This window comes from Sphingomonas sp. (genome assembly GCF_036677245.1).
Taxonomy (GTDB): domain Bacteria; phylum Pseudomonadota; class Alphaproteobacteria; order Sphingomonadales; family Sphingomonadaceae; genus Allosphingosinicella.
The window spans coordinates 1-43,114 of the sequence record NZ_JAKFCG010000088.1; the positions used below are offsets into that span (position 1 = coordinate 1).

The window sequence follows — 43,114 nt, forward strand, 5'->3', positions numbered from 1 at the left end:
TGATCTTCATCTCTTGCGGAATGATGTCCTGACGCTCTGCCACCTGTCTGCTCCTCTTGTGCTGGTCTGGTACCGGCCGGTCATTTCTCCCGCCGCTGGAGCGCCCTTACCGCGCGCGCGCGCTAAGACCTAGAGCAGGCTGCGATGAGAGGAAATCACAGCCTGCTCTATGGCCTTTGATGCCGCATTGCGACTTGGGAAAAGCCGGTACCCACCTTTTCGCGCAATGCTCTGGGAGCAGTCGTTGGATTCGGTCTGGCCCGAATCGGATTCGGACTGGCACTGGCGGCGGAACGACTGAGTCTTCAATCACTTGAGGCCTGATTCTTCGAGCGAGAGTCAATTATGCGTGCGGCCAAGCTGAACTCGAGCGCCATCGCGCGGATCCTCTACGACGATGAGGCGCGCACGCTCAGCATCTGGTTCCACGGCAGCGGCCGCTACGTCTATTTCGACGTGCCCCGCGAGGTCTTCGATTCGCTGCGCGACGCCCCGTCGGCGGGCCTTTATTTCCGCGACAAGGTCAAAGGCCGCTATCGCTGCATCTCCGATCCGGACCGCAAGCGCTTCCGCCCGGCCGACGCCGCGTAGCGCAATCGGCCCGCACGATTGAAAAGCACAGCGGCGTCGGCCATCCTCGTCGAGGATTGGAGGCGCGGATGGACAATGTGGTGGTGCAGCATGTCGAGCGCGCCGATCGCTCGGTCATTGACGGCCTGGCCGAGTGCGGCGTCGCGACCGTCCACGAGGCCCAGGGCCGGTTCGGGCTGCTCGCGTCCACCATGCGGCCGATCTATCCGGGCGCGCGCGTCGCCGGATCGGCGGTCACCATCTCCGCGCCTCCCGGCGACAATATGATGCTGCATGTCGCGATCGAGCAGCTCCAGGCCGGCGACATCTTGGTGCTCGCGCCGACCGAGCCGTGCGACCACGGCTATTTCGGCGAACTGCTGGCGGTCTCGGCGATGGCGCGCGGCTGCCGCGGGCTGGTGATCGACGCCGGCGTCCGCGACGTGCGCGACCTGAAGGCGATGGGATTTCCGGTCTGGTCCAAGGCGGTGTTCGCGCAAGGAACGGTCAAGCAGCGCCTCGGCGCTGTCAACGTCCCCATCGTCTGCGCCGGCGCTGCCGTTGCGCCGGGCGACGTCATCGTCGCCGACGACGATGGCGTCTGCGTGGTTGAGCGCGTGCGCGCCGGCGAGGTGCTGGCAAAAGCCAAGGCGCGCGAGGCCGCGGAAGTGGAAAAGCGGGAGCGGCTCGCCGCCGGCGAACTCGGGCTCGACATGTACGATATGCGCGGACAGCTCGCCGAGCTCGGTCTCAAATATATCTGAAGCCGACGTGGCGGCGCCTGAGCGTTTGTTGTCGCGTGATCTTTTGCGAAAAACCGGTACCCACTTTTTCGCATCACGCTTTTAGGCGAGCGTCGTCAGGTCGACCCGGCGATTGTCGGGCTTGTAGGGCGCGGGCGCCACTCTCGCCCTGATCTCGCGCTGCGGCTCGCCGGGCTCGCCCCAGACCACCACGACCTCGGTCCCGGGTTCGCTGTGCGCCACGTCGATCACGCACAAGGACAGCATCTCGCGGTAGAAATAGCTGTAGCCGCGCGACGTCGCGACTCCGACCTCCTTGTCCCCTGCGAGCACCTTGTCGGCATACATGAAGCCGCGCTGGTCGCGCGGCATCTCCATGAAATGGTAGGGCTTGCCGGCGCGGAACAGCGACGCATAGACGTCGACGACGTCGTCGGCGTTCCACACCAGGGTGCGGATCAGGCGGCGCGGATTGGCGACCTCCTCCTCGAGCGCCTCGCGGCCGAGGAAATCATGGTCGAACTTGACGTTCTTGCCCCAGCCGAGCTCGACCGGGCTGCGGTACCAGGCGCTGATGTCGTCCGCCTGGAAGCTGCCCGCGATGTTGAAGGTGGCCGAGGAGGGCGGCATGTTGCCGCGGAACTCGGCGAGATATTCGACCATGTCCTCGTCGAAGATCGCCGGCATGTAATCGGTGATGATCGTCGGGAAGCAGGCTTCGAGATGGTTGATGAACACCGCCCGGCCGCCGAGCCTGCGCAGGTCATATTCGCGGCCCGCATCGAGGATCGCCTGATAGACGGTCGCGGCATGGTCGGCGGCGCCCTGCAGCTCGAAGCCGGGCTCGCCCGACATGCCCTGGCGGAGCGCGGTCACCGGCACGCCGGCGATCTCGATCTGGCCGTTGCGCATGAAGCCGATGTCGCGCAGCCGCTGGCCGCTCGCCTTCTCGATCACCGCGATCGCGTTCGGCCCGGCGACCTGGAAGTTGAAGCTGTCGCGCGCGCTCGAACGCGCATCATAGCCGCCCTGGCGGAGCAGATAATCGACCCAGAAGGTGCCGCGGCCGAACATCCGGAATGAATCTTCGGAGAGGCGGGTGACGATCCCTTCGTGGATCACCTTGCCGTTCCTATTGCAGTGGATGACGTGCTTCGACTGGTCGATGTCGAACTTGGCGAAGCTGTTGACCGAGCAATCCGAAAGCAGGCGCAACGCGTCGGGGCCGCTGAAGGTCCGATCCCACAGGAAGGACCAGTCGCCGATATAGCAACTCTCCTTCCACGACATGCTCTCGTCGAGCCAGTCGGTATATTCGGGAAGGCCCCAGCGCGTCGTGAAATAGCCCGGCGGAGTCGAGCGCATGTCTTCGATGTTCGCAGCCATCAGCGGCTTCCTCTCGTTTATGCTTCAGCGTGATGCGCGATCGAAGGACGGTCAAGCCTGCCGCTGCAAAACTGTTCCCACCGAGAGGTTTACCATCTAGGCTGCGGGTGGAGCGGATGCAGGATGGATGATGCCATGAACATGGATGTTGCCACCACGGACGAAGGCTTTGTCGAAACCGTCGACCGCGAGGCGGAGGCGGCGCGCTCGCCTTTCTACGGACGCGCGCAGGCGCTCAATCTCGCCCCCTTGTGGCGGGTGCTTGGCGGGCTCGTCACCGAGGAGCCGAAGTCGCCTGCCGTCCCTGCGCATTGGGCCTATGCCGACGTCCGCCCCTATTTGATGGAAGCCTGCGACATCATCTCGACCGAGGAGGCCGAACGGCGCGTCTTGGTGTTCGAGAACCCCGGCCTGCCGGGCCAGTCGCGGATCACGCCGAGCCTGTTCGCCGGCTACCAGATCATCCTTCCTGGCGAGGTCGCGCCGGCACACCGCCACATCGCCTCCGCCTTGCGCTTCATCATCGAAGGCAAGGACGCCTACACCGCGGTCGCCGGCGAGAAGACGATGATGGAGCCGGGCGATTTCGTCATCACCCCGTCCTGGACGTGGCACGACCACGGCAATGAATCGGACGGGCCGATGGTCTGGCTCGACGGGCTCGACATGCACATCGTCAATTTGCTCAGCGCGAGCTTCCGCGAAGGCTATGGCGGCAAGGTCCAGGAGCTCCACCGGCCGGAAGGTGCGGCCCTGGCCGAGACCGGCTGCAACATGCTTCCCGAAGGCTATGTGCCGCCCTCGCAAAGCTCGCCGATCTTCAACTATCCGTACCGCCGCACGCGCGACGCGCTCGATCAGGTCAGCCGCACGCGCAACCCCGATCCCTGCCACGGCCACAAGATGAACTATATCAACCCGGTCACCGGCGGGCCGGCGATGCCGACGATCACGACCGCGATGCAATTGCTGCCCAAGGGCTTTTCGAGCCAGCCCTACCGCTCGACCGCGGGCACGATCTTCTCGGTCGTCGAAGGCCGCGGCCGAGTCAGGATCGGCGACGTGAAATTCGACTTCGCGCCGCAGAGCCTGTTCGTCGTGCCGAGCTGGTGGCCGATGACGTTCGAGGCCGCCGAGGACGCGATCCTCTTCTCCTACTCGGATCGCGTGGTGCAGGAGAAGCTCGACTTCTTTCGTGAAAGGCGCGGCAATGACTGATTTGGGGGGTGACCAGCGGGCGGATTGGGTGATCGCGCCGCCGCGCCAGGCCTGGGTTCCGATCGCGGGCGGCGGCCGCTTTCCGGTGCGCCGCGTCTATTGTGTCGGGCGCAATTACGCCGAGCATATCCGTGAAATGGGCGGCGACGAGCGCCAGCCCCCCTTCTTCTTCCAGAAGCCGGCCGACGCGATCGTCCACGATGGCGCGGCAGTGCCCTATCCGACGCTGACCAAAGACCTCCAGCATGAGATCGAGCTGGTGCTTGCGATCAGGACCGGCGGCAGCGCGATCGCCGAGGCGGACGCCGCCGCGCACGTGTTCGGCTTGGCGGTCGGCATCGATCTCACCCGCCGCGATCTCCAGGTCGAGGCGCGCAAGGCCGGGCGGCCGTGGGAGATCGGCAAGGCATTCGACCATTCCGCGCCGATCGGCCTGCTCCGGCCGCTCGCCGGCGCTGCGCTCCCGGTCAGCGGCGCGATCAGCATCAATGTCAACGGCGAGACCCGGCAGCAGGCGGACCTCGGCGACATGACCTGGAACGCCGCCGAGATCGTCGCCCAATTGTCGCGTCACTATCGGCTCGAGCCGGGCGATCTGATCTACACCGGCACCCCGGCCGGGGTCACCGCGGTCGCGGTCGGCGACAGGCTCGAAGGCCGGGTCGCCGATCTTCCGCCGCTGCGCATCACGATCGCCGCGCCCGAGGACGAGGCCGCGCCGGCCGAACGAATGCTCGCGGACCCTGCCTAGCGGCGGCCTGCTCTAACCGTCACGCCGTTGCCGCGGCGCGGCTTGGCGCGAAAGCCGAGATGACATGTTCGCCGAACAGCTCGACCGAGCGCCGCCCTTCGTCGAGGCTGATGTTGCCGAACATGAACCAGGCGGCGAAATAATTGATGCCGGTCTTCTCGACCTCTTCGTGGACCCAGTTCCGCACCTTCTCGGGCGAGCCGGCAAAGCCGTTGCCGATCTCCTGGAGCTGGTCCCAATCCTCGGGGTAGATCGACTCGACGAACGGCACCGGCAAGCCATTGTCGTACCAGAGCTTGGCGAAGCTATCGTGCCACATCTTATAGCCGCGCTTCGCGATCTCGCGCGCTTCCTTGTCGGTTGGAGCGACCACCACGTGCCGCGACACGCCGATACAGGGTAGTGCCGCCTCGGGCTTGCCGAGCTTCTTCCATTCGGCCTTGAAGCGATCGGCAATCGTCTTGACCGGATCGGAGAGACCAAGGGTCAGCACGTTGGCGTCGTTCGCGGCCGCCCAGACCATCGAATCGGGGTGCAGCGCGCCGTACCAGAGCGGCGGATGCGGCTGCTGATAGGGCCGGATCGTCATCGGCACCTTGTCATACTGGAAATTGGTGCCGCTATAGCTGAGAACGTCGCTCTGCAGCCCCTTGAGGACGATCTCCAGGCCCTCGCGGTAGACGGTCGCGGTCTCGGCGAGGTTGACGCCGTAGAAGGCCTGCTCGATCGGCGACACGCCGCGCCCGACCCCAAGCAGCAGCCGGCCCTTCGACATCTGGTCGAGCATGCAGATCTCCTCGATCAGCCGGATCGGGTGATAGAGCGGCAACAGATAAACCATCGGCCCGAAATGCAGGCGCTTGGTGCGCTGCGCGACCGCTGCGAGATAGACGCTGGGTGACGGCGCGAAGCCGAGCGGCGTCCCATGATGCTCCGCGACATGGTAGCCATAGAAGCCGCAGCGGTCGTAGACCTCGGTCATCTTGAGCCGGTTCTCGAGATGAACAGCGAGCGGCTCGCCGCTGTCGTCGACATGATCGAAGCCGCCAAATTTCATCGACATCCCTCCCCTTTTTTTCGGGCTTCGGCCGCGCGGCCGGTCCCTCGCCGTCGACTTGTTCCTCATTTGAAGAGGCGAGTCGAGAGACGAATGCGTTAGCCACGCACGTAAAGTCGGATTCCCGGATTGGGAGCGCTGTCAGCTTTTCGAGATCGCCACCAGCGCGTCACGGATCAGCGGTGCCGCCTTGTCCGCAAGCGGTGCCGCCACGCCGGCACCGGCCGCGAGCGCCTGGGCGAGCTTGACGTCCTTCTCGGCGATCGTGCCCTGGACCGCGACCGAGGCGCGCCGCACGGCATCGCCGGGATCGCTGCGATAGGCGAGGAACACGCTGGCAGCCGGGGTCAGCAAGCGGTTGCGCGTCATCACCGCCAGCAATTTGTCGACCGGCACGCCCGCGCCTTCCGCGATCGCGATCGCCTCGATGGTCGCGAGCACCGATCCCCACGATACGAGATTGTTGCAGGTCTTGAGCGCCATCGCCGAGCCGTGCGGGCCGGCGTGGACCTGGTCGGTCGCGAAAGCAGCGATGATCGTCGCGAGCCGCCCCGCGAGCGCTTCGCTGCCGCCGGTGATGCAGTAGACGAACGGCCCGTCGCGGGTCATCTCGGTGCGCGTGACCGGCGCTTCGAGCACGTCGACGCCGACGGCGGCGGCGCGCTCGGCGAGCGCAATCACGGTCGCCGGGCGGATCGTGCTGTGGAGCATCAGCACTGCGCCGCGCTTCATCACCGGCAGCAAGGCATCGGCGCAGGCGTCGACCTGCTCGTCGTTCTGGACGGCGATGGCGACCACGTCGCTGCCGCGCCCGGCCTCCGCGATGTCGCCGGCAAGCTGCGCCCTCCCCTCGAACTCGGCCATCGCTTCCGGCCGGACGTCGTGGACGATGAGCTCGAGCGGCAGCTTGGCGAGCTCGCGCACCTGGGCCGCGCCGAGACTGCCGAGGCCGACGAAGCCCACGCGCTTTATGTCACTCGCCATCATCCGCTCCTTCTCCGATCGCCGGCCGCTCCAAGCGCGTCACGAACCTGTCTCATCTTGGCGCTACGCCGATCCTGCATCAAGGAGCGGACCGGACCATGAGGATCGACCAGCAACATTCGCACGACCAAGCCCAAGACCGAGAGCGCCACTATCACGTCGCGCGCGCCCGAGCCGAGCTCGACAGTGCCTATCGCACCGAAAAGCAGGAAGCGAGCGAGCGCCACATGCAGCTCTGCACCTTGCACCTGCGCGAGGCGCGCCTCCACCGCGCGCCGCTCGCCGGCCCTGCCGCCAAGGAATATGACTGGCTGGCGGACCTCGCCCATTTTCACTCGAAATGCCTGAGGCCGTCCTCAACCGACAATGATCCTCGGCGCTGAGGACGATTCGATGCCACATTATCGATTCCGCCGCGCCGGCGGCGCGGACAAGCGCGCGCTCTGCGCCCGGGATCTTCCCGACCTCGGTTCGGCGCGAAGCGAGGCCAAGCGCCTGCTCGCGGCCAATACGGCGGACGCACCGCGCGATCTCGCGCGCCGCATCGAGATCGAGCAGGTCGGCGCCGGCGTGGTCCTGGTCGTGCCCTTTCACGAGCCGGTGTGGACCGACTGCTGAACGGCCCACACAGGGTGCCACGCCGCTGGCGACTTAACCGTTGACGTCGATCACGATCCGGCCGCGCACCTGGCCTGCGAGGATATCCTTGCCGAGCTTCGGCAGGTTCGCCATCGACGACACCTCGGTCATCGCATCGAGCCGGTCCATCGGCAGCACGCGCCCCAGCCGCTCCCAGGCTTCGGCGCGCTCGGGCATCGGGCACATCACCGAGTCGATGCCGAGCAAAGCGACGCCGCGCAGGATGAACGGCATCACGCTGGTGTTGAGCTCGCGCCCGCCGGCGAGGCCGCAGGCGGCGACCGCGCCGCGATATTTGGTCTGGACGAGCACCGTCGAAAGCGTGCTTCCGCCGACCGAATCGACCGTCGCCGCCCAGCGCTCGGCGTCGAGCGGCCGCGACGGAATGGTCGAAAGCTCGTTGCGGTCAACGATCTCGCTCGCCCCAAGCCCGCGCAGATAATCGCCCTGCTCGGGCCGGCCCGTCGAGGCCGCAACCTCGTAGCCGAGCTTGGCGAGCAGCGCGACCGCGACGCTGCCGACGCCGCCGGCGGCGCCGGTGACGAGCACCTTGCCCGCAGCCGGGGTCACGCCGTGGCGCTCGAGCGTGTTGATCGCGAGCATCGCGGTGTAGCCGGCGGTGCCGATCGCCATCGCGCGCTTGGTGTCGATGTTGTCGGGAAGCTTGACCAGCTGCCCGGCCTTGACCCGCGCCTTTTGCGCATAGCCGCCCCAGCGGCTCTCGCCGATCCGCCAGCCGTTGAGCACGACCTTGTCGCCCGCCTTGAGCGCGGGATCGTTCGACTCCTCGACCGTGCCGGCGAAATCGATACCCGGCACGTGCGGATAGTTGCGCACCAGGCCGCCGATGCCGCTGACGATCATCCCGTCCTTGTAGTTGATCGTCGAATAATCGATCCGGACGAGCACGTCGCCTTCGGGCAGATCGCTGTCATCGACCTGCTCGACGGCTGCCTGGATTTTTCCGTCACTCTCGCGCAGCATCAGCGCACTGAATTTCGCCATTTCGCTCTCCCAGATCGTCGCCGGCACCTGCCGCGCCCTTGGCGGCCCTAAGCAAGCCCATTGCTGCCCGCAAGTGCGGAGCGCTGGTCCCTGGACCGAACCGACCCGCGTTGCGTTGGGAGCCTCATGACGCGGAGTGTGCGGTGACAGGCACCGATCGCCGCTTCAGGAAAATCGCAGCATCGGGCGCACGCGCGATTTGCCAAAGCTGCGGATTGGACATAGCGTTCGAACACTTAGCCGGAGGAGTCGGCCATGACCGCACATCGCCCCGTTGCTCGAGACAATGCCGTCGTCAGCTTTCCGCGCGAAGACGGCTCGCGTGTCCCCTACAAGGTGTTCAGCTCGCAGGAGGTCTATGATCTCGAGCAGGAACGCATCTACCGCGGGCCGATCTGGAGCTTCCTCGGCCTCGAGGCCGAGATCCTCAACCCGGGCGATTACAAGAGCACCTTCGTCGGCGACACGCCAGTGGTGATGACGCGCACGGAAGATGGCGGGCTCGCCGCCTGGGTCAACCGCTGCGCGCACCGCGGCGCAATGGTCTGCCGCCACCTGCGCGGCAACGCGGCCACCCACAATTGCGTCTATCATCAGTGGAGCTACGACAGCCGCGGCAATCTGATCGGCGTCCCCTTCCAGCGCGGCAACAAGGGCGCGGCCGGGATGCCGCCAGATTTCGACCGCAAGGACCACGGGCTGCGCCAGCTTCGGGTCGAATCGTACAAGGGCCTGGTGTTCGCGACGTTCAGCGACAGCGTCGAGCCGCTCGCCGAATACATTGGGCCGGAGATGTGCGGCTATGCCGACCGCATCTTCCACAAGCCGATCGAATATCTCGGCTGCACCCGGCAATATTCCAATTCCAACTGGAAGCTCTATTTCGAGAACGTCAAGGACCCCTATCACGCGAGCCTGCTCCACCTGTTCCACACCACGTTCAACATCTATCGGGTGGGCATGGAATCGCGGGTCCGCGCCGGCGGCAAGCACGACCTCCACAGCATCCTGATGTCGATCAAGAAGGAGGAAGGCGACACGTCGGCGGCCTATAAGGACCAGAAGATCGCGAGCTACGACGAGGGCTTCAGCCTGCGCGACGACAGCATCCTCGCTTTGGTTCCCGAATATGAGCTGCTGAGCACCAACCACATCCAGCCGATCTTCCCGCAGCTCGTCATCCAGCAGATCCACAACACCCTGGTCGCGCGGCAATTGCTGCCCAAGGGCCCCGACCATTTCGAATTGGTCTTCCATTTCTTCGGCTATCAGGACGACACGCCCGAGATGCGCGCGCTGCGCATCAAGCAGGCCAATCTCGTCGGCCCGGCCGGCTATATCTCGATGGAGGACACCGAGGCGACCGAGCTGGTCCAGCAGGGCACGCATCGCGACGGCGAGGATTATTCCGCGATCGACATGGGACGCGCGGCGGGCAAGGAGGACAGCCTGATCAACGAGCATCTGATCCGTAGCTTCTGGCGCGGTTACGCCAAGCTGATGGGCTTCGAGATGGCCGACACGGTGGGCTTGCCCGCGTGAGCACCAACGGCGGCGGGGGCACCAACGGATCGGCGTTGCGGCTCGAGATGCTCGAGCTCCAGGACCGCTACATCGCCACGCTCGACAGCGACCGGCTCGAAGCCTGGCCCGAATTGTTCGTCGAGGATTGCCTGTACGAGATCATCCCCAAGGAGAATTACGACCAGGGCTTTCCGGCCCCGGTGATCCGTTGCGACAATCGCGACATGCTGCACGATAGAGTGATCTCGCTGCGCAACGCCAACATCTACCAGCCGGCGATCTACCGGCATTTCATCTCCGGGCTGACGATCGTCAAGCACGACGCCGGACAGCAGGACGAGGTCGAGATGGAATCCTCCTATCTGGTGATCAACACCAGCCAGATCGGCGAATCGACCGTCTACCAGGCCGGCCGCTATCTCGATCATGTCGTGCGCACCGGCGAGGGCTGGCGCTTCAAGCGCAAGCGGGTCGTCTACGACACCTCGCGCATCCAGACCCTGCTCGCGATCCCGATCTAGATACTGATCTCGGCCCCGGCGGATTTTACCGTAAACGGCGCTTACCGCGGGTTAGCGGCGGTGGGCGAAGGTGTGCGCCCAGAGCCTGATCGTTGAGAGGTGGAAGCGCTTCGCGCTTCCGTCGAAAGCGTGAATCAGGCTCTTCGATATGGTTGAGACCTTGATTCACGTTTCAGGCACAGCCTGAAACGATCAAGGTCGAGGAGACGAGGATGCACGCCAGCCCGGCGCTACACGGCCCGCAAGACCGACTGCCCGTTCCGCGCTGGCCGCGCGCGACGCTGACCCTGCCGGTGTTCGTCGAATGCTGGGGACGCAAGCTGGTCGCGCATATCCGCAACATCTCGGCCGGCGGCGCGATGGTCGCAACCGCGGCGCCGCTCGCCAGCGGCATGAAGGTGGTGCTGAGCTGTGGGTCGATCGAGGCGGCCGGCGTCATCGTCTGGGGCGAGCAAGGCCGCTACGGCATCAAGTTCGACGCCCCGATCAGCCAGGCGCTGATCGACGAGCAGCTCTCGCGATCGCGGGCGGTGGCGAAGCGTTTCAAGCCCGATTAGCCCCGCTTCATCCTGACCAGCGCCTCGTCGAGGCTCGACAGGAAGCGCGAGCGGTCTTCCCTGGCGAACGGCTTGGGGCCGCCGACGATATCGCCCCCGGCGCGCAGATCGCTCATCAATGCGCGCGTCGCGACCGCATTGCCGATGTTGCTGGCATCGAACCGCCGCCCGGTCGGCGTCAGCACGATCGCCTTGCTCTTGATGCAGCGTTCGGCGAGCAGGATGTCCGCCGTGACGACGATCGTGCGCGGCGAGGCCTGCTCGGCGATCCAGTCGTCCGCCGCGTCGAATTTATCGTCAACCACCACTCGCGAGAGCAATGGGTGGTCGGGGATGCGCAGATGCTGGTTGCTGACGATCGCCACCGGCACCTCGTGCCGATAGGCGACGCGGTAGATCTCTTCCTTGACCGGACAGGCGTCGGCATCGACCAGGATGCGCATCAACTTAAATCCTCCCCTGCCTTTGCAGGGGAGGGGGACCATGCACAGCATGGTGGAGGGGCCAGCCTTCAGCGCTGCCTCCAAGGGCCCCTCCACCGCTACGCGGTCCCCCTCCCCCAGAAAACTGGGGGAGGAATGAAGTGGCGGCCCGCACTTTCAGCTGCGCTCCTTGGTGGCGGTGAAGCGGATGTTGGGGTTGCGGCTCTCGTGGAAATTGAGCTCCCACAGGTCCTTGGCAAGGAACACCGGCGCGGAATCGCGGTCCATCGCGACCGCGCTCTTGTGGGTGTCGACGAACGCCTTGAGATCGGCCGGCGCTTCGGCCGAGATCCAGCGTGCGGTGTCCCACGGCGAGGCCTCGAAGCGCGCGTCGACCTTATATTCGGCCTCGAGCCGCGAGATCAGCACCTCGAGCTGCAGCTGGCCGACGACCCCGACGATCCAGTTCGCGCCGAGCGTCGGGTAGAAGACCTGGATCACCCCCTCCTCGGCCATGTCGTCGAGCGCCTTCCTGAGCTGCTTGGTCTTGGTCGGATCGACCAGCACCACCCGGCGCAGGATCTCGGGCGCGAAATTGGGCAGGCCGGTGAACTGGATCGCGGCGTCCTCGGTCAAGGTGTCGCCGACCCGCAAGGTGCCGTGGTTGGGAATGCCGATGATGTCGCCGGGGAAGGCCTCGTCCGCCAGCTCGCGGTTCTGCGCGAAGAACAGGATCGGGCTGTGCACCGCGATCGACTTGCCGGTCCCCGGCTGGAGCAATTTCATGCCGCGCTTGAAGCGGCCCGAGCACAGCCGCATGAACGCAACCCGGTCGCGGTGCTGCGGGTTCATGTTCGCCTGCACCTTGAAGATGAACCCGGTCACCGCGGCGAAATCGGGATCGACCGTCCCCGAGGCGGAGGGCTGCGGCTGCGGCGATGGCGCGCGTTCGGTGAGCGCCGCGATCAGCTCGGCAACGCCGAACTCCTTGAGCGCCGAGCCGAAGAACACCGGCGTCAAGTCGCCGCTGAGATAGGCGTCGCTGTCGAAGGTCGGATAAGCGGCGAGCGCGAGCGAGGCTTCCTCGCGCAGATGCTCGAGCGCCTCATTGCTGATCGCCTCGCCGAGCTTGGGGTCGTCGAGCCCGTCGAACGCCAAGGTCTCGCCCTCGAAGCTGCCGCTGTCGCTTTTGGCGGGCAGGCTGAGCTTGTTCTCGCCGAGATCGTAGATGCCTTCGAAAGTGCCGCCCATGCCAACCGGCCAGCTCATCGGCGCGACATCGAGCTGGAGCACGTCGGCGATCTCGTCGAGCAGCTCGAACGGCGCCTTGCCCTCGCGGTCGACCTTGTTGATGAAGGTGATGATCGGCACGTTGCGCAGGCGGCAGACCTCGAACAATTTGCGCGTCTGCGCCTCGATGCCGCGCGCCGCGTCGATCACCATCACCGCCGAATCGACCGCGGTCAGCGTGCGGTAGGTGTCTTCGGAGAAATCCTCGTGGCCCGGCGTGTCGAGCAGGTTGAAGGTCACGCCGCGATGCTCGAACGTCATCACCGAGCTGGTCACCGAGATGCCGCGCTGCTGCTCGATTTTCATCCAGTCCGATCGCGCGCGCCGATTGGCGCCGCGCGCCTTGACCTCGCCGGCGAGATGGATCGCGCCGCCGAACAGCAGCAATTTCTCGGTCAAGGTCGTCTTGCCCGCGTCCGGGTGCGAGATGATTGCGAAGGTGCGCCGGTCGGGACGGCCGGTCGGTCGGTGCAGCATGTCAGGTGGTTTTCCGCGAATGTCCGTTGGCGAGCGCACATAGCGATTGGCCGCGCCGATTGCGAGCTTATGCGGTTGACCCGTTAACCGCTGGACGCGTACAAGCCGGGCCGATGACCTTCGATCGCATCCTTTCGGCCTCCCCGCGCGCCCTCGGCGCCGCGGCGGCGCGTGCGTCCCAGAACGTCAAAGCGGCAGCAGCGGTATTCGTAGCGACCTTCCATCGAGGAGCGGCGCCCGCAACCGGCTGATCTGTCTGAGGACCGACATAGCAAGGAAAGCAGGAACCCCCGCTCCCACCGGAGCGGGGGTTTTTCTTTGGCCGTCACATCCTCCCCGAACGGCCCGGGGCAAACAGGAGGCGTTATGAACGGGCATATTGCGATCGATTTCAGGCCGGGGAGCGACGCCGTTCCCCGCATCCTGCGGATCGTCTCGGGCGAAGGCTATGATCTCTACGGGCTGCACCTGGTGCCGAGCTGCGCCGAGCGCGCGACGTTGATGATCGACATCGGTCGCCTCGGCTGGGTGCAGCTCGCCGCGCTCGAAGCGAGGATCGGCGGGCTCGACGGCGTGCTTGCGATCATCCACGCCTCCCCCACCCCCGCTGCGCCCAAAGTGGCGGCCGCGGCCGCGCGCGTAGCGGCGTGACGCGCTGCGCGCGCCGCAACTTCCTTGACAGGCGAGCCCCCTCGCCCATATGCGGCGCAGCTTGCAGCGCTTGCGCTCGGCCCCTTCGTCTAGCGGTCAGGACGTCGCCCTCTCACGGCGAAAACACGGGTTCGATTCCCGTAGGGGTCACCAGCTATCAAGCGCCAAATGCTTGATCCGGCATTGGGTTCAATGCCCTTCCGATGAGCGTCCTAGCCTACCCCCTCTCCCCGCTCTCACCGACGGCGAAGCCGCTCGCGCTGTAGCCGGTGCCGAGGCGCGCGGAGATGATCGGGCCGCCTTCCACCATTGCGGAGTATCCGAAAGCGGCTGTAGGCTGCTGAAAGGGGGCCTTATGGACGGACGCGCCTGGGGAACTTGCCTGCGCGGCATAGCCCGATGGCAGCGGGCTCTGATCCTGAGCGCGCTGGCCGTGCTCTGCCCGCAAGCTGGTGCCGCTCAGGGGGCGTCCAACAGCGACGATCAAGAGACTGTCGTGGTGACGGCTCAGCGCCGGCCCGAGCATCCTCAGGATGTCCCCATCGCCCTCACCGCAATCTCGGGCGACGAATTGGAGCAGCGGCAAGCAACCGAAATGCGGGACCTCGGCAAGGTCGTGCCGAGCCTTGTGATGATGCGCACCGGAGCATTCACGCAGCCGTACCTCCGAGGCATTGGCAAGCGATCCACCTTGGGGGTGGAGAACAGCGTGGCGACCTACGTCGATGGGGTCTATCTCGCGTCGTCGATCGGCGCCCTGCTCGACCTCCGCGGCATAGAGCGGATCGAGGTCCTGAAGGGCCCTCAAGGAACCCTGTTCGGGCGCAATGCGAGCGGCGGGGTCATCCAGATCATCACGCGCGACCCGACGTCGACGTCATCGGCCGAGGCGATGCTGGGCACGGGCTTCTACGGATATGCTCGGGGCGACTTGTATGTGACAGGGGGGAATGATCGCATCGCGGGGAACCTGGCGGTGAGCCTGTCACGCAACGGGGGCTATGGGACGAACCACTACACTGGTCGAACCGACCAGGGTGCCGTCGACCACAGCCTCGTCGCACGGAGCAAATGGATCTGGCGGGCCGATGCGCCGCGGACGATGACCCTGGCGGCGGACTATCAGGACAGCGATCACGATTTCTCCTTTCGTCCCGTCGCAGCCTTTCCGCCAATCGGCCAGCCGCGTGTGCAGGGCTTCCGGGACGGCGACCAGGATGAGCCAAGCCGCTATCGCTTGCGCTACGGCGGCATGTCGCTCAGGGCGGATACCGAGCTTGGCAGCCTGACTTTCATGAGCCTGACTGCCCTGCGCCGGTTGCACGCGCGCTTCGCCGCGGACCTTGATCAGGGGCCTTTACCCTTATGGTCGGGTGCTCCGACCGTTGAGCAGAAACAGTTCAGCCAGGAATTTCAGCTGTTGTCGGCCAAGAATTCGCGCCTCCAGTGGACCGCCGGCCTCTATTACATCCGGATCGTAGAGCGCTACGATCCGACCAGATTTGGCTATGGCGGCGCTTATTCGGCCCTTCTGGGAGGTCGGCTTCGGCAGACATTGTTCGCCCGCGGCGACACGTCGTCCTACGCCGCTTATGGCCAGGCAACTCTGCCCCTCGGGCACGGGACCCGAGCGACGCTCGGCATGCGCTACACGATCGAACGCCGGTCGGTGAAGGCAACCGGGGAGCAGCTGTACGACAACCCGCCCTACGTCCGCCGCATCCCGGGCCTGCCGCTGCTGAGCGAGGAGCCGTTCCGGGACAGCGAGACCTTTCGGGAATTGACATGGCGCGCCTCGCTCGACCGACGCTTCTCCGATGAGGTGATGGGCTATTTTGCAGCAAGCCGGGGCTTCCAGAGCGGCGGCTGGAACCTCCAGACGCCGCAGAACCCTCCGTTCGGAGCGGAGAGGCTCGACAATTTCGAAGCCGGATTGAAATATGGAGAACGCTCGCAGCGCTTTTGGGCGGACGCGAGCCTGTTCTATTATGATTATTCGGACGTCCAGGTTTCCGCCATCACGCCAATCGGTTCGGTGACCGCGAATGCGGCTTCGGCCGAAGTCTATGGCCTGGAGTTGCAGCTTGATGCGAGAGCGAACCGCAAGACGCGATTTGGACTTGGTGCCCAGTTCCTGCAAAGTCGCTTCAAGCGCTTTCCCAATGCGACGTGCGTCAATTACGGTTCAAGCGCGCCCATCCCTTATGCGCCGTTCGCCTGCGATGTAACGGGTGGCAATTTGCCTTTCGCTCTCCGAACCAAGTTAAGTTTCGCCGCGCATCGGAACGTTGCATTGGGCAGACATGGCGAATTGGTGCTAAGTGGAAGCCTGGCCTATAATTCCGGCTACTTTTCGGAACCGGACAACGTCGTGCGGCAGAAGGAATTTGCAACGGTTGATGCCTCGGTTGAGTGGCGGCTTAGCTCGCGCAGTCCATCGGTCCGCTTCTGGGTACTCAATTTGACCAACAGCCGACATTACGAGAGCCTGGCGACCCAGCCGACCGCCGGCGTTCTTCAGAGGCCGGCGCCACCGCGCCGGTTTGGCGCCACAATGGCCTTGAGATTTTTGGAGTAACAAGACGGGAACATCTGTGCCGCAGGACCATCGAGGGCTCTTCAATACACCGCCAGACCGGCGACAAATCCGGTTAAGTCTGGCGCTTGTCGGTCTGCTCTTCGGCGCCGTCCTGCTGATATTGCCGGTTAGAGACGTTCGGTTGGCTCGTATCGATGCGTTCGTCCCGATAATCAATTCGATCCTGCTCGTCAGCGATCTGATCATCGCCACGATACTTTATGCTCAGGCCAGGGTTTTCCGATCGCGGTCGCTGACGGTCCTGGCCACAGCCTTTGTCTTCACCGCACTGCTTGTCATTCCGCACACGCTCACCTTTCCAGGGGCGTTTCACCCGGACGGATTGCTGGGCGCCGGGCTCAACACGACATCATGGCTCGCGCATTTCCGGCGGCTCGGGATTGCCGTCGGCATAATAGCCTACGTCGTGCTCAAACAGGCGGATGCGCGCGCACGGCCTGGATCGGAGCGGCGATCCCCCAACATCGCCGTGGCGGCGTTGACGGCAATTGCCTTGGCGACAGGAGCTACGATGCTCACGACGATCGGGCACGACTTGCTCCCGCAGATTTATCTCAATCATTTCGAAGTAATCTACCGCCATGCATTTGCGACTGAGCTCGTGATATTCTCATTCTTCCTGGCTGCGATGGCGTTGCTCTATTCGAAGAGGAGTTCAGTGCTTGACTTGTGGCTGCTGGTCGCGGTTTCCAGCTGGCTGGCCGAATCGCTGCTGATCATGACCCTCGCGGCCCGCTTCACGGTGGGCTATTACTATTTATACGCTGTGATATTGTTCGCCCATCTTCTCATATTGTTCGCGCTGATTACCGAATCCCAACGGCTTTATGCGCGGCTGGCTCGGTCGACGGCGGCGCGAATTCGGGAACGTGAGGCAAGATTGGCCTCGCTCGAGGCAATGGCACGTGCGATCTCCTATGAAGTCGGGCAGCCGCTCTCCGCAGTCACCAACAATGCGACCGCTGGCCTGAACTGGCTCACGAACACGCCGCCAGACCCGGAAAAGGCTGTCGAAGCGCTGCGCGCGACGCTCGAGGCGGGGCAGCGTACCTTCGACGTCGTCAAGAGCACCCGGGCGATGTTCGCCAGGGAACCGGCTACGACATCCGAATTCTGCCTGAACGAGCTGGTGCGGGAGACAGCGTCATTGCTGGATACGGAGCTGGCCGCCAATCAGGTCGCGCTGCGACTGCAACTGGATGAGGCACTGCCGCCGATCCGAGGGAATCGCAGCCAGCTGCGGCAGGTGCTCGTCAACCTTTTCACCAATGCGATCGAATCGCTGAATGAGCCCTCCTGCCGCCTTCGCGAAATCGAGATCCGCACGATGTCGCTCCCCGACCGCGACGTGCTGCTCGAGATCAGCGATACCGGCCCAGGCATCCAGCCGGACGCGACGGCGCGCATCTTCGAAATCTTCTTCACCACCAAGGACACCGGCACCGGGCTCGGCCTCTCACTCTCCCGCAACATCGTCGAAGATCATGGCGGCCGCATCTGGGCCTCGCCGAGTGAGGAACATGGCGCGAGATTCTACCTGCAGCTGCCGCGCAGCTACCTGCACTAAGGCGAGCCCCCTCACCCATCTGCGGCGGCACAACGGCAATCCTAACGGGTACCGAGCTGCGGTGCCGACATTCGGGCCGGAATCGAGCTTTGCGCCCCACGGCCTGTAAGCTCGCGAGACCGTTCACTCGGCGCGATTCATGCGAGCTTCGATCCCGCGTCGCCGGCCTTCAACCGGCCGAAATCTCTGCCTGCGCAGTAGCTTGCGGAACAGCCGAACCATCCTCCAGCGCCCCGATGAAATCGTCCACCGTGATCACATCCGCCGCCAGCACCCGCATCGTCAGCACCGATGCGTCGTGATATTCGGGTGAGGAGGAATAGCAGCAATCCTCGATCAGGATCGTGCGATAGCCGTGCTGGACCGCGTCGCGCAAAGTGTGCTCGACGGCGATGTTGGTGGCGAGGCCCGCGATGACGACGGTGTCGATACCGAGCTGATCGAGCAGGCTCTTGAGGTTCGATTCGTGGAAGCCGCTCGACTTGCCGTGCTCGACGATCGGATCGCCCGGCTCGGGCGTGAGCTCGTCAACGACGGCAGCGCCGCGGGTGCCTTTGCGCATGGACTGGGTGCGCGAGGCCGCGATCATCAAAGGATCGTAGATGCCCTTCTCGGACGGGAGCGGATCGAGGACGACGTTGAGGTAGACCACGTGCACGCCCGCGCGGCGGGCGGCTTCTATGGCGGCCTTCATCCGCTGCAAGGTGCCGCGCTTCCTGATCTGGGGCCCGAACATCGCGCCGAACGGCCGCGATTCGTCGATCACGTCGTTCTGCCAATGGGCGACCAGCAATGCCGTTTCGCCCGGCACGAATTCGAGGCCGCGGTTCGCCCTATTCTCCTGCAACAGCTTCATGGCACCTCTCCCTCAAAGGGTTTCATCTTTTGTTCGTTATGCCGCCGTCGACGTTGATGACGGTCCCCGACGTATAGCCCGAAAGTGGGGACGCGAGAAATATTATGGTTGCGGCGATCTCGTCGACACTCGCGCTTCGGCCGAGCGGAAAGGCGGAAGCGAGTTCTTGCCAGCGGCCGGCATCTCCGAGCTTCTCCAGCGCCTTTTTCTTGAGGATCCTGGCCATGCGATCGGTGTCGACCGGGCCGGGATTGATGCCGACCACCCGAACGCCTTTGTCGATGCTGTTCGATCCGAGCGTCTTGGTGAAGGCGATGAGCGCGGCATTGCCGACCGAGCCGGCGATATAGCCCGCGTCGAGCATCTCTCCCGCGGCGCCGATCACGTTGACGATCACGCCGCCCGAGGGCCGCGAGGACATTCCAGCCATGTAAAGCCGCGAGAGGTCGATGTAGCCGAACACTTTGACGACCCACGCCTCGCGCCACGCCGCCGGCCCGACTTCGTCGATCGTGCCGGAGGGGATGTCGCCGGCGTTGTTGATCAATATGTCGATCTCGGGCCGCCAGCCGTGGATCCGGTCCGCCGCATCGTCGTCGCTAAGATCGACCGCGAACCATTCGACCCGTGCCTTGGGATAGGCGCTGGCGAGCTTATTCGCGGAAGCCTCGAGGTCCTTGGCGGTCCGCGAGACCATGAACAGCTCGCAACCCTCCTTCAGGAACCACTCGGCGACCGCCAGGCCGATGCCGCGGCTGGCGCCGGTGACGAGCACCCTTTTTCCAGCAAGACCCAAATCCATGATCCACTCCCTCCATTGAGACCGCTGCAAACGGTGCCGAGTCACCAAAAGCCGTTCGGGCAAAAACCGTTCGGCCTGAGCTTGTCGAAGGCCTTTCCCTTCTATGGTCAAGAAAGGAGAGCGGTTCGACACGCTCACCGCGAACGGAGTTTTGCAGCGGTGCCTCCATCGCCAGGCGCACGCCAGGCCGCTGCGAACGAGTAAAGGAGGAGCCGCACAAGCGCGTCAACCAAGCGCCGCGCCGGTCCGCCCTCCCCGGCTCCAGCGATGCGGCGATGCTCAAGCCATTGACAATGATCGCCGCCAGCCGCCACGCTCGCCGGACAATTCGCAATCAAACTCGCAACGAAACGGGCCAGACTTGCAGGACTCTCCTCCTCCCGAAATCCAGTGGTTCAACACCCACTATATTCCGCCCGAGGATCGCCTGCGCCTGGCGTGCGCGCTGGCCGCCGGCGGGACCGAGACATTGTGGGTCACCCAGCGCCTCGCCAATGCCTTGGTCAAGAAGCTGCTCGAATGGCTCGACAAGCAGACCGTGCAGGATCGCCGCTTCGCCGAAGTCGATCATCGGGTCGCGCAGAAGTCGGCGCTCGCCAGGGCGCCCAAGCAGGCGCCGCGCCAACTCCCCGAGGCGGAAAGCGAGGGCGCGGGGTGGCTGGTGCGGTCGGTCGGCATCAACAGCGGCAAGAACCTCATCATCCTCACTTTCAAGGGCGACGCCGGCAAGGACGATGCCGCCAAGGACGATCCCGCCAAGAACGATGTCGAGCGCGCGCTTCGCCTGCGCTTCAACCCGCAGCATCTGCGGCAATGGCTCAACGTCCTCAGCAAGCAATATCGCCGCGCGGGCTGGCCGGGCGACGTCTGGCCCGACTGGATGATCGAGGCGGCCGGGCATCAGCCGAGCGTCACCTCGGACCTGCTGCATTGACGCGGCGGCCGCTCGTTGCAGCGGCCGCGTGGCCCATTCGACACGCTCCGCCAACTCCCGAGCTTTTGGGCCTGCAGCCTTTGACTAAGCGCTTGAACAGCCCACTTTTGCGCTGTAGCAACTGGTCTCACGATAACAGATGCGGCAGCGATCGCGTCATGGGAGGACATCGGAAATAGCGGCTTCCTAGCCGATTGCGCCATTCCGCAAGCCATTCCTCGAACCCCTTCCCCAGACGACATGGGGGAGCGGCGAACGAGGCAGCGCTTCGCGGGCCAATCAACGGGTTGTCCGCGTTCCTGTCCCGAACACAAAGGAGAGGATGCAATGGCCGACGAGCCCGTCGTGACTCGTGAGATCAGGGACAATCTGGCGATCATCACGCTGAACCGTCCCGAGAAGCGCAACGCGCTTTCCAACCGCATCTTCGTCGCGCTGAAGGACGCCTTCACCGACATCCCCGAAAGCGTCGAAGTCGTGATCATCACCGGCAACGGCGATCATTTCTGCGCCGGGCTGGACCTCGCCGAGTATAAATTGACCCCCGCCTACGAGGGCATGCTCTACTCGCGCTGGGGCCACAAATTGTTCGATTCGATCCAATATTGCGGCCGGCCGGTGATCGCGGCGATGCACGGCGCGGTGATCGGCGGCGGGCTCGAGCTCGCCTCCTGCGCGCACATCAGGGTCGCCGACCGGACCACTTTCTACCAGCTTCCCGAGGGGCGGCGCGGCATCTTCCTGGGCGGCGGCGGCACGGTGCGGATCGCGCGCCTGATCGGCGTCGGCAGGCTGACCGAGATGATGCTCACCGGCCGCCGGATCGACGTCGACAAGGGCGAGCAGCTCGGCCTTTCGCATTATGTCGTCGAGCCCGGCAAATCGATGGAGACGGCGCTCGAGATCGCTAAGAACGTCGCCGCCAACGCCAAGATCTCCAACTATATGATGCTCAACGCGCTGAGCATGATCGAGGACATGCCGGCGCAGGCCGGGCTGTTCGCCGAGGCGGTCGCGCAGGCGCTGACCCTGACCTCGCCCGAGGCGCAGCAGGGCATCGACGCCTTCCTGACGCGCAACAAGAAATAGAGCGCATGCCAACCGCGGGAGAAAGCCCGATGCGCGCGATGAACCCAACGAGCCTGAAAAGGAGCTGTCGCCATGGCGCTGCGTGACAATGCGATCGTCGCTTATGCCGAGGCCAAGCACGAGATGCGCAGCGGCCGCGACGTCTGGGACTATGCCGGCGAGATATTGGATGCGTTGCTCGAGCGCTCCGGCCTCGAGCGCGAGGAGATCGACGGGGTCGTCTTCACCCCTTCGGCGACCGGCGCCAAGACGCCGATGTGGTCGCAATCCTGCCTCGACTATCTCGGGCTCGAGACCAATTTCACCGACACCACCGATCTCGGCGGCTGCTCCGCCACCGGCGGCATCGCGCGGGCCGCGGCGGCGCTCGACGCCGGCTATTGCGAGACGATCGTCCTGATCAACGCCGACACGCCGAGCACCGAAGACAATCTGATCATGCGCTCGTTCCACCACGAATGGGCCGATCCCGAAGGCCTGCTCGGCCCGCCCGGCGCGTTCGGGCTGCTGTCGCGGCGCTACGACCATCTCTACGGACTCGATCTCAACGCGCTCGGTAAGATGGCGGTGGCGCAGCGCGACCATGCCGTGCTCAATCCCAATGCGGTCGAGAAGCTCCGCCAGCCGATCACCGTCGAGGATTATCTCAACTCGCGGATGATCGCCGATCCGCTTCGCCTGCTCGATTGCGTGATGATGTGCGACGGCGGCAACGGCTTCGTGATGATGAGCAAGAAGCGCGCGCGCGAGAAAGGCTATTCGCGCTTCGTCGTCCCGACCGGCTACGGCGAGCGGACCAATTACAAGCTGGCGCAGAACGACCTCGAGCCGACCGAATCCGGCCATCGCGCGGCGGGCGAGAAAGCGTTCAGGCAGGCGGGGATCACCCCGCGCGACGTCGGCTCGTTCCACCCTTACGACGATTTCCTGATCGCGATGATGATCCAGCTCGAGATGCTCGGCTTCTGCAAGCCGGGCCAGGGCGCCGCCTTCATCAACGAGACCAATCTGCACTTCGACGGCGATCTGCCGCTCAACACCAGCGGCGGCCAGATCTCGGCCGGCCAGGCTGGGCTCGCCGGCGGCGGCACCAATCTCGTCGAGGCGGTGCGCCAGCTGTTCGGCGAAGGCGGCGAGCGACAGGTGAAGAACACCGCCAACGCCCTCGTCACCGGCATCGGCTGGATTCCCTACGGACGAAACTGGGGAAGCAGCACCGCCCTCGTCCTGACTCCAGACGCGTGAGGCCAGACATGAGCAAGCCAGCCAACGACACGCTTTCGGTTCCGCGCGATCCGATCCGCCACGCCAATTTCAGCATGCCCTTCTGGGAAGGCACGCGCGAGAAGAAGGTGATGGTGCAATATTGCCCGCGCACCAGCCAATATCAGTGGTTCCCGCGCCCCGTCAGCCTGTTCACCGCCCGCCGCGACCTCGAATGGCGCGAGGTCTCAGGCCATGGCGAGATCTTCAGCTACACGATCGCCAATGTCGGCAACGGCCCGTTCCGCGGCCACGAGCCCTATCTGATCGCGCTCGTCCGGCTCGACGAAGGCGTCAACATCATGGCCAACATCGTCAAATGCGATCTCGACGACATCAAGATCGGGATGGAGGTCGTGCCCTTCTGGGCGCCCCTCCCCGACGGCACCAACCTGCTGATGTTCCAGCCCGCCGGCGCCTGACGCCGCACGACAACCAGATTTTTTGAAAGAGGATAAAGTGGGAGAGAAGAGCCAGGGAGCCGGGATTACCGGACAGGCGCAACTGCAGACGGCGGGCATCGAGCAGATGATGCGGCCGCGTTCGGTCGCGATCATCGGCATGTCGTCCAAGCCAGGCACGCCGAGCCACACCGTGCTCAGGAATTTGCAGACCAGCGAGTTCAAGACGAAGATCCATCTCGTCGGCCGCAGCGGTGGCGAGATCGAAGGCATCCCCTGCCTCACCAGCATCGACCAGCTTCCCGAGGGCGTCGACCTCGCGATCCTGATCGTGCCCGCCGACGCGGTGCGCGAGACGGTCGAGGCCTGCATCGCGCGCGGCGTCAAGAGCGCGGTCTGCTTCTCGTCGGGCTTCGCCGAAACCGGCGAGCAGGGCCGCAAGGAGCAGGAGGAGATCGGCCGCATCGCCCGCGAAGGCGGCCTGCCTTTGGTCGGTCCGAATTGCGTCGGCTATTTCAACTATGTCGACGCCTTTTCGGTGATGCTGGTGCCGACCCCGCTGCAGCGGCCCGAGGACGACGGCCGCCCTGGCGTCGCGATCGTCTGCCAGAGCGGCGGCATCGGCCACCATCTCGCCTACACCTTGCAGCAGCGCGGCGTGAACGTTTCCTACATGGTCACCACCGGCAACGAGGCGCATCTCGGCATCGCCGACCTCGTCGGCTTCTTCCTGGCCGACGACAAGACCGGCGCGGTGGTCTGCTACGCCGAGCAGATCCGCCGCCCGGCCGACATGCTCGCGGTCGCCAAGCTCGCGCGCGACCACGGCAAGAAGATCCTGCTCCTCCACCCCGGCAAGAGCGCCAAGGCGCAGGCCGCGACCGCCTCGCACACCGGCGCGCTGACCGGCGATTACAAGGTGATGCGCACGTTGCTCGAGGATGCCGGCATAATCATGGTCGACGCGCTCGAGGAACTGATCGACGTCTCGCAGATCGTGCTGCGCTATCCCCACCACGATGGCGAAGGGCTCGGCATCGTCACCACCTCGGGCGCCTTGTGCGGCATTTCGGAGGATTATGCCGCCGAGCTCGGCCTCGACATCCCGCCAATGTCGAAGGAGACGGCCGACAGCCTCAAGGGCAAGCTGCCCGATTACACGCCGCCGCGTAATCCGTTCGACATGGGCACCCTGCCCGCCTGGCAGCCCGACCTGCTGCGGGTCGGCGCCGAGGCGGTGCTCGCCGATCCGGCGATCGGCAGCGTGATGATCTCCAACCCGTCGGTCGGCCCGCCGATCTCGACCGCCTTCGCATCGATCGCGGCCGCCCTGCCCGCCGACAAGCCGATCGTCTATGTGATCCATAACGAGGATTGCCCGATCCCGCAGGAAGCGGCGAAGATCCTCGCGGACAACAAGATGGTGGTGATGCGCTCGCCCGAACGCGCGATGCGCGCGCTCTCCGCCCTCACCCGCCACGCCCGTCAGCGCCGCGGCTGGAGCGAGCCGGCGATGCCGCAGCCGTTCGCCGGCCTGCCCGCGCTCGGCGGCGGCACCCAGCCCGAATGGCTGGGCAAGCAGGTCCTCGCCAAGATCGGCATCGCGGTCCCCGAGGGAGGGCTCGCCAAATCGGCCGACGAGGCGGTCACGATCGCCGCGAAGATCGGCTATCCGGTTGCGCTCAAGGCGCAGGCCGCCTCGCTCGCGCACAAGAGCGACGTCGGCGGCGTGCTGCTCAACATCGCCGACGAGGCGGCGCTACGCAGCCACTGGGGCAAGCTCCACGGCAATATCGAGCGCGCCAAGCCGGGCCTCGCGCTCGACGGCGTGCTGGTCGAGAAGATGGGCGAGCGCGGCGTCGAGCTGGTGGTCGGCGCGCGGCGCGATCCCTCCTGGGGACCGGTGCTGCTGGTCGGCATGGGCGGCGTGTGGATCGAAGCGTTGGGCGACGTGGCTTTGCTCCCGGCGCTCGCTTCGGAAGCGCAGATCGTCGAGGCGCTCTTCAGCCTCAAGAGCGCCAAATTGCTGCGCGGCTTCCGCGGCAGCCCGCCGGTCGACGTCGACGCGGTGGCGCGCGCGGCGGCGCAGGTCGGGCGGCTGATCGCGACCAGTCCGGAGATCACCGAGATCGATGTCAATCCGCTGGTCGCCTACGGCGAGGGAAAGGGAGTCGTCGCGCTCGATGCCCTGATCGTGACGCAATGAGCGTGCCGAGCCCCATCCCCGCTCGCGCCTCCGTCGCAGGAGCGCGCCCATCATGCTGAGCTACGATCCCCCCGTCGCCGATTACATGTTCCTGTTCGAGGAGCTGATCGACCTCGACAAATACCGCCATCTGCGCGGCTTCGCCGATCTCGACCTCGAGGTCGTCGAGGCGGTGCTCAGCGAGGCCGGCAAGGTCGCGCGCGAGGTCATGCTCCCGCTCAACGCCAGCGCCGACCGCGAAGGCTGCACCCGCCATCCCGACGGCAGCGTCACCACCCCGAGCGGCTTTCGCGAGGCGTATCGCGCCTACACCGAGGGCGGCTGGGCCGGCCTCGCCGCGCCGGCGCAATATGGCGGGCAGGATTTCCCGAGGACCGTCGCGACCGCGGTGATGGAATTCAGGGGCGGCGCCAACCAGTCGTTCGACATGTACACCGGCTGGGGCGAGAGCATCGCCGAGATCTTGATGGCGCACGGCACGCCGGAGCAGTGCGAGACCTATCTCACCCGGCTGATCACCGGCGAATGGTCGGCGACGATGGCGCTGACCGAGCCACATTGCGGGACCGACGTCGGCCTGCTGCGCACCCGCGCGGTGCCCCAGGCGGACGGCACCTACAAGGTCACCGGCACCAAGATCTTCAATTCAGGCGGCGAACACGACCTCACCGACAACATCATCCATTTCGTGCTCGCGCGGATCGAGGGCGATCCGCCGGGGACCAAGGGCATCTCCCTGTTCCTGATGCCCAAGCTGCTGCCGGGCGAGGATGGCGCGTTCGACCGGCGCAACACGGTCTCGTGCGGATCGATCGAGCATAAGATGGGGCTGAACGGCAGCGCCACCTGCGTGATGAACTACGACGAGGCGACCGCCTGGCTGGTCGGCGAGCGCCAGCAGGGCCTGGTCGGCATGTTCAAGCTGATGAACGCGATCCGGCGGCGGACCGGGACGATGGCGCTTTCGGTCTCCGAGCTGGCGACCCAGAATGCCGTCGCTTACGCCAAGGAGCGCCTGCAGGGGCGCGCGCTTTCCGGGCCCAAGCGGCCGGAAGCGATGGCCGACCCGCTGATCGTCCAGCCCGACGTCCGCCGCACGTTGATGAAGCTCAAGAGCTTCAACGAAGGCGCGCGCGCGTTGCTCGTCTGGTCGGGCCTGATCGCCGACGTCGTCGATCGTGCGCCCGACAAGGCCGAGCGCGCCGCGGCGGCCGAGCGGCTTGCGCTGATCACGCCGGTCATCAAGGCCTATCTCAGCGACGAAGGCTTCGACAATACGGTGATCGCCCAGCAGATGTTCGGCGGCCACGGCTATATGGCCGAGACCGGCGTCGAGCAGCTCGTGCGCGACATCAGGATGCTCGCGATCGCCGAAGGCGCGAACGGCGTCCAGGGCGTCGATCTGGTGCTGCGCAAGCTCGGCCACAACCAGGGCCAGTCGGCGTTCGACCTGATCGACGAGATCGCCGCGCAGCTCGCCGCCAATCGCACCTCGACTCCATCGCTTTCGCTGGTCGATGCGATGGCGCGCGCGCTCGACGACATGCGCGAGGCGACCACCTATCTGGTCGGGCTCGGCAGCCGCGATCGCGAAGCCGCCTGCGCCGGCGCGACCGATTACATCCATCTGATGGGCCTGGTGCTGGTCGGCTTCATGTGGCTGCGCATCGCCGAGGCCGCGACGCGGCGGATCGACGAAGGCCGCGACGAGAGCGGCGAGCTTGCCGCCAAGCTGATGCGCGCCCGCTTCTTCGCCGAGCGCATGCTGCCGGAAACCGCGCTCCGCCTGACCCGCATCAAGGCAAGCGCGGACAGCGTGATGGCCCTGGAAGAACAATGGTTCTGAGGGACTGAGCGATGGCGGTCGGGGGCATCAACTCACGCAAGGGGGACGGCGCATGACGCTCGACCTGCACGGCCGAGTGGCGATCGTCACCGGCGGCGGTGCCGGCCTCGGCCGCAGCCATGCGCTATTGCTCGCCAGCCGCGGCGCCAAGCTGGTCGTCAATGGGCGCGGCCAGGCCGACAGCCGCGCACGGGTCGACGCGGTCGTCGCTGAGATACGCGGCGCGGGCGGAGAAGCGGTCGCGAGCTATGACAGCGTCGAACGCGCCGAAGGCGGAGCGGCGATCGCCGCCACCGCGATCGAGGCTTTCGGCAAGATCGACATACTGGTCAACAACGCCGGCTTCGTGCGCGACCGCAGCTTCATCAAGGCGGAGCTCGAGGACATCGAGGCGGTGATCCGCGTCCATCTGATGGGCACGATCCACTGCACCAAGGCGGTCTGGCCGCTGATGAACGAGCAAGGCTATGGGCGGATCGTCGTCACCACCTCGATGGCGGCGACATCGGGCAATTTCGGGCAATCCGCTTACGGGGCCGCCAAGGCCGGCGTGCTTGGCCTGATGAACTGCCTCGCGCTCGAAGGCCGCAAGCGCGACGTGCTGGTCAATGCGATCTCGCCGGTCGCGGCGACGGCCATGACCGCAGGCATGTTCCCCGCGGACAGCGCCGCAGCGTTCGCCCCCGATTTGGTGTCGCCTGCCGTCGCCTGGCTGGCGAGCGAGCGCTGCGACGTCAGCGGCCACACGATCACCGCCGGCGGCGGCGCATTCGGCCGGGTGCATTATTTCGAGACCGCGGGCGTGCGCTTCGGTGCGGACGAGCCCGCGAGCGTCGAGGCGTTCGACGCCCAATTCGCGGCGGTCGATTCGCTCGCCGGCGCCGAGGAATGCGCGATCGGGTCGAGAATGCGCGCGGCTTTTCCGCAAGCACCAAAAGCGACTTGAAACCAAAGACGTACAGCAAAGACCAAAACCAGAAACGAGACAGGGGAATATTATGATCACGAGTAAATTGTCCAAATGGGCGCTGCTGGCCTGCACGACCGCGATGGCGGCTCCGGGCTTCGCGCAAACCGGCACGGTCGATCCCGCGCCGGCGCCGAACCAGAGCACGCAGGAGCCCGCCGCGGCCGCCGCCGGCGGCCTCGAAGAGATCGTCGTGACCGCCACCCGCCGCGAAGAGCGCCTGCAGGACATTCCGGTCACCGTCAGCGCGGTCACCGCGAACACCTTGGGCGGCGCCGGCGTCACCGACGTCCGCAGCCTCACCCAGGTCGTCCCCGGCTTCAACGGCGGCCGCAACCTCAGCGTCACCCAGCCGGTGATCCGCGGCGTCGGCTCGAGCGGCGTCTCGATCGGCGACGAAGCGAATGTCGCCACCTACATCGACGGCATCTATCAGGCCGAGCCTTTCTCGACCTCGCTTGAGCTGGTCGAGGTCGAGCGGGTCGAGGTGCTCAAGGGCCCGCAAGGCACGGTGTTCGGCCGCAACGCGACCGGCGGCCTGATCAACATCATCACGCCGGACCCCAAGTTCGAGACGCGCGGGCGGATCGCCGCCAAATACGGCCGGATGCGCGGCGACGCGAACGACTATGACCTGCGCGCCTACATCACCGGCCCGCTGACCAGCACGATCGCCGCCGATTTCGCCGCGCTCTACCGCAAGAATGACGGCTATATCAAAGACCTGGTCAACGGCGGCCACCTCGGCGAGACGAGGGTGCTCAATCTGCGCAGCAAATTGCTGTTCCAGCCGAGCGACAGCGCGCGCATCATCCTGACCGGCGAATATGCCGATTCCGAAGATCAGCCCAATTCGGTGCAGCCCTACAACAACAACACCGCCGGCCGGAACGATCCTCCCCTGGTGCCGGGCGGCGCGCCGATCCCGGTCCCGAGCGTGATCCTTCCCACCGGCCCGTGGCAGTCTTCGCTGAGCTTCGAGCCGCGCGCCAATTACGAGCGCTACAATCTGTCGCTGCGCACCCAGTTCGAGTTCGACGGCTTCAACCTCGAAACCTCGACCGGCTATCTGCACACCAAGAACCAGCAGGACACCGATTCCGACGCCTCGAACATCTATCGCGGCTCAACCCTGGTCGAGCTCGAGGTCGAATCGTACAGCCAGGAGGTCAGGCTGCTGTCGACCGGCGGCGGGCGCCTCAACTGGATCGTCGGCGCTTATGCCTTCCACCTCGACGGCTCGATGTGGGCCGCGCTCGGCGCCTCTCCGCGTTCGACCGTGCCGCCTTCGTTCAACTTCCTCACCCCGTCGGTCAAGACGACGTCGTGGGCGGGTTTCGCCGAAGGCACCTATGAGGTCACCGACCGCTTCTTCGTGACCTTGGGCGGGCGCTTCACAACCGAGAAACGCAAGATGCGCCAGGCATTGAACGGCGTGCCGTTCACCGCCCCCGCCCCCGGTTTCGATACCGACGCGGTCGCGCGGAAGTCGTTCGACAAATGGACCTATCGCATCGCTCTGAGGTACAATTTCGCCGACGATGCGAACATCTATGCAAGCTACGGCACGGGCTTCAAGAGCGGCGTGTTCAACGTCCTCGGCTTCTCGGGCGTCGCGACCGATCCGGAGGAAATCGATGCCTGGGAAGTCGGCCTCAAGGCCGATCCGCTTCCCTGGCTGCGCACCAACATCTCGGCCTTCTATTATGATTATCAGGGCCTGCAGGTGAACGCCCGCGCGCCCGGCGGGCTCGCGTTCGTGCTCCAGAATGCGGCGACCGCCGAAATCTACGGCGCCGAGATCGAGCTCACCGCCGCGCCGACCGACGACCTGCAGATCCGCAGCGCCGCCGCCTACACCCATGGCGATTACAACGACTTCCCCAATGCCCAGGTGTTCGTTCCCTTGCCGCAGGGCGGCAATCTCCAGAGCCAGGCGGACGTCTCGGGCAACCAGATGATCCGGGCGCCGCGCTTCACGTTCAACTTCGGCTTCAACTGGGGGGCGGATCTCGGCGGCGGCCGGCTCGGCGTGTCGGCCAATCTGTTCCACAGCGCGAAGGTCTATCATGATTTCGCCAACACCTTGGTGCAGAAGTCCTACCAGCTGCTGAGCGGCGAGATCGGCTGGACGACGCCCGACGAGAGCCTGCGGATCTTCCTGTGGGGCACCAATCTCACCAACGAGAAAGTGGCGCAGCAGATTTCGCCTGGTGCGCTCGCGACCTACGTCATCTACGAGCGGCCGCGGCGGCTGGGCATCGGCGCCCAGTTCAAATTCTAACCATCTAGACTAAGAGGAGCGGGAGGGCGGCGGTGCTGCCCTCCCCTTCGGTTTCATCATTGGAAGGCTGCATCTATGGGCGGCGGATCATCGCTCCTTGCCGGTATCAAATCACTCGAGCCCCGCATCCGCGAATCCGTGGATCAGATCGAGGCCGATCAATGCCTGCCGGACGACCTGATCGAAGGCTTCCGCGACATCGGCCTGTTCCGCGCTTCCTGGCCGAAATCGTTCGGCGGATCCGAGCTCGACTATATCGAGATGCTCGAGGCGGTCGAGGAACTGTCGCGCTACGACGGCTCGGTCGGCTGGCTCGGCGCCTTCGCCTCGATCAGCGGGATGATGGCGAGCCACCTTGCGCCCGAGGTGATCGCCGAAATGTTCCCGAGCGCCGACAGCGTGACCGCCGGCCAATATGCGCCGGTCGGAAAAGCCGAGCGGGTCGACGGCGGCTATCGGGTCTCGGGCCGCTGGAGCTTCGGCAGCGGCTGTCGGCACGCAACCGCGCTGATGGCCGGCGTGATGGTGACCGAGAATGGCCAGCCGGCGCGCGATGCGGACGGCAAGGTCGAGACTCGGATGATCATGATCCCGGTCGGCCAGGCCGAGATCTTCCTCGATTCGTGGAACACCAGCGGGATGCGCGGCACCGGCAGCCACGATTATGCGGTGACCGACCTGTTCGTCCCGGAAGGCAAGACATTCAGCTTCTTCGATCCGCCGAAATATGACGCGCCGCTCTACGCCAGCCCGATGCTGTTCCTCGGCTCGCACGTGCCGATGCCGCTCGGCATCGCCCGCGCCGCGATCGACTATGTCGTCGACCTCGCGCAGACGAAGCGCTACCCGCCCGGGCCGCGCATGCTGCGCGACGACGATTATGCCCAGGTCGAGGTCGCCGAAGCCGAAGCGATGCTCGGCTCGGTGCGCGCCTGGACCTATGAGGTGATGCGCGACTTCTGGGCGACCTTGTGCCGCAAGGAAGAGCCTTCGGCGCGCCAGAAGGCGATGTTCCGCCTCTCGCTCGTCCACGTCAGCCGTGTTGCCCTCGAGGTCGTCCAGAAGATGTACGACGTCGCCGCATCGAGCGCGATCAAGCAGAACAGCCCGATGGACCGGCTGATGCGCGACATCCTCACGGTCTGTCAGCATCGCGTCGTCTCGCCGCGCATGTACCGGCCGGCGGGCAAGGCGCTGCTCGGCGTCAAGATCGAGAACGATCCGTTCTTCTGACGCGCCGTTTCTCCCGCCTTGCCGGAGTTTCGGAGCCACTGTACTGATTGTCGACTGCGCGCAACCTCTGGGTCGGAAGCGCGCGGCAACGGCCGAACAGTCGAGAGCTTGACATGACAGAGCTGCAAAAGCCGGTTTCGTCGACAGCCAAATTGCTGTCGCAATATTCGCGGCCGTTCATCCGCAACGCCTGGTACGTCGTGGGCTGGAGCTCCGAGATCGGCGAGGAGCTCCTCACCCGGCGCATCCTCGGCGAGCCGTTGGTTTTCTACCGCACGCAGGCGGGCGAAGCGGTCGCATTGGTCGATGTCTGCCCGCACAAGCTCGCGCCGATGCATCTTGGCCGAAGGATCGGCGACAATCTGCAATGCGGCTATCATGGCCTCGAGTTCGACCAGCGCGGCGGCTGCGTGCATAATCCGCAGGGCAACGGCCAGATCCCGCCGCACGCCCGGCTCAAATCCTATCCTTTGGTCGAGCGCTACGGCGCCGCGTGGATCTGGATGGGCGACCCTGCCCTCCTCGACGACAGCAGGATCCCCGATTTCAGCCACATCGACGATCCCGAGCGCAAGACCATGGCGGGGCACCATATGGTGCAGGGCAATTACATGCTGATGGTCGAAAATTTGATGGACCTCGGCCACGTCATGTTCCTCCACGCCCAGTCCGCCGGTGCCGGCGGGATCGTCATGACCGAGAACAAGATGGGCGTGGATGGCGAGACGGTGTTCGACAGCCGGCTCTACGGCGATGTGCCCAAGCCGGCGGCGTTCGCCCCTTATTATCCGGAGGGCGCACGGGTCGATTTCTGGACCGACATCAGGTGGGATGCGCCGAGCCTGATCCGCAACCATGCCGGCAGCTCGCCGGCCGGAACCGGGCGCGACGGGCCCAAGGTCGATCAATTCGGATCGCACTTCCTGACGCCTGAGACGCAGGACACCACCCATTATTTCTACGCCCATTCGCGCAACTACGGGATCGACGATCCGGCGTGCGACGACTTCTACCGCAAGTGGCAGCGCACCGCGCTCAAGGAAGAGGACAGCATGGTCGCCGAAGCGATCCAGCGCCACATCCCGGAAGCGGAGGCGCTTGGCGTCGAGATGGTGGTGCTGAGCACCGACCGTTCGGGAATTAGGGTCAACCAAATCCTCGATCGAATGGCCGCCGCCGAAGCGGAAGAGGCCTAGACCTTGATCGTTTCAGGCTGAGCCTGAACGGCGAATCAAGGTCTCAGCTCCCAGAATAGAGCTTCGCGTCGGCCACGTTGATTGCCGCCATCCCGGATCTGCGCCAGCAGCGCCTTCTAACCGAGGTGATTTCTTTGCAACAGGGCTGCAGAAAGCAAAAAAGATCAATCTAGATGTAGTTGCAAAACGCATTGCTCATCGCGTAACGGCGACGCAATAAGAGCAAAGCCGACGGCGCCGGCGGGCTCCCGCCCCCTTTCGATGGCGCCGCAAAGGTCCAGACAAAATCCGTCATGCGAAGGCCAGCCTGCCGCTGGCCAGGGGAGGTAAAATGAAGTCCAAATCGATGCTGTTGACTATGCTTGCCGCGTCCACGAGCGTTCCGGCGCTTGCCCAGCCGGTGCACGCGCCGCCGCCTGCCGACGTCCAGATCGAGCAGCCGACTCCTGCCGCTCCCGCTCCCGACACCGCGACCCCTTCTGCAACCGTCGATGACGCAAGCGGCGTCGCCACTCCGCCGAGCACCGATGCCGAAGGCGGCATCGAGGACATCGTCGTCACCGCCACCCGCCGCGAGGAAAGGCTGCAGCGCATTCCCGTCGCCGTCACCGCGGTGACCGGCGAGAAGCTGACCTCCTCGGGCATCACCAACACCCAGACCCTGACCCAGGCGGTTCCGGGCCTGCTCTTTTCGCGTAGCGGCTCGGGCGGCCAGCCGGTGATCCGCGGCGTCGGCCCGTCGGGCGCCTCGTCCAACGGCGACGAGCCGAGCGTCGCGACCTACATCGACGGCGTCTATCAGCCGGATGCTTATGCGACCCTGATGGAGCTGGTCGAGATTCAGCGGGTCGAGGTGCTGCGCGGTCCGCAGGGCACCGTGTTCGGCCGCAACGCGACCGGCGGCCTGATCAACATCATCACGCCGGATCCGAGCTTCAACTTCCGCGGCCGGGTTGCGGGCACCTACGGGCGCCTCCGCAACGACGCCGGCGACATCGACGTTCGCGCCTATATGACCGGCGGCGTGTCGAGCACGATCGCTGCCGACTTCGCCTTGCTCTACAAGAACCGCGACGGCTTCATCAAAGACCTCGTCCGCGGCGGAACGCTCGGCAAGAAGGAAGCGATCGACACGCGCGCCAAGATCATGTGGCAGCCGAGCGACAGCGCCAAGATCATCTTCACGGCGCAGACCACCGACTATCGCAGCCAGGAGAATGTCTACCAGCCGCTCGACGGCAACACCCGTGGCCGGCCGTTCCCGGGTGCGATCATCCCGGACGGACCGTGGCAGGGAAGCGTCGATTGGATTCCGCGCAACGACTACAGCCGCCACCTGATGTCGCTGCGCACCAGCTTCGATCTCGGCTTCGTCAACCTCGAGACGACCAGCGGCTACACTTATTCGAAGGTCAAGCAGCAGGCGGACTCGGACTCGACGAACATCCGGCTCGCGGTCGCCGGGCCGATGCCGTTCAAGACCGAATCCTACAGCCAGGAAGTCCGCCTGCTGTCGCAGAGCGGCGGGCCGCTCAACTGGTTGGCCGGCTTCTATGCGTTCCACCTCGACAGCAGCGGCGTCATTCCGACGCTCGCCGCGACCGTGACCAACGGCGTTCCCGGCCCGCTCGGCGGACCGGTCCTGCGGCCGGACGTCAACACGACCTCCTATGCGGTGTTCGCGGAAGGCACCTACCAGATCGCCGAGCCTTTGTTCTTCACCGGCGGCGCGCGCTGGACCTACGAGAAGCGCGACTTCATCATGTACCGCGACAACAATGTGCTGCTTATCCCCAAGGATAAGTTCAACATGGACAAGGTCACCTACCGCTTCGCTCTGCGCTACCAGCCGACGCCGGACTGGAACGTCTATGCGAGCTACGGGACCGGCTTCAAGAGCGGCGCGTACAACACGATCACGCGTACGCTCAACCGGGTTGATCCGGAGACGATCAAGTCGCTCGAGGGCGGAATCAAGGCCGACATCACCCGCAACCTGCGCGTCAACCTGGCCCTGTTCCACTACAAGTTCGAGGATTTGCAGGTCAGCGCGCGCCACCCGGTCAACGTCGAATATATCCTCCAGAACGCGGCGAGCTCGAAGAGCTACGGCGGCGAGCTCGAGGTGACCGCTGTTCCGGTCGAGGGCCTGAGCATTACGGGCACGGCCTCCTATACGCACGCGCGTTATGAGAGCTTCCCGCTCGCGCAGGGCTTCGTTCCGCGTCCGACCGGCGGCAACGACGCCGCCACGGTCGACGCCTCCGGCAACCATATGGTCAAAGCGCCGGTGACGACGTTCAGCATCTCGCCGCGCTACGAGCATGACTTTGGATCGGGGACGTTCGACATTTCGGCGAACCTCTTCCACAGCGCGAAATGGTATGCGGACTTCGCCAACCGTTTCTATCAGCCGGCCTACACCACCTTGAGCGCGCAAGTGGGCTATACGGTCGGCCAGGTGCGCTTCACCCTGTCGGGCACGAACATCACCGACGAGGTGGTCTACGATCAGCTCCGCGTGGGTTCGCAGGCGACCGACGTCATCCTCGCCGCTCCGCGCGAGGTGAAGTTCGGCATCGAGGTGAAATTCTGATCGCAGCGGCGTGAGGTGATCCCGCCCCACGGGAAAGCGCTTCCAAGCCCCGCCTGAAGAGAGAAGCTGCCGGGAGAACGGCAGCTTCTTTTTTATTCGTCCTCATCTTCTCACCATGAGGCGAGGAATTGTGACTGCCAGGATTGGCCAGTGGCAAACCCGGGCTAGAGCGGAATGCGCGATATCTGGATCACGCATCCCGCTCTAATCCTCTGTTACCGCATCGTTTTCTGCGCAAAACCGGTTCCCACTTTTGCGCACGATGCTCTAGGACGGCGACTTTCCCAAGGATCGTTTGGATGCCAGCCTGCGCTGGCAGGACGGGATTGGGCAGGACCTTCGCCGCCAACCGCACTTCCTGCCCACCGGCGGCCTGGGGTCCCCCTACCCCGTCACCCCAGCGAAAGCTGGGGTCCATGCGATGCTCGCATAACCCGCCGCTGGCGAACCGGGCTACGACGGCGACTTTCCCGAGGATCGCTTGGATGCCAGCCTGCGCTGGCAAGACGGATTGGGCAGGACCTTCGCCGCCAACCGCACTTCCTGCCCACCGGCGGCCTTGAGCCCCCTACCCCCGTCACCCCCAATCGCTTCAGGGCAGATGAGTCAGACTCTAGGCCGCGACCCCGTGCAGCTCGGCCTTCAGCCGTTCCTCGATCGCCGCCAGCACGCCGCGGTCCTCGATCGTCGCGGGCACGTCGTAAGGCTCGCGATCGGCGATCTTCTTCATCACGCCGCGCAGGGTCTTGCCCGAGCGGGTCTTGGGGAGCGCGCTCACCATCACGACCTTCCTGAAGCTCGCGACTGCGCCAATCGTCTCGCGCATCAGCCCGACCAGCTCGGCCTCGATCTCCGCGGCTCCGCGGGCATTGTTGATGCGTGCGACCACCACCGCGACCGGGATCTGACCCTTCAGCTCGTCGGCGATCCCGATCACCGCGCATTCGCTGACGTCCTGGTGGGTCGAGAGGATCTCCTCCATCTGCCCGGTGGAGAGACGGTGGCCGGCGACGTTGATCACGTCGTCCGTCCTGGCATGGACGTGGACATAGCCGTCCTCGTCGATCAGGCCGGCATCGCCGGTGGCGTAATAGCCCGGGTGCGGCTCGAGATAGGCGCGGCGGTAGCGGTCGGGCGCGTTCCACAAGGTCGGCGACATGCTCGGCGGCAGCGGCAGCTTGATCGCGATGTCGCCGATCGTGCCGGCAGGCAGCTGCTGCCCCTCGGCGTCGAGGATGCGCACGTCCCAGCCCGGCATCGGCTTGCAGACCGACCCCGGCTTCGAGGGAAATGCCTCGACACCGATCGGATTGGCGGCGATCGGCCAGCCGGTCTCGGTCTGCCACCAATGGTCGATCGCGGGCACGCCCAAATTACTCTCGATCCAGCTCAGGGTCGCGCTGTCGGAGCGCTCGCCGGCAAGGAAGATGGTGCGCAAGCTCGACAAGTCGCAGGCCTTGGCGAAGGCGGCGTCGGGATCCTCGCGCTTGATCGCGCGAAACGCGGTCGGGGCGACGAACAGCACCGAGACCTTGTGCTTCTCGATGATGCGCCAGAAGGTGCCGGCATCGGGCGTGCCGACCGGCTTGCCTTCGTAGAGGATGGTCGTCGATCCGTTGAGCAGCGGCCCATAGACCGTGTAGCTATGGCCGACCGCCCAGCCGATGTCCGACGCCGCCCAATAGACCTCGCCCGGTCCGCAGCCGTAGATGTTGGGCATCGACCAGGCGAGCGCGACGGCATGGCCGCCATTGTCGCGCACCACGCCCTTGGGCTGGCCGGTCGTGCCGGAGGTATAGAGGATGTAGAGCGGATCAGTGGCGAGCACCGGGGTGCAGCCGACCGGCTCGGCATCGCGCATCACGTCGTGCCAGTCGTGGTCGCGGCCCTCGCGCAGCTCCGCCTCCTCCTCCGGCCGCTGGACGATGATCGTCGCGTCGAGCTTGTGCGCGGCAAGGTCGAGCGCATTGTCGAGGATCGGCTTGTAGGCGATGATCCCGCGCGGCTCGATCCCGCAGGAGGCGGAGACGACCAGGCGCGGCGTGCAATCGTCGATCCGCACCGCAAGCTCGGGCGCGGCGAAGCCGCCGAACACCACCGAATGGACCGCGCCGAGGCGCGCGCAGGCGAGCATGGCGACCAAAGCCTCGGGGATCATCGGCATGTAGATCAGCACACGCTCGCCCTTTTGCAGGCCGAGCTTGCGCATGGCGCCGGCAAAGCGCGCGACGCGGTCCTGCAATAAAGCGTAGCTGATCGTCTCGCTGGCGCCGGAATAAGCGCTTTCATAGACGATCGCGGCGCGATCGCCGTGCCCCGCGTCGACGTGGCGGTCGACCGCATTATAGCAGCTGTTGAGCATCCCGTCGGCGAACCAGCGCTGGATCGGATCGCCGGTGTCGGTGAGGATCTGCGTGGGCGGCTTGTCCCAGGCGATGCCCTGCGCGGCGCTGCTCCAGAAACCTTCCGGATCCGAAATCGACTGCTGATAGATATCGTCATACTTCACGATCGAGCTCTCCCGAGATGCTTTGATCACCCGGCCTCCGGCCCGGCGTTGAAATAATGGTGAAGCGGCGCTGCTCCTCGACCGAGCCGCGCCAGCCGCACGACCGCGAGCATATCAACCGCACGGCGGCGGGGGAACAGGCACGATCACGGGGCTTGAAGACGGGGCGCACTATCGCTTGAGCCCGGCCGCCGGCATCCGCTAGGCGTTCGGCGTGGCCATTCGTCTCCGCTCCCTCGTCCCCGACAGCTTCGTGCTGATGCTCGCCGGTGCAATCGTCATCGCAACGGTGATCCCGGTCGGGGCCGGAGCGCTGAGGATCGCCGGCATCATCTCGACCGCGGCGATCGTTTTGTTGTTCTTCTTCCATGGCTTGCGCCTGTCGCGCGAAGCGGTCGTCGCCGGGCTGCTGCGCTGGCGGCTTCACCTCGCCATCCTCGGCTTCGGCTATCTGCTGTTCCCGCTCGGCGGCCTCGCGCTGATGCCGCTGAGCGCGGCCTGGCTCAGCCCGATGCTCGTGCTCGGACTGCTCTTCCTGGGAGTACTGCCGACGACCGTCCAATCCTCGATCGCTTACACCTCGATCGCGCGGGGCAATGTCGCCGCCGCGGTGGTCGCGGCCGCCGCCTCGAACATCGCCGGCGTGGTGCTGACGCCGCTGCTGTTCGCCGCCTTCGCCGAAGTCGGCGGCGGTGAGGTCGATCTCTCCTCGATCGTCAAGATCGCGACGATGCTGCTGCTTCCGTTCACCCTCGGCCAGATCGCGCGCATCTGGCTCGCCGAGTGGATCGAACGCTGGCGATCGGTGACCGCCCGCCTCGACCGCCTCACCATCGTGCTCGCCGTCTATGTGGCATTCGCCCAGGCCGCGCAGGGCGGTTTGTGGCAGCAGATCGGCGGGACCGAGCTCGCGATCCTCGGCGGGTTGGTGATCCTGCTGATGCTGATCGTCTTCGCCGGAGCCTGGGGCTTCGGCCGGGCGCTCGGCTTCGACCGCGGCGACCGCACCACATTGCTGTTCTGCGGCGGGCAGAAGAGCCTGGCGACCGGCGCGCCGATGGCGAGGGTGCTGTTTCCCGGGCCGGAAGCGGCCGCGATGCTGCTGCCGCTGATCCTCTACCACCAGTTCCAGCTGATCTTCTCGGCGTTCATCGCGCCCCGGCTCGCAAAAAACGCAGCGGAGGCGGAAGAGAATGTGGCCGTGGAAGCGGCTGCCGAGTAAAGTCCTCCCCTGCACCGCAGGGAAGGACTCATCGGCTCAGGCCGGAACCCCGCCTCCGGCGCTCACGTTGGGCGCCGAAGCCGTCTCGTCGAGGCGCGGCGCGGCGTCGCGGACGCCCTGTTCGACATGCGTCTCGAACTTGGCGAAATTGGCGGTGAACAGGCGCACCAGCTTGCGCGCCGCGTCGTCGTAGGATGGCGTATCGGGCCACGTCTCGCGTGGGTTGAGGATCGTGCTCTCGACTCCGGCGACGGAAACCGGGACATCGAAGCCGAACCACGGATCCTTGCGGAACGTCGAATTGGCGAGGCTGCCGTCGAGCGCCGCGTTGAGCAACGTCCGCGTGACCTTGATCGGCATCCGCCGTCCGGTGCCATATTGGCCGCCGGTCCAGCCGGTGTTGACCAGCCAGCAATTGACCTGGCCCTTGGCGATCCGTTCCTTGAGGAGGTTGCCGTAGACCGAGGGGTGACGCGGCATGAACGGCGCGCCGAAGCAGGTCGAGAAGGTCGCCTCGGGCTCGGTGACGCCGATTTCGGTGCCGGCGACCTTGGCGGTATAGCCCGACAGGAAATGGTACATCGCCTGCTCGGGTGTCAGCCGCGCGATCGGCGGAAGCACGCCGAACGCATCGGCGGTCAGCATGACGACATTGCGCGGCACCGGGCCCATATTCTCTTTGGAATGATTGGGGATGAACTCGATCGGATAAGCGCCGCGGCTGTTCTCGGCGAGGCTGGCGTCGTCGAAATCGAGCCGGCGAGTGACCGGATCCATCACGACATTCTCGAGCACGGTCCCGAAGCGCCGCGACGTCGCGTAGATTTCGGGCTCGGCCTCTTCCGAAAGGCGGATCATCTTGGCGTAGCAGCCGCCTTCGAAGTTGAACACGGCCGTGTCGGACCAGCCATGCTCGTCGTCGCCGATCAAGGTCCGGCTGCTGTCGGCGGACAAGGTTGTCTTGCCGGTGCCCGACAGGCCGAAGAAAACCGCCGTGTCGCCGTGCGGCCCGATGTTGGCCGAGCAATGCATCGGCATCACCCGCCGCGGCGGCAGCAGATAGTTGAGCAGGCCGAACACCGACTTCTTCATCTCGCCGGCGTAGAGCGTGCCGCCGATCAGGATCAGGCGCTCGCTGAAATTGACCGCGATCACCGTCTCGGTCCGCGAACCATGGCGCGCGGGATCGGCGCGGAAGCTCGGCAGGTCGATGATCGTATATTCCGGCTCGAACGAGGCCAGCTCGTCAGGCTCCGGACGCACCAGCAAGGTGCGGATGAACAGGCTGTGCCACGCAAGCTCGGTGATCACGCGCACGCGCACCCGATGCTCGGGTTGCGAGCCGCCGTAGAGATCCTGCGCGAAGGCGGTTTCCTTCGCCTCGAGCGCGGCGAGAAAATCCTGCTTGAGCGCGGCGAAATGCTCCGGGCTCATCGCAGCATTATTGTCCCACCAGATCGTGCTTTCCGTCTCGGAATCGCGAACGATGAACTTGTCCTTCGCAGAACGGCCGGTGTGCTTGCCGGTCTTGACCACGAGCGGCCCATGCTCCGCCAGAAGCCCTTCGCCGCGGCTCACGGCCTGCTCGACCAGCGCCGATATTCCAAGGTTTTTGAGATAATGAGGCACGAAAACTCCCGCTCCCTATGTCCGACGAGCGCCTGCTCGATTATCGCAGCGACCATAAACGGAGGGTCCGCCCGAGTCACCTGTATCGGCGCTACGCAATTCTGCGCCGCGCCGCAAATCCGGCAAGTAGCGGAAGTTGCCCAAGCTGGCACACGCAACTTGGCCGGACACGTCTAGGGCAAGCTGCGATCAGATGGAATCGCAGCCTGCCCTAGAATTGTTTGATGCCGCATTGCTGCTTGCGAAAAGCCGGTACCCACCTTTTCGCTTTATGCTCTAATCCTTGAACACGATCGTGCGCGAGCCATTGAGCAGCACCCGATCCTCGAGATGGTAGTGGACCGCGCGCGCGAGCACGCGGCGTTCGATGTCGCGGCCCTTGCGGACCAGATCGTCGGGCGTGTCGCTGTGGCTGACATGCTCGACATCCTGCGCGATGATCGGCCCCTCGTCGAGATCGGCGGTGACGTAATGCGCGGTCGCGCCGATGATCTTCACCCCCCGCGCATAGGCCTGATGATAGGGCTTGGCGCCCTTGAAACCGGGCAGGAAGCTGTGGTGGATGTTGATGCAGCGCCCGGCGAGATAGGCGCTCATCTCGTCCGACAAGATCTGCATGTAACGCGCCAGCACGACCAGATCGGTGCCGCTCTCCTCGATCAGCTGCCGCAGCTGTGCCTCCTGCTTGCTTTTGTCCTCCTTGTCGACCGGCAGATGATGGAAGGGAATGTGGTCGATCATCGAGATGTTGAGCGCATCGAGCGGATGATTCGAGACGATGCCGACGACGTCCATGTCGAGCTCGCCGATGCGGTAGCGGTAGAGCAGGTCCCCGAGGCAATGATCGAACCGCGAGACGAGCAGCAGCACACGCTTGCGCTGGTCGATCGCGCGCAGACTCCATGCCATATTATGGCTCGCGGCCAGTTCGCCGAAGCGTCCGCTGAGCGCGTCCTGGTCGGCTGGCGCGGCATCGAGATCGAATTTGATGCGCATGAAAAAGCGCTTGGTGTCGAGATCGTCGAACTGCTGGGCCTCGAGGATGTTGCCGCCATTGTCGCGCAGGAACCCGGCGACCGCGGCGACGAGGCCGGGCCGGTCGTCGCACGACAGGGTGAGGATATAAGCCTTGTTCATCTGCCGCTTCTCAACTTGCCCCTCTTGCCGCCCACTCGACGGCGTCCGCAACCGCGTCATGGACTGCCGCAAGATCCGCCGCGAGGATGCAATAAGGCGGCATCACATAGATTGTGTTACCGAGCGGGCGAACCAGCAGATCGCGCTCGCCGAAGAAAGCCAGCAGGCGCGGCCCGAGCGACGACAGGTAATCGCCATTGCCCGCGCCGACTTCGAGCGCCGTGATCGTGCCGATGGCGCGCGCGTTGCTGACACCGGGCAGAGCGGCCAGCCGGTCGAGATGCGTGCGCTGAAGTGCGCTCAGCGCCGCGATCCGCTCGATCACCGGCTCGTCGCGCCAGATCTCGAGATTGGCGCGCGCCGCGGCGCAGGCGATCGGATTGGCGGTGTAGCTCGAGCTATGGAAAAACATCTTCGCACGGTCGGGCGAATGGTGCGCCTCGAAGATCTCGGGAGTCGCGACGGTCACCGCGAGCGGCAGCGCGCCGCCGGTGAGGCCTTTGGACAAGCAGATGATGTCGGGCACGATGCCGGCCTGCTCGCAAGCCAGCAAGCTTCCGGTGCGGCCCCAGCCGGTCATCACCTCGTCGGCGATGAACAGCACGTGGTGGCGGGCGCAGATCGCGCTCATTTCTGCAAGCACTTCGGGCGCGTAGATCAGCATCCCGCCCGCGCCGCAGATCAGCGGCTCGACGATCAAGGCGGCCGGCGCTTCGGGCGCGCGGCAATAGGTTTCGAGCGCATCGAGCGTCGCCTGCTCTTGGCCCGCGTGCGGGAACGGCAGCGATCCGACGTCGAACAGCAATGGCGCGTAGGGCGCGTTGAACACGCCGCGCGCGCCGACCGACATGCCGCCGATCGTGTCGCCGTGATAGCCGTGGTCGAGCACCAGGATGCGATGCCGCGGTTCGCCGCGATTGGCCCAATAGCCAAGCGCCATCTTGAGCGCGACCTCGACCGACGTCGATCCCGAGTCGGAAAAG

The 43,114-nt window shown here is 65.3% G+C and carries 36 protein-coding genes and 1 tRNA gene; 25 read left to right on the forward strand and 12 right to left on the reverse strand.

Annotated elements, in window-relative coordinates; all coding sequences use genetic code 11:
* Positions 1–345 precede the first annotated feature (345 nt).
* Both V6M48_RS10475 and ligK read left to right on the forward strand, forming a co-directional pair.
* A complete protein-coding gene (locus V6M48_RS10475; RefSeq protein ID WP_332812486.1) occupies positions 346–591 on the forward strand; it encodes a KTSC domain-containing protein in 246 nt (81 codons plus the stop codon).
* A 68-nt stretch (positions 592–659) separates the two neighbouring features.
* Entirely contained in the window at positions 660–1,334 is a 675-nt protein-coding gene (ligK, locus tag V6M48_RS10480; protein ID WP_332812487.1) for a 4-carboxy-4-hydroxy-2-oxoadipate aldolase/oxaloacetate decarboxylase, read from the forward strand.
* Between the two features lie 81 nt (positions 1,335–1,415).
* Here the strand turns inward: ligK and V6M48_RS10485 are convergent, their stop codons facing one another.
* Positions 1,416–2,699, reverse strand: coding sequence for a hypothetical protein (locus V6M48_RS10485; RefSeq protein ID WP_332812488.1), 1,284 nt, complete (start codon positions 2,697–2,699; stop codon positions 1,416–1,418).
* A 135-nt stretch (positions 2,700–2,834) separates the two neighbouring features.
* On the opposite strand from V6M48_RS10485, the gene gtdA reads away from it, so the two are divergent.
* Both gtdA and V6M48_RS10495 read left to right on the forward strand, forming a co-directional pair.
* Positions 2,835–3,917 carry a gentisate 1,2-dioxygenase gene (gtdA, locus tag V6M48_RS10490; protein ID WP_332812489.1) on the forward strand — a complete coding sequence of 361 codons (1,083 nt, stop codon included), beginning with the start codon at positions 2,835–2,837 and terminating at the stop codon, positions 3,915–3,917.
* The gene (locus V6M48_RS10495; protein WP_332812490.1) at positions 3,910–4,668 is read left to right on the forward strand and encodes a fumarylacetoacetate hydrolase family protein; all 759 of its coding nucleotides are present in this window, start codon (positions 3,910–3,912) and stop codon (positions 4,666–4,668) included. Before gtdA ends, V6M48_RS10495 begins: the two co-directional genes overlap by 8 nt.
* A gap of 19 nt (positions 4,669–4,687) precedes the next feature.
* Here the strand turns inward: V6M48_RS10495 and V6M48_RS10500 are convergent, their stop codons facing one another.
* On the reverse strand, positions 4,688–5,725 hold the full coding sequence (locus V6M48_RS10500; RefSeq protein WP_332812491.1) for an LLM class flavin-dependent oxidoreductase: 1,038 nt from the start codon (positions 5,723–5,725) through the stop codon (positions 4,688–4,690).
* A 141-nt stretch (positions 5,726–5,866) separates the two neighbouring features.
* Entirely contained in the window at positions 5,867–6,712 is an 846-nt protein-coding gene (locus V6M48_RS12895; RefSeq protein WP_443019091.1) for an NAD(P)-dependent oxidoreductase, read from the reverse strand.
* A gap of 95 nt (positions 6,713–6,807) precedes the next feature.
* Between V6M48_RS12895 and V6M48_RS10515 the strand changes: the two genes are divergently transcribed.
* Together V6M48_RS10515 and V6M48_RS10520 are read left to right on the forward strand one after the other, a co-directional pair.
* Positions 6,808–7,092, forward strand: coding sequence for a hypothetical protein (locus V6M48_RS10515; RefSeq protein ID WP_332812492.1), 285 nt, complete (start codon positions 6,808–6,810; stop codon positions 7,090–7,092).
* A gap of 10 nt (positions 7,093–7,102) precedes the next feature.
* A complete protein-coding gene (locus V6M48_RS10520; RefSeq protein WP_332812493.1) occupies positions 7,103–7,327 on the forward strand; it encodes a DUF6894 family protein in 225 nt (74 codons plus the stop codon).
* Between the two features lie 33 nt (positions 7,328–7,360).
* On the opposite strand, the gene acuI is transcribed toward V6M48_RS10520, so the two are convergent.
* Positions 7,361–8,353, reverse strand: coding sequence for an acrylyl-CoA reductase (NADPH) (gene acuI, locus V6M48_RS10525; RefSeq protein ID WP_332812494.1), 993 nt, complete (start codon positions 8,351–8,353; stop codon positions 7,361–7,363).
* A 255-nt stretch (positions 8,354–8,608) separates the two neighbouring features.
* On the opposite strand from acuI, the gene andAc reads away from it, so the two are divergent.
* The 3 genes from andAc (at position 8,609) to V6M48_RS10540 (ending at position 10,955) form a co-directional block, all read left to right on the forward strand.
* Entirely contained in the window at positions 8,609–9,895 is a 1,287-nt protein-coding gene (gene andAc / locus V6M48_RS10530; RefSeq protein ID WP_332812495.1) for an anthranilate 1,2-dioxygenase large subunit AndAc, read from the forward strand.
* A complete protein-coding gene (andAd, locus tag V6M48_RS10535) occupies positions 9,892–10,398 on the forward strand; it encodes an anthranilate 1,2-dioxygenase small subunit AndAd (protein WP_332812496.1) in 507 nt (168 codons plus the stop codon). Before andAc ends, andAd begins: the two co-directional genes overlap by 4 nt.
* Before the next feature lie 212 nt (positions 10,399–10,610).
* Positions 10,611–10,955, forward strand: a complete 345-nt coding sequence (locus V6M48_RS10540; protein ID WP_332812497.1) for a PilZ domain-containing protein — start codon at positions 10,611–10,613, stop codon at positions 10,953–10,955.
* Here the strand turns inward: V6M48_RS10540 and V6M48_RS10545 are convergent.
* On the reverse strand, positions 10,952–11,398 hold the full coding sequence (locus V6M48_RS10545; protein ID WP_332812498.1) for a YaiI/YqxD family protein: 447 nt from the start codon (positions 11,396–11,398) through the stop codon (positions 10,952–10,954). The genes V6M48_RS10540 and V6M48_RS10545 overlap by 4 nt on opposite strands.
* A gap of 156 nt (positions 11,399–11,554) precedes the next feature.
* The gene (locus V6M48_RS10550; RefSeq protein WP_332812499.1) at positions 11,555–13,144 is read right to left on the reverse strand and encodes a peptide chain release factor 3; all 1,590 of its coding nucleotides are present in this window, start codon (positions 13,142–13,144) and stop codon (positions 11,555–11,557) included.
* A 366-nt stretch (positions 13,145–13,510) separates the two neighbouring features.
* On the opposite strand from V6M48_RS10550, the gene V6M48_RS10555 reads away from it, so the two are divergent.
* The 4 genes from V6M48_RS10555 to V6M48_RS10570 all read left to right on the forward strand — a co-directional run bounded on the left by V6M48_RS10555 (position 13,511) and on the right by V6M48_RS10570 (position 17,961).
* Positions 13,511–13,795 (forward strand): hypothetical protein, encoded by a 285-nt coding sequence (locus tag V6M48_RS10555; protein WP_332812500.1) that lies wholly within the window; start codon positions 13,511–13,513, stop codon positions 13,793–13,795.
* A gap of 78 nt (positions 13,796–13,873) precedes the next feature.
* Positions 13,874–13,948 (forward strand) — tRNA-Glu (locus tag V6M48_RS10560).
* A 202-nt stretch (positions 13,949–14,150) separates the two neighbouring features.
* Positions 14,151–16,373 carry a TonB-dependent receptor gene (locus tag V6M48_RS10565; protein WP_332812501.1) on the forward strand — a complete coding sequence of 741 codons (2,223 nt, stop codon included), beginning with the start codon at positions 14,151–14,153 and terminating at the stop codon, positions 16,371–16,373.
* 142 nt (positions 16,374–16,515) lie between these two features.
* A complete protein-coding gene (locus tag V6M48_RS10570; RefSeq protein WP_332812502.1) occupies positions 16,516–17,961 on the forward strand; it encodes a sensor histidine kinase in 1,446 nt (481 codons plus the stop codon).
* 169 nt (positions 17,962–18,130) lie between these two features.
* Here V6M48_RS10570 and V6M48_RS10575 read toward each other — a convergent pair whose 3' ends face one another.
* Together V6M48_RS10575 and V6M48_RS10580 are read right to left on the reverse strand one after the other, a co-directional pair.
* Positions 18,131–18,817 (reverse strand): cysteine hydrolase, encoded by a 687-nt coding sequence (locus V6M48_RS10575; protein ID WP_332812503.1) that lies wholly within the window; start codon positions 18,815–18,817, stop codon positions 18,131–18,133.
* Between the two features lie 22 nt (positions 18,818–18,839).
* Complete coding sequence (locus tag V6M48_RS10580) at positions 18,840–19,619, reverse strand: short-chain dehydrogenase/reductase (protein WP_332812504.1); 780 nt, start codon at positions 19,617–19,619, stop codon at positions 18,840–18,842.
* A gap of 361 nt (positions 19,620–19,980) precedes the next feature.
* Between V6M48_RS10580 and V6M48_RS10585 the strand changes: the two genes are divergently transcribed.
* From V6M48_RS10585 to V6M48_RS10635, 11 genes are all read left to right on the forward strand, one after another.
* Complete coding sequence (locus V6M48_RS10585; protein WP_332812505.1) at positions 19,981–20,553, forward strand: hypothetical protein; 573 nt, start codon at positions 19,981–19,983, stop codon at positions 20,551–20,553.
* A 327-nt stretch (positions 20,554–20,880) separates the two neighbouring features.
* Positions 20,881–21,642: a crotonase/enoyl-CoA hydratase family protein gene (locus V6M48_RS10590; RefSeq protein WP_332812506.1), complete on the forward strand. Its 762-nt coding sequence runs from the start codon at positions 20,881–20,883 to the stop codon at positions 21,640–21,642.
* A 72-nt stretch (positions 21,643–21,714) separates the two neighbouring features.
* Positions 21,715–22,887 (forward strand): thiolase family protein, encoded by a 1,173-nt coding sequence (locus tag V6M48_RS10595; RefSeq protein ID WP_332812507.1) that lies wholly within the window; start codon positions 21,715–21,717, stop codon positions 22,885–22,887.
* Positions 22,888–22,895: 8 nt separating this feature from the next.
* Entirely contained in the window at positions 22,896–23,327 is a 432-nt protein-coding gene (locus V6M48_RS10600) for a Zn-ribbon domain-containing OB-fold protein (RefSeq protein WP_332812508.1), read from the forward strand.
* Between the two features lie 37 nt (positions 23,328–23,364).
* Positions 23,365–25,512: an acetate--CoA ligase family protein gene (locus V6M48_RS10605; protein ID WP_332812509.1), complete on the forward strand. Its 2,148-nt coding sequence runs from the start codon at positions 23,365–23,367 to the stop codon at positions 25,510–25,512.
* 52 nt (positions 25,513–25,564) lie between these two features.
* Positions 25,565–27,358, forward strand: a complete 1,794-nt coding sequence (locus tag V6M48_RS10610) for an acyl-CoA dehydrogenase C-terminal domain-containing protein (RefSeq protein ID WP_332812510.1) — start codon at positions 25,565–25,567, stop codon at positions 27,356–27,358.
* A gap of 52 nt (positions 27,359–27,410) precedes the next feature.
* Positions 27,411–28,304, forward strand: coding sequence for an SDR family NAD(P)-dependent oxidoreductase (locus tag V6M48_RS10615; protein ID WP_332812511.1), 894 nt, complete (start codon positions 27,411–27,413; stop codon positions 28,302–28,304).
* 52 nt (positions 28,305–28,356) lie between these two features.
* Positions 28,357–30,609 (forward strand): TonB-dependent receptor, encoded by a 2,253-nt coding sequence (locus V6M48_RS10620; protein ID WP_332812512.1) that lies wholly within the window; start codon positions 28,357–28,359, stop codon positions 30,607–30,609.
* 75 nt (positions 30,610–30,684) lie between these two features.
* Positions 30,685–31,842, forward strand: coding sequence for an acyl-CoA dehydrogenase family protein (locus tag V6M48_RS10625; RefSeq protein WP_332812513.1), 1,158 nt, complete (start codon positions 30,685–30,687; stop codon positions 31,840–31,842).
* Positions 31,843–31,955: 113 nt separating this feature from the next.
* A complete protein-coding gene (locus V6M48_RS10630; protein ID WP_332812514.1) occupies positions 31,956–33,038 on the forward strand; it encodes an aromatic ring-hydroxylating dioxygenase subunit alpha in 1,083 nt (360 codons plus the stop codon).
* Positions 33,039–33,369: 331 nt separating this feature from the next.
* On the forward strand, positions 33,370–35,634 hold the full coding sequence (locus V6M48_RS10635) for a TonB-dependent receptor (RefSeq protein ID WP_332812515.1): 2,265 nt from the start codon (positions 33,370–33,372) through the stop codon (positions 35,632–35,634).
* Positions 35,635–36,247: 613 nt separating this feature from the next.
* On the opposite strand, the gene V6M48_RS10640 is transcribed toward V6M48_RS10635, so the two are convergent.
* The gene (locus V6M48_RS10640) at positions 36,248–38,143 is read right to left on the reverse strand and encodes an AMP-binding protein (protein ID WP_332812516.1); all 1,896 of its coding nucleotides are present in this window, start codon (positions 38,141–38,143) and stop codon (positions 36,248–36,250) included.
* 214 nt (positions 38,144–38,357) lie between these two features.
* On the opposite strand from V6M48_RS10640, the gene V6M48_RS10645 reads away from it, so the two are divergent.
* Positions 38,358–39,365 (forward strand): bile acid:sodium symporter family protein, encoded by a 1,008-nt coding sequence (locus V6M48_RS10645; RefSeq protein WP_332812517.1) that lies wholly within the window; start codon positions 38,358–38,360, stop codon positions 39,363–39,365.
* A 36-nt stretch (positions 39,366–39,401) separates the two neighbouring features.
* On the opposite strand, the gene V6M48_RS10650 is transcribed toward V6M48_RS10645, so the two are convergent.
* The 3 genes from V6M48_RS10650 to V6M48_RS10660 form a co-directional block, all read right to left on the reverse strand.
* Positions 39,402–40,994 (reverse strand): phosphoenolpyruvate carboxykinase, encoded by a 1,593-nt coding sequence (locus tag V6M48_RS10650; protein WP_332812518.1) that lies wholly within the window; start codon positions 40,992–40,994, stop codon positions 39,402–39,404.
* Between the two features lie 276 nt (positions 40,995–41,270).
* Positions 41,271–42,131, reverse strand: a complete 861-nt coding sequence (gene purU, locus V6M48_RS10655; RefSeq protein WP_332812519.1) for a formyltetrahydrofolate deformylase — start codon at positions 42,129–42,131, stop codon at positions 41,271–41,273.
* Between the two features lie 10 nt (positions 42,132–42,141).
* Positions 42,142–43,114, reverse strand: a 973-nt coding sequence (locus V6M48_RS10660; protein WP_332812520.1) for an aminotransferase class III-fold pyridoxal phosphate-dependent enzyme, incomplete at its 5' end; no start/stop codon positions are given.

Bases quoted from the DNA above. Each gene is read 5' to 3' on its own strand.
- V6M48_RS10595 (WP_332812507.1), top strand. From the start codon at position 21,715: ATGGCGCTGCGTGACAATGCGATCGTCGCTTATGCCGAGGCCAAGCAC.
- V6M48_RS10575 (WP_332812503.1), bottom strand. From the start codon at position 18,817: ATGAAGCTGTTGCAGGAGAATAGGGCGAACCGCGGCCTCGAATTCGTG.
- V6M48_RS10495 (WP_332812490.1), top strand. From the start codon at position 3,910: ATGACTGATTTGGGGGGTGACCAGCGGGCGGATTGGGTGATCGCGCCG.
- ligK (WP_332812487.1), top strand. From the start codon at position 660: ATGGACAATGTGGTGGTGCAGCATGTCGAGCGCGCCGATCGCTCGGTC.
- V6M48_RS12895 (WP_443019091.1), bottom strand. From the start codon at position 6,712: ATGATGGCGAGTGACATAAAGCGCGTGGGCTTCGTCGGCCTCGGCAGT.
- V6M48_RS10545 (WP_332812498.1), bottom strand. From the start codon at position 11,398: ATGCGCATCCTGGTCGATGCCGACGCCTGTCCGGTCAAGGAAGAGATC.
- acuI (WP_332812494.1), bottom strand. From the start codon at position 8,353: ATGGCGAAATTCAGTGCGCTGATGCTGCGCGAGAGTGACGGAAAAATC.
- V6M48_RS10540 (WP_332812497.1), top strand. From the start codon at position 10,611: ATGCACGCCAGCCCGGCGCTACACGGCCCGCAAGACCGACTGCCCGTT.
- V6M48_RS10620 (WP_332812512.1), top strand. From the start codon at position 28,357: ATGATCACGAGTAAATTGTCCAAATGGGCGCTGCTGGCCTGCACGACC.
- V6M48_RS10475 (WP_332812486.1), top strand. From the start codon at position 346: ATGCGTGCGGCCAAGCTGAACTCGAGCGCCATCGCGCGGATCCTCTAC.
- V6M48_RS10555 (WP_332812500.1), top strand. From the start codon at position 13,511: ATGAACGGGCATATTGCGATCGATTTCAGGCCGGGGAGCGACGCCGTT.
- V6M48_RS10615 (WP_332812511.1), top strand. From the start codon at position 27,411: ATGACGCTCGACCTGCACGGCCGAGTGGCGATCGTCACCGGCGGCGGT.
- V6M48_RS10600 (WP_332812508.1), top strand. From the start codon at position 22,896: ATGAGCAAGCCAGCCAACGACACGCTTTCGGTTCCGCGCGATCCGATC.
- andAc (WP_332812495.1), top strand. From the start codon at position 8,609: ATGACCGCACATCGCCCCGTTGCTCGAGACAATGCCGTCGTCAGCTTT.
- V6M48_RS10635 (WP_332812515.1), top strand. From the start codon at position 33,370: ATGAAGTCCAAATCGATGCTGTTGACTATGCTTGCCGCGTCCACGAGC.
- V6M48_RS10485 (WP_332812488.1), bottom strand. From the start codon at position 2,699: ATGGCTGCGAACATCGAAGACATGCGCTCGACTCCGCCGGGCTATTTC.
- V6M48_RS10500 (WP_332812491.1), bottom strand. From the start codon at position 5,725: ATGAAATTTGGCGGCTTCGATCATGTCGACGACAGCGGCGAGCCGCTC.
- V6M48_RS10565 (WP_332812501.1), top strand. From the start codon at position 14,151: ATGGACGGACGCGCCTGGGGAACTTGCCTGCGCGGCATAGCCCGATGG.
- V6M48_RS10580 (WP_332812504.1), bottom strand. From the start codon at position 19,619: ATGGATTTGGGTCTTGCTGGAAAAAGGGTGCTCGTCACCGGCGCCAGC.
- V6M48_RS10520 (WP_332812493.1), top strand. From the start codon at position 7,103: ATGCCACATTATCGATTCCGCCGCGCCGGCGGCGCGGACAAGCGCGCG.
- V6M48_RS10625 (WP_332812513.1), top strand. From the start codon at position 30,685: ATGGGCGGCGGATCATCGCTCCTTGCCGGTATCAAATCACTCGAGCCC.
- V6M48_RS10610 (WP_332812510.1), top strand. From the start codon at position 25,565: ATGCTGAGCTACGATCCCCCCGTCGCCGATTACATGTTCCTGTTCGAG.
- V6M48_RS10515 (WP_332812492.1), top strand. From the start codon at position 6,808: ATGAGGATCGACCAGCAACATTCGCACGACCAAGCCCAAGACCGAGAG.
- V6M48_RS10550 (WP_332812499.1), bottom strand. From the start codon at position 13,144: ATGCTGCACCGACCGACCGGCCGTCCCGACCGGCGCACCTTCGCAATC.
- V6M48_RS10590 (WP_332812506.1), top strand. From the start codon at position 20,881: ATGGCCGACGAGCCCGTCGTGACTCGTGAGATCAGGGACAATCTGGCG.
- V6M48_RS10630 (WP_332812514.1), top strand. From the start codon at position 31,956: ATGACAGAGCTGCAAAAGCCGGTTTCGTCGACAGCCAAATTGCTGTCG.
- gtdA (WP_332812489.1), top strand. From the start codon at position 2,835: ATGAACATGGATGTTGCCACCACGGACGAAGGCTTTGTCGAAACCGTC.
- purU (WP_332812519.1), bottom strand. From the start codon at position 42,131: ATGAACAAGGCTTATATCCTCACCCTGTCGTGCGACGACCGGCCCGGC.